The organism is Paenibacillus sabinae T27 (genome assembly GCF_000612505.1).
GTDB lineage: Bacteria > Bacillota > Bacilli > Paenibacillales > Paenibacillaceae > Paenibacillus_AQ > Paenibacillus_AQ sabinae.
The window spans coordinates 721,945-779,615 of the sequence record NZ_CP004078.1 but is presented as its reverse complement, the minus strand read 5'-3'; the positions used below and the strand labels follow the sequence as shown (position 1 = coordinate 779,615).

At 46.0% G+C, this 57,671-nt stretch carries 41 protein-coding genes (2 of these 41 only partly in view); 5 read left to right on the top strand and 36 right to left on the bottom strand.

Annotation, left to right across the window (positions count from 1 at the left end; translation table 11 throughout):
• From PSAB_RS03545 to PSAB_RS03395, 33 genes are all read right to left on the bottom strand, one after another.
• Window positions 1–178: the beginning of a DEAD/DEAH box helicase gene (locus PSAB_RS03545; RefSeq protein WP_025333221.1), read on the bottom strand. It extends 3,158 nt beyond the left edge of the window; 178 of the gene's 3,336 nt are visible here — the first part of the coding sequence; it begins with the start codon at window positions 176–178; the stop codon falls past the left edge of the window.
• Window positions 169–1,650: a protein kinase domain-containing protein gene (locus PSAB_RS03540; protein WP_025333220.1), complete on the bottom strand. Its 1,482-nt coding sequence runs from the start codon at window positions 1,648–1,650 to the stop codon at window positions 169–171. Before PSAB_RS03540 ends, PSAB_RS03545 begins: the two co-directional genes overlap by 10 nt.
• The gene (locus PSAB_RS03535; RefSeq protein ID WP_025333219.1) at window positions 1,625–2,380 is read right to left on the bottom strand and encodes a PP2C family serine/threonine-protein phosphatase; all 756 of its coding nucleotides are present in this window, start codon (window positions 2,378–2,380) and stop codon (window positions 1,625–1,627) included. Before PSAB_RS03535 ends, PSAB_RS03540 begins: the two co-directional genes overlap by 26 nt.
• Window positions 2,371–2,958, bottom strand: coding sequence for a vWA domain-containing protein (locus PSAB_RS03530; protein ID WP_025333218.1), 588 nt, complete (start codon window positions 2,956–2,958; stop codon window positions 2,371–2,373). Before PSAB_RS03530 ends, PSAB_RS03535 begins: the two co-directional genes overlap by 10 nt.
• The gene (locus PSAB_RS03525; RefSeq protein ID WP_158442551.1) at window positions 2,952–5,693 is read right to left on the bottom strand and encodes an FtsK/SpoIIIE domain-containing protein; all 2,742 of its coding nucleotides are present in this window, start codon (window positions 5,691–5,693) and stop codon (window positions 2,952–2,954) included. The genes PSAB_RS03530 and PSAB_RS03525 overlap by 7 nt, the downstream gene beginning before the upstream one ends.
• The gene (locus PSAB_RS25670; protein ID WP_025333216.1) at window positions 5,650–5,874 is read right to left on the bottom strand and encodes a hypothetical protein; all 225 of its coding nucleotides are present in this window, start codon (window positions 5,872–5,874) and stop codon (window positions 5,650–5,652) included. Before PSAB_RS25670 ends, PSAB_RS03525 begins: the two co-directional genes overlap by 44 nt.
• Window positions 5,867–7,123 carry a hypothetical protein gene (locus PSAB_RS03515; protein WP_025333215.1) on the bottom strand — a complete coding sequence of 419 codons (1,257 nt, stop codon included), beginning with the start codon at window positions 7,121–7,123 and terminating at the stop codon, window positions 5,867–5,869. Before PSAB_RS03515 ends, PSAB_RS25670 begins: the two co-directional genes overlap by 8 nt.
• 8 nt (window positions 7,124–7,131) lie before the next feature.
• Window positions 7,132–7,401, bottom strand: coding sequence for a WXG100 family type VII secretion target (locus PSAB_RS03510; protein ID WP_025333214.1), 270 nt, complete (start codon window positions 7,399–7,401; stop codon window positions 7,132–7,134).
• A 30-nt stretch (window positions 7,402–7,431) separates the two neighbouring features.
• Complete coding sequence (locus PSAB_RS03505; protein WP_025333213.1) at window positions 7,432–8,136, bottom strand: vWA domain-containing protein; 705 nt, start codon at window positions 8,134–8,136, stop codon at window positions 7,432–7,434.
• A gap of 187 nt (window positions 8,137–8,323) precedes the next feature.
• Window positions 8,324–8,647, bottom strand: coding sequence for a hypothetical protein (locus tag PSAB_RS26045; RefSeq protein WP_051529709.1), 324 nt, complete (start codon window positions 8,645–8,647; stop codon window positions 8,324–8,326).
• Between the two features lie 44 nt (window positions 8,648–8,691).
• Window positions 8,692–9,360, bottom strand: coding sequence for a hypothetical protein (locus tag PSAB_RS26040; protein WP_226991758.1), 669 nt, complete (start codon window positions 9,358–9,360; stop codon window positions 8,692–8,694).
• A 180-nt stretch (window positions 9,361–9,540) separates the two neighbouring features.
• The gene (locus tag PSAB_RS03495) at window positions 9,541–9,819 is read right to left on the bottom strand and encodes a hypothetical protein (protein WP_025333212.1); all 279 of its coding nucleotides are present in this window, start codon (window positions 9,817–9,819) and stop codon (window positions 9,541–9,543) included.
• Window positions 9,820–10,087: 268 nt separating this feature from the next.
• Complete coding sequence (locus PSAB_RS03490; protein ID WP_025333211.1) at window positions 10,088–11,047, bottom strand: 3'-5' exoribonuclease YhaM family protein; 960 nt, start codon at window positions 11,045–11,047, stop codon at window positions 10,088–10,090.
• Window positions 11,048–11,057: 10 nt separating this feature from the next.
• Entirely contained in the window at window positions 11,058–12,935 is a 1,878-nt protein-coding gene (locus PSAB_RS03485) for a UvrD-helicase domain-containing protein (protein WP_025333210.1), read from the bottom strand.
• A 14-nt stretch (window positions 12,936–12,949) separates the two neighbouring features.
• Window positions 12,950–15,001 carry an AAA family ATPase gene (locus PSAB_RS03480; protein ID WP_025333209.1) on the bottom strand — a complete coding sequence of 684 codons (2,052 nt, stop codon included), beginning with the start codon at window positions 14,999–15,001 and terminating at the stop codon, window positions 12,950–12,952.
• Window positions 15,002–15,046: 45 nt separating this feature from the next.
• Entirely contained in the window at window positions 15,047–17,518 is a 2,472-nt protein-coding gene (locus tag PSAB_RS03475) for a pPIWI_RE module domain-containing protein (RefSeq protein WP_025333208.1), read from the bottom strand.
• Window positions 17,484–20,597 (bottom strand): pPIWI_RE_Z domain-containing protein, encoded by a 3,114-nt coding sequence (locus PSAB_RS03470; RefSeq protein WP_025333207.1) that lies wholly within the window; start codon window positions 20,595–20,597, stop codon window positions 17,484–17,486. Before PSAB_RS03470 ends, PSAB_RS03475 begins: the two co-directional genes overlap by 35 nt.
• Window positions 20,594–21,661 carry a restriction endonuclease-related protein gene (locus PSAB_RS03465; protein WP_025333206.1) on the bottom strand — a complete coding sequence of 356 codons (1,068 nt, stop codon included), beginning with the start codon at window positions 21,659–21,661 and terminating at the stop codon, window positions 20,594–20,596. Before PSAB_RS03465 ends, PSAB_RS03470 begins: the two co-directional genes overlap by 4 nt.
• 129 nt (window positions 21,662–21,790) lie before the next feature.
• Complete coding sequence (locus PSAB_RS03460) at window positions 21,791–23,017, bottom strand: McrC family protein (RefSeq protein ID WP_025333205.1); 1,227 nt, start codon at window positions 23,015–23,017, stop codon at window positions 21,791–21,793.
• Window positions 23,014–25,365: an McrB family protein gene (locus PSAB_RS24400; protein ID WP_025333204.1), complete on the bottom strand. Its 2,352-nt coding sequence runs from the start codon at window positions 25,363–25,365 to the stop codon at window positions 23,014–23,016. Before PSAB_RS24400 ends, PSAB_RS03460 begins: the two co-directional genes overlap by 4 nt.
• A 944-nt stretch (window positions 25,366–26,309) precedes the next feature.
• Window positions 26,310–29,027 (bottom strand): phospholipase D-like domain-containing anti-phage protein, encoded by a 2,718-nt coding sequence (locus PSAB_RS03450; protein WP_025333203.1) that lies wholly within the window; start codon window positions 29,025–29,027, stop codon window positions 26,310–26,312.
• Window positions 29,028–29,030: 3 nt separating this feature from the next.
• A complete protein-coding gene (locus PSAB_RS03445; protein ID WP_025333202.1) occupies window positions 29,031–31,868 on the bottom strand; it encodes an anti-phage-associated DUF1156 domain-containing protein in 2,838 nt (945 codons plus the stop codon).
• Entirely contained in the window at window positions 31,868–32,455 is a 588-nt protein-coding gene (locus tag PSAB_RS03440) for an anti-phage-associated DUF3780 domain-containing protein (RefSeq protein WP_025333201.1), read from the bottom strand. Before PSAB_RS03440 ends, PSAB_RS03445 begins: the two co-directional genes overlap by 1 nt.
• On the bottom strand, window positions 32,452–35,520 hold the full coding sequence (locus PSAB_RS03435; RefSeq protein WP_025333200.1) for an anti-phage-associated DUF499 domain-containing protein: 3,069 nt from the start codon (window positions 35,518–35,520) through the stop codon (window positions 32,452–32,454). The genes PSAB_RS03440 and PSAB_RS03435 overlap by 4 nt, the downstream gene beginning before the upstream one ends.
• A 476-nt stretch (window positions 35,521–35,996) precedes the next feature.
• Entirely contained in the window at window positions 35,997–39,296 is a 3,300-nt protein-coding gene (locus tag PSAB_RS03430; RefSeq protein WP_025333199.1) for a UvrD-helicase domain-containing protein, read from the bottom strand.
• The gene (locus tag PSAB_RS03425) at window positions 39,289–42,186 is read right to left on the bottom strand and encodes a PD-(D/E)XK nuclease family protein (RefSeq protein ID WP_025333198.1); all 2,898 of its coding nucleotides are present in this window, start codon (window positions 42,184–42,186) and stop codon (window positions 39,289–39,291) included. The genes PSAB_RS03430 and PSAB_RS03425 overlap by 8 nt, the downstream gene beginning before the upstream one ends.
• A 592-nt stretch (window positions 42,187–42,778) precedes the next feature.
• Window positions 42,779–43,180, bottom strand: coding sequence for a hypothetical protein (locus PSAB_RS03420; RefSeq protein WP_158442550.1), 402 nt, complete (start codon window positions 43,178–43,180; stop codon window positions 42,779–42,781).
• A gap of 392 nt (window positions 43,181–43,572) precedes the next feature.
• A complete protein-coding gene (locus tag PSAB_RS03415) occupies window positions 43,573–44,820 on the bottom strand; it encodes a vWA domain-containing protein (protein ID WP_025333196.1) in 1,248 nt (415 codons plus the stop codon).
• Window positions 44,798–45,151, bottom strand: a complete 354-nt coding sequence (locus tag PSAB_RS03410; RefSeq protein WP_025333195.1) for a hypothetical protein — start codon at window positions 45,149–45,151, stop codon at window positions 44,798–44,800. The genes PSAB_RS03415 and PSAB_RS03410 overlap by 23 nt, the downstream gene beginning before the upstream one ends.
• 138 nt (window positions 45,152–45,289) lie before the next feature.
• A complete protein-coding gene (locus PSAB_RS03405) occupies window positions 45,290–46,240 on the bottom strand; it encodes a helix-turn-helix transcriptional regulator (protein WP_025333194.1) in 951 nt (316 codons plus the stop codon).
• Window positions 46,241–46,370: 130 nt separating this feature from the next.
• On the bottom strand, window positions 46,371–46,733 hold the full coding sequence (locus tag PSAB_RS26445; RefSeq protein WP_338045068.1) for a hypothetical protein: 363 nt from the start codon (window positions 46,731–46,733) through the stop codon (window positions 46,371–46,373).
• A 471-nt stretch (window positions 46,734–47,204) separates the two neighbouring features.
• Entirely contained in the window at window positions 47,205–47,396 is a 192-nt protein-coding gene (locus tag PSAB_RS03400) for a hypothetical protein (RefSeq protein ID WP_025333193.1), read from the bottom strand.
• Window positions 47,397–47,519: 123 nt separating this feature from the next.
• Window positions 47,520–47,696 carry a helix-turn-helix domain-containing protein gene (locus PSAB_RS03395; protein WP_025333192.1) on the bottom strand — a complete coding sequence of 59 codons (177 nt, stop codon included), beginning with the start codon at window positions 47,694–47,696 and terminating at the stop codon, window positions 47,520–47,522.
• A gap of 466 nt (window positions 47,697–48,162) precedes the next feature.
• On the opposite strand from PSAB_RS03395, the gene PSAB_RS03390 reads away from it, so the two are divergent.
• From PSAB_RS03390 to PSAB_RS03370, 5 genes are all read left to right on the top strand, one after another.
• Complete coding sequence (locus tag PSAB_RS03390) at window positions 48,163–48,975, top strand: hypothetical protein (protein WP_025333191.1); 813 nt, start codon at window positions 48,163–48,165, stop codon at window positions 48,973–48,975.
• Between the two features lie 135 nt (window positions 48,976–49,110).
• A complete protein-coding gene (locus tag PSAB_RS03385) occupies window positions 49,111–50,634 on the top strand; it encodes a tyrosine-type recombinase/integrase (protein ID WP_025333190.1) in 1,524 nt (507 codons plus the stop codon).
• A 2-nt stretch (window positions 50,635–50,636) separates the two neighbouring features.
• Window positions 50,637–51,740 (top strand): tyrosine-type recombinase/integrase, encoded by a 1,104-nt coding sequence (locus PSAB_RS03380; RefSeq protein ID WP_025333189.1) that lies wholly within the window; start codon window positions 50,637–50,639, stop codon window positions 51,738–51,740.
• Between the two features lie 13 nt (window positions 51,741–51,753).
• Window positions 51,754–52,692: a tyrosine-type recombinase/integrase gene (locus tag PSAB_RS03375; RefSeq protein ID WP_025333188.1), complete on the top strand. Its 939-nt coding sequence runs from the start codon at window positions 51,754–51,756 to the stop codon at window positions 52,690–52,692.
• A gap of 223 nt (window positions 52,693–52,915) precedes the next feature.
• Window positions 52,916–54,094 (top strand): tyrosine-type recombinase/integrase, encoded by a 1,179-nt coding sequence (locus tag PSAB_RS03370; protein WP_025333187.1) that lies wholly within the window; start codon window positions 52,916–52,918, stop codon window positions 54,092–54,094.
• A 160-nt stretch (window positions 54,095–54,254) separates the two neighbouring features.
• On the opposite strand, the gene rlmD is transcribed toward PSAB_RS03370, so the two are convergent.
• The 3 genes from rlmD to PSAB_RS03355 all read right to left on the bottom strand — a co-directional run.
• Window positions 54,255–55,739 (bottom strand): 23S rRNA (uracil(1939)-C(5))-methyltransferase RlmD, encoded by a 1,485-nt coding sequence (gene rlmD, locus PSAB_RS03365; protein ID WP_025333186.1) that lies wholly within the window; start codon window positions 55,737–55,739, stop codon window positions 54,255–54,257.
• 68 nt (window positions 55,740–55,807) lie between these two features.
• On the bottom strand, window positions 55,808–56,698 hold the full coding sequence (locus PSAB_RS03360) for a diacylglycerol kinase (RefSeq protein WP_025333185.1): 891 nt from the start codon (window positions 56,696–56,698) through the stop codon (window positions 55,808–55,810).
• Window positions 56,699–57,023: 325 nt separating this feature from the next.
• Window positions 57,024–57,671, bottom strand: partial view of a sirohydrochlorin chelatase gene (locus tag PSAB_RS03355; RefSeq protein ID WP_025333184.1) — the 3' portion only. Its footprint extends 144 nt past the window's final position; the window shows 648 of its 792 coding nt (coding positions 145–792); its start codon lies beyond the right edge, outside the window; it ends in the stop codon at window positions 57,024–57,026.

Sequence of the window (57,671 nt, the reverse complement as noted above, 5' to 3'; positions counted from 1 at the left end):
GCTGGTGTTTATCCCTTAGCGCAACCGGAATCGCCTTGCCGTCTTGAACAAGGCGATATTCGTCCGGCAGGTCCGAGGGATCGATCGTCACGAAGCCGGCTGCCGGTTTCATCTGTTTATCCGCGGGCACGACCCATAATTCCAGGTCGGTACCACTGCGAAGATTCCTTAGCTCCATGCGTCTTCCTCCATCGTTATCCCGAAGCTGATCACGCGGGGTTCTACGCCGCCGGACGCCAGCCAGAAGCCGGTCCGCCGGACGTCGGCCGGCAATTGTACGGATGAATGGATGCGTTGGAACTGCTCGCCTCGTTCATTCGGGAAGGCGACATACAGTTCCAGCGAACCGGGGTCTTCTGCTTTAAGCACGATGGACCTCTCGTCCATCGTCAACGTGACGGCCGTCCGGAAACCGTGCTCCCCGTCGAAAGGCTTGAACAGCCGTTCCGGCAGCGCAAGCTGATCATCGACGGACGGCAAGCGGCTGAAGTACGTCCATTCCGGACTGCCTTCGTCGATCGCGCCGCCGTCCCACGAATAGACCCGGACGGCCAGATGAGGCGGGGCCGCCGTATCACAATAAGGACATCGGCTTCCGTGCTTGTCCATGTACCAAGACATCCGGCAAGCGGAACATTCGATCGTCTCATCGGCCGCTGCCGCAAGCGCCTCCGGCCAATGGAAGATAGACGGCCGCCGCCAGAATTGCGTGCGTCCGGCTCCGAATGTCTCGTCAAACAGCGCGACAAGCGGCTCGGTCAATACCAACTCGGCGGGCAGCCCGTCTTCCGTGCGGTTGGAGTCGTCATCGGCTTCATAGATCCACGGAATGAGCCCGGCATAGGCGCGTTCCTCGCGCGTTCCGCTCGGGTCGCCCTCGTCGTCGGCCCAGTCTCCGCCTTTGACGTAATCGCCGAGGAACGGATGGTTAAACGTCAGCATACGGAACGCCAGAACGGCGAAGGCGTGACAGTCGCTCCGGAACCGGGTTCGGTCCCGTTCCTGCATGACTTCCGGCGCGCCGTATCCGGGCGTATAGACGCTCGATCCCCGCGGATCGGGGTCGTAACGCAGATTGTCGGCGTCGATCAGCCAGACCTCGGAAGAAGACGGGTCGCTCGACAGGAAGACGTTGTTCGGCGATATGTCGCCGTAGACGAGCCCGGCCACATGCAGGCGGGACAGTACGTCGGCACACCGGGCAAGCGCCGTCAATCTGCGCTTTAACCCGCCCGTATTCGCGTAATGCATCAAGTGTTTCGCCTGCTCTTCGGGCATCTCGTCGAGCCATGCCGGAATATCCTCCGCCCGGATGCGCCGAGCCGCCTTCTCGCCGAGCCAGAAATGGCTGAATGGTACCATTTCCGTAAGCAGCGTCATGACGTAGCCCGCATAACCCTTCAGCAGGGCGGAAGGCAGCGCGACCCGGATTCCCTGCGGCAGAGGCAATAGCTGTACCTGCTTGAACTTCTTGCGGTATCGCTCGCACGCATCCCGATTCGTGACGGGATTGCCGTTCTGGTCCGTCACCAGCTTCAGGGCGATATTCGGGTCGAGCGTCCGGTAGACAACACCTTGCCCCCCGGCGCCCAGTCGTTCGTCGTTGATATGAATATGGTTATGTTCATCGATCCATTGCCTGGATTCCATGCTCGTCTACCTGCTCTCTGTAAAGACATGCAATCGTTTTGTCGTCCGTATGCCGGGGAACGGGCCATTCCTTCAGCCATCTGCGAATATCCCGTCTTCGCTCGGGGGCCGGTATCCCGCGGTATGCCGCGTACAACTCCTTGGCAAATTCAACCCGCTTCTCCGGAACCAAATCCTCGGATATGCCGTCCGTACAGAGGAGGAACGCGTCGTACAGACGGGCGTCCGAGACGAGCGTTCTCCACGCCGCCCCGTCGAAGTCCCGGTTCAGGGCGGCCGTCATATTGACGAAGGCATCTTCCTTGTCGTCGAATAGGAGCCGCGGCTCGGTCCTCTCCCCGTGCGCGACGATCAGTCCGTCACCCAGCTGCGCCATCAAACTTCGGCCGCCAGCACGAATGACGAACAGACAGGTCGCCCCGCAGTCGCCCGCCTTATAGGGTGCAATGCGCATGAGCCATATGGCGTGGATTAATTGGAGAAATTCCGTCACGCGCTCCTCGGGATAGCCGCCGCAGATCCGCGCCGCATCGACGACCGCCTGCACGGCGGCGGTCGAACCGATGTCGGAACGGGGACGGCTCCCGAGTCCGTCGGACACCGCCACGACGTCCCCCCACTTGTACTGGCGGGCAAACCATGCGTCCTGGTTCGGCAGCTTGCGCTTTATATGCAGCGGTCCGATCATGCTGGCTCCCCAGATCCCCCACCGGTCGAAGGTTACGCCCATTCGCTAACCCTCTCCGACGGCGCAATCCGGGACAAGTCGCTTAATCTTCGCGGCGGCTTAGCGGCTTCTTCCTGCAAGGGCCATCGCTTCAGGGCATTGCCGATCTCGGCTGCGGCATACACGCGGCCGCCGGGCGTCAACGCCTTAAGCGCGGCCGTATCGGCATCCATGCCGACCGCCACCGCCCTGACGTCGTATCGCTTCCGCTTGATCAACCAGTTCTTGAACCCGCGAAGCTCGTCGGCCGAGAAGTTACCGTCCGAGAGGAGCAGCAGCCGGCTCTTCCCGGCTTCATCCGGCACGATTCGCTGCAGCATCTCCGTCAGACCGGTAAGACTGTTGCTTCCTACGCCCGTGAGAACCGGGGGGGCTTCATCGGGATCGAGCGCCATCACCCGCGTTTCGTCGTTCCAGAGGAGCAAGGTCAACCGATCGAAGGGAAACAGTCCCTGCCGCATGCGGACGCATGCCCGCACATAGGCGAGCATATTCGCCGCCGTCGCAAGCTTGCCCATCTCGCTCATACTACCCGACGTATCCAGAACGACGAAGAGCGTCACATTATCGTTGTTCACCATGGTTCATCCTTCTCCGTGTGAATGTCGCAATAAGGGCGGAACCAATCCTGCCGGTTCTTCAGCTTGTCGATGAAGACGGCTTTATTCCCGTTGTCGAGCCCTTTCAGCTTAGCGAACCCGCCGCCCTGGACAAGCGCGCCGGCATCATCCTCCGAGAGGCGATAACCGATCTTGAGCTCGAACTGGGGGAGCAAATCCTTGCAAGCGGCGTTCGCTTTGCGCCAATTGTCCACCACCGCAATGACAATCGGCGAATGTCCGGATTCAAGCGTCCTGCGAAGGCTGTCCGCCGGCGAAGCCGGATCCTTAGGCTTGCCGAAGGACGGCACGGCGCTATGGAACGGCTTCGCGTTCTCCAGACCGTCAATGATCAACACGTCGGCTTTGCCGTCTTCCGTATGATCGAGGAACGAGAAATCGCCGTCCCATTCGTATCCGAACAGCCGAATTCGACTGCCCGCCGATTCGACTGCCGCCTCACGCAGCGCAGAAGCGCCCTTGTTCGCGGCGTCGTAATACGCGATTCGCCTGACGTGCTCGCTCAGGCTTAAGCTCCGAATAACGGACAGCAGTAACCCCTGCCGAATAACGGGATCGTGCCCGGCAATGAGCAGATGACCGGGCTGCTGCCGGTCGAAGGCTAGGCGGAGCGGGTTCCCGCTGAAATCCAGCTTCTCGCCCAGGACAAGCGCCGGCTCCCCGGCACCGGCAAGCTGCGCCGCATAGCTGCGGGAATCCGGAATCGGCGGCAGATGCGCCCCGTTGAAGATCTTGGCGGAGGAAGCGAACCCCCTCTGTTCAGACCGTTCGTGCAGCTCGTCCAGATGCGACCGGATGAGGTCCGGTTCCGCATACGGAATTAAGAACCGCCGATTCGCCGACCCGGCCCCGTTGGCGTCGTTCAGAATGCCCTCGGGCGGGCTCTTCAGTTCGGCCGCTGCCCAGTTGTTCGAGCCGAGAATCATGGCCGAATCTTCTTCGCTGCAGGCCAGCGCCATTCGGCAGCCGATCTGGCTGATCAGCTGCGCCATCGACATCGATTGAATGCCCTTCAGCGTCTGGGTCGCGAGCAAGACATGAATGCCGTACGCCCTGCCTTGCCTCAGCAGCATGTTCAGGCTCTTCTCCGCGGCCTCCGCGACATCCTTATTCTCCGAGAACAGCAGCTGGAACTCGTCGATGATGAGCAGCACTCTCGGCAGCGGCAAGCCCGTGTTCTTCCGGTATTCGGCGCAGTCGCGCACGGCATGCCGCTTGAATGCGGACGCGCGGCGCTGCAGCTCCTGCTCGATATGCGCGAGCACGGTCGTGCCGTACTCCGGATCGCTCTCGGTCGCCACCAGCACGGCTTGCGGCAGCGGTGGATTCGCATAGACAGCGAATTCGGTTCCCTGCTTGTAGTCCAGCATGTAGACTTGCAGCTCGTCCGGCGCGTAGCGGTGACAGAGGCTATGGATCAGAACGTGAAGCAGGTTCGACTTGCCCGATCCGGAGCGGCCGGCCAGCAGCGCATGATGCTCGCTGTCCACGCGCCCGAGCGTAAATTCGACTTCCCTTCCGTCGGGCGTCCAGCCGATACAGGCGCTTATACCGTCCCTCGACGAGGCCGTCCAGCAGGCCGCCTCCCCCCACTGGTCCCGGATCTTCCGGATGAACGCGTTCGAGCTTCGATATCGTTCCGCAAGCCGGCCGAGCAAGTCCAGCAGTCGGTCGGGCCATTGTTCCTGCTCCTCGGTTACCGCCAAGTGACGGAAGGATCGGAAGACCGGATTCGATTCGAGCAGCTGCTCGATGCCTTGCGTCAATCGTTCGACTTGTCCGCGCAGCGCGTCATATCGGCGGTCCTCCAAACTGCCCTCCTCCATCGACAAGATGGGAAGCACGCCGCATGCCGGACCGAATTCCAAGATTCGTCCCAAGTACCATAGGCTCTTCTCCGTCAACTGCTCCGGCACATGAAGGACGACGAGGACTTTGTATGGAATCGCATGGTCAGGGTGAAGCTTATTGTACGACTGCCAGTCGACCGCGCTTCCGCCGAACCTTCGCTGAAGCAGTTGCTCGATGTCGTCCAGTTCCCGCCGGAGCACCTCCTCGATCTCTTCCGAGCGCGTCCATATTCGCCGGTCGGCGAACGGCTTCTGCAGATCGAGCAGCGGAAGAAACGGCCGCAGCGCGGACCCGAGGTGCAGGGGATCGTATGCCACGATCCGCAGAGCATTCGCCGGCAAGGCGGTCATGAGCCGCAGCAGCAGCTGATGCAGCCAGCTTTGTTCCTTCCGATCGTTGGACATCCGGATTCCCCGCTTGAACGGGAAGGGGAGGAGCCGCGGAACATGACCGCTCCATCCTTCACAACTCAGCTTCATACGGCCGAAGGCAAGCGCATCCGGAAGCTTATCGCCGTTATTCAGATGTTCTTCTTGAAGGTCAATCAAGCGCGGCTGTCTCCGGCGCACCCTGCGGCACCATTCGTCCAGTTCCGCGAGCTTCCGGTTCCAGTCCCGGGTGAAGACTTCCTGTACCGCCTCCTGACGCGACTTCAGAAGATCGTAGTCCTCCAGCCGGAGATGCTCGCCGGGAATTTCCCGCCGGAGCCATTCGTAAGCAAGGCGCCGCTCCTCGGAGATTCGCTCGAGCTCTGACGTCAGCTTCAACAGACGTTCCGTGAGGGCAAGGCCGGTTTGGCGGTTAATCCCCATACGGCTCACCCGCAATGAACCGCGCTTCTTCAAGCAGCAGATCCGCCTGATGAAGCTGCCGTTCCGCAAGCTCCTCCATCCGAAGAAGCGCCCCCGCTTCCGCGACAAGCGGCTCGAATACGTTGCCTGCGATCGAGCGGCCGAACGCGTCCCGGACATTACCCTCGAATTCGGCCTTAGCCGTCTTAACGGCCATCAACACCCCGTTAAACAATCCCAGTCACTCCCCGTTCTGATCCGGCGACGGCGTTCCAGCACGCTTGGTCCAATTCTTTCTTCCGCGGCAGCATCCCGACGAGAGGAGATCCGGCGTCCGTAAGCGCCTGCCTCAGATCCCGCTCCGTCTCGGACGACAAATCCTTAATATCGCGGCTGCATACGGTCATGGACGCACGTGCGGACCGGTGTCCACCGGCCTGAAATTTCATATGTTCCTTCTGCGAGAGCAGGTATTGCACGCTCCCGCATTTGACTTCGATTCGGATCGAGCCTCCGGCCGGAGCGCCCATGCCGACGCCGCGACCGAGAATGACCGGCGTCTTCAAACCGTGTACGGTAATATCGGTCTTCGTATAACGACCGTCCTCAAACCGGGTCACGTTCTGCGTATCGATGCGCTCGGCGAGGGGCTTGAAGGCGTACTCTACCATTTTCTCGCCCAGCGTCCCGCTCAATTGCTTGCGAACTTTCAATTGCACGGCTTGCCGTTCGGCTTCCCCGGCTGCCTCGCGCAGGTCCTGCCGATACTTCTCGAGCTTCGCCCGGAATTCAGGGTCCCGTTCCTCCAAGTATTCAACGAACAAACGCTGCTGCTCCGGCGTCATCGATAACCGGGCGTTCAAGGTTTCGGGCCTGACGGGCTGATTCGGCGGCGGGGACCAGCGCAGCCATTCGTGAAATGCGCTTGCCACCCCGTTCGCCGCGAGATAAGCCTGCAGCGCCTCATGGGCGCTAGACAGCCTGGATCGGCCGACATCGACAGATTCCTCCGCCTGACGCATGCGGACGGCGCTCTCCCCCTCGACCTCTTCCTGAAGCTCCGCCGTCAATGCCGCCGCCCGATCCGCCAGCTCCTTGCGCTGCTCCATGCGCATCCGATGCCGCTTGGCCCGCTCATACGCCTCCATCGCTTGCTGCAGTTCGGCTAACGTCTCCGCGACCCGCGCCGAAGCGACGGTGATCGCCACGGGATTCGCCGACGCAATCGCCGCAGCCAATTCGGCATCCGCTATCGCATGCTCAGCCGTAGCCTTGGCGAGCCACACGCCCATCTCCGCTTCCTTCGTGACGGCTGCCATCAGCAGCGCCCCGCTCGTCGCTTGTTCCAGCGCGCACTCCGCCGCCTTGACCGCAATGCGATGGAGCAGCAGCTGACAGGCGTCGCGCAGCCCTTCATAGCCGTGTGCCAGCGACCGGATCGTCTCCTCCAGGTTCTCCACCTGACCAACCGTAATCTGTCCCATGGGTAATCTCAACTTTGCAAGTAGTCTCGAAGCCGTGCGGCGAGCGTCAGCAGATAAGGAATTTGATCTGACGCGCTCGACTCGAACATCCGCAGCTGCTGCAGCAGCGCGGCATACTCTTCCTCGAACCGGGCACGTTTGGCGTCCTGCCACGTGTCCCCGAGCGCGGCGAAGCTGTGATTCAACCCGTTAACGGACTCATTCAACGTATCGATAAAATGTCTCAGCGATTGCGCGAAACGTTCCAGCTCGTCCGGATCGCCTATGGCTTGCGGCATATGATCCTCTCCCTATTCCGATTATTCGGTTTACCAGTATCCTTCTTCGTCGTCGGATTGCACTTGCGAAGCCGGCCTCACGCTCGCGCTGTCCATCATGATCTCCGGATCTACCACGACCTGGTTCCGATCCTTGGAGCGCGTCCGTACGATCGTCGACATCGTGACGAGGTTGAAGAACTCGTGCAGCTGCTTGGCATTCTCCGCGAAGAACAGCTTCCGCCCCGTACCTTCGATGAACTTGTTCAGCACATCCTTATGGGCATCGCGGCCGATAGCCATCGCCATGCGGTCGCACTTCGACGACCGCCCGCTCGAGACGAGCTCGTGCAGCGGACGCTCCCAACCGGAGTCCGGCATGCCGTCCGAAACGAGCACCATGACGGGACGATAGGCCATGCCAGAAGTGACCTCTTTATCTTCAATCATGGCTTTGGCCATTTCGAGCGCTTTCCCCATCGGCGTGCTGCCGGTCGCGTTCATATTCACCCATTGGATGTTCGCGGCCTTTGTCGGCTGTTGATGCAGCGATACCTTCCCGCCGAACGTGATCACGGCGACATGGATTTCCGCGTCCACGACTTCTTCATCCGCGAAGGTCTCGATCATCTGAACGACCGCCTTGTTCAGCGCTTCGATCTTACCGTCGGTCGACATGCTGCCGCTGACGTCGAGCAGGAGATAAACCGGCAGCGGTTTCACGTTGCCAGCCGTAAATTTCTTCGGATTAAACATCGGAATCATCCTTTCGAACCGGTACAAAAGTAATAGCATTTCGACTTCGATCTTTTATGTTTCGACATTTGTTATCGATTTCCCTTCTTAGTTATTCACTTTGATGGAATTATTAGGATTATTGGACAGTGAAAAGTTCTCACATTTAAGAAGCCAACGAATCAGCGTGGCTATAAGCATTTTCCTGCTAAGCTTGAATTATTTTGGTTATGGATAAATGCGGATTCTGAGCAAACAGGCGAAAAATAGATTTGCGTAAACAAACCATGACTGTTGCTTCGGAAACAATGGTACTCATAGGCTTTCTCAAGTATCGATAAAATAGGCTCGGAACAAGGGATGAATCGCGTACGGCAATCAGTTGCAACAGGCCCATGGCGATGCAACTGCACATGACGTAGCCTTCTATGGTCTTGACCGTCAATCGAATGTTTTCTTTCTCTCGTTCATCCTCCACAGACGCGAGCGGATGGGGTTCTCCCTTCCGCAAGTAACGCTTCAGTTTTGGCATTAATTTGCTCCTGAAATGATAGCTGAATCCGTCGATCACTTGTTTCATTTCACGGAAAGTGCATTCGATCTTGAAGCGATATCATATAAGCAGATGATGTCTGGTGCTGCCAAAGTCAGGTCGGTACTCACAAGTATGGACAACTGGTCATCAAACCGAACCAGGACAAACCGTAGTTCATGGTACAGGTACTGGACGGTTTCTTCCTTTCCGTAAATCGTCACTTGAGCCGTCTGAAACTCTGCAGCACGGCTCTGAAACAGGGTTTTCAGTTTGACAGTAGCTCCCTTTTTCCGTGGGCATCCGCGCCCCTTCTTCTTCTCTGAAGGATGCTCATAGGCCACTGCGTTCGACTTGACCTTCGAAACGATGTGCACCCGAGTCACTCTAGGTGCGTTTAATTCATTCATGCGCGCCAGCGTAGGAACGGATAGGAAATAGCGATCCAGCAGGAGCAGGGCTTTCCCTAATGGCCTGGCAGCCGCAAAGCCTTGTTCGATCATCTGCACGACATGAGAATCTTGCCTCTCTGAGGGTTCTCTCCAGTTGAATATGGTTTTTACACCATCCTGCAGATTCATTAACAAGGGCAGACAAAACCACTTCTGCGGCGTTCCCATGAGAATGCCAACAGCGCCAAACAGATGTCCGAAGATGTTCTCCGCCTTGGAAGAGTTCTCGGACTCCTGATGAAGTTTCTTGACGCCCGGCATCCTCCTAGCTTCCTTTGCCTGCTTCATCCCATCGCCTATAAGTACGGCCATTCCGTTAACTAAATGTAGCCCTTTCAGCGATTGATCTCCTTTTTGGTGTAGGAACCTTAGGATATCATGTACTCGCTTGATTGGGCTATTTTTCTATGGACAACTTTTGACTGTCTAGTATGCTTATTCTTACATTGAATTAAGCAGCGATCTTGCCTTCTCTCTTGCCGTCTGGTTAACTCGGGAAGAGTTTGCGATCACCTTTAGCGCTTCAACCTGGAGACCATTTTCCGCGATCCTTCTAGCTGCCTGAATACACATTTTGATTCCAGCTTCGTCCTTTCCAACTTGCCTCATTTGTTCATGGACTATTCGTTCATCGAACCCAGGTTTGTTCCAGAACTCAAAGTATGTTACATATACACTTTTTCCGCACATTTTCAGATCAAAATCCAAATCCTTTGCCATTTCGCATCTCCTTTCGTCATACTGTTGTTTATGGCTTGCACTTGCCGCATTTCTCAAATGGGTATTCCGGATAATTAGTCTTGGACCATGTCGACGCCTCATCCATGAGGGAGAAATCATACCATCCACCATCGCCCCTCATTTCTCGAATTCCTTTAAGGCTCGTTTCTTCTTGTAGAACATGTCCGCACGTGGATTTATGGGCTGTACATAATTTGTCAGGGATATGAACGTTTACCCAAATCAATATTTTACCCTCCAGATAAAATCATAATTTTAATCTGTAAATCGCTTTGTTCTCCAAACCACGAATAACCGGTGTCCATTCTTCACTTTCCGCGGTTGTTTGAAGCATGTCCTCTACCATCTGCAGTTTAGCATCCATCGCATCGATATAGTGAAGAGCCACAGCTTCCGGTAATTGCGGTTGAACAGGGCTTCCCCATTCACCCAGATTATGATGAGACAGAATCAAATGCTGTAGTGCCATGATGACATTCGACTCTAAATCGATGCCAAGTATGATTGCAGCTTCTGTAATCCAATTAGCAGCCATACTGATATGTCCTACCAATTTGCCCTGGTTACTGTAATCAAGCACCATACCATACTCCGATATCATTTCCACCGGTTTGGCAATGTCGTGCAAGATTATACCCGCCTTAATCAAATCCGAATTGAGAAACGGCCGTTGCCGGCAAATAAATTCACCTATTTCAAGCATTCGAACAATATGGTAAGCTAAGCCAGCGAAATAAGCATGATGATGAGATTTGGCCGCGGGTGCGGATTGCATTTTGTCTTTCACTTTCTCAAAACAAAAAGTAACAAGTGATTTAATATCATTATGAGATAGACTATCTATGGCTTGTTCAATGATAGGGATAAGTTCGTTAGCATCTACGGGGGCGGAACGGATAAAATCTGTTATGGATACAGCATCTTGCTCCGTTGTTTTTCGTATTCTAATTACTTTTACCTGTAATTTCTCACGATACACTTGAACCAAGCCCTGCACTTTAACAAGACACATCGGAAAGAATGTTTCAATATCCGTCTTACTTGCTTCCCAATACTTTGCAGAAATATTGCCACTTGAATCAGCAAGTACTATATCTAAGAAATCTTTAGGAATCGAATTATTTGTCTGCTTTGCTTCTATTTCTTTTATCAAGTAATACCCGACAAATTCATCCCCGTCTTTAAAATCTTTTATTAAAACAGACACGATCTCACCTCTACATTATGGTATGAACTACCGGCTCTACAACTCCTGAATCGCGTAATGCATGATAAAAATCCATAATAATTTTCCTATCTTGATCATCACGGTATAATCCAATCGGTCGTACTTTACTGAAAGTAAAATGAAGATTGTTTTTAGCCCTTGAGAGAGCTACAAAAAAAGTTGCTGTATGCTCTTCCCTCTGATCTGCAAATTTATAAAAAGCCGCATCCTCTAGTCCCAAAAAAATTATTGTCTTATACTCTAATCCCTTACTCTTATGAATTGTCATAATAGGAACTGTATTTTTCCCAAGCAAATTATCGATTGCAATGTCCAAACTGCCCGCTTTTATGTATTCTTCCCACAAATATTTAGCCAACTGTAAACGTAGCTTTTCGATATAATTTGATCTCAAATATTGCGGAAAGTACGCTTTCAGTGCATCAATGGAATAAAAGTCACAAATTTCTTTTAATATATTCCCCAGATCATTTTCGTTACTTATTGACCTCAAATCAGATTTGAGTTTCTTAATAAAATCACTTAATTCTCTCTGTGATTCGTGAATCTTCGAAGATGTTTCATCCATGTTTTTTAAATCGAGAAATATATTCCTACAATAAGTCCATGAACCTGCATTTCTTCTGATTGCTATAATCATTGTGTGAATACAAAGGGATATGAAATCTTCTTTAAGGAAGTCCTGATATACCCCTTCGTTTCTCGCCTGTATTCCTATTTTATTAAATTCCGTAATCATTTCGCTGCAGTACACATCTATTTTTTGTTTCACAAGAATACAGATATCATTCGGTTTATGGCTACCATCTGCTAAGTAAGACTGAACAATGCCTCCAATTGCTTGGGCTTCCTGGATATGATTTTCAAACAAATGAAGATAAGCTCGGCCATCAGATGCTTGCCATTTTGGATTTGTTTGGATTGATATGGGTTGCTCATTAAATCTTGAAAAAAACATTTTTTGAATTTCAATGAGTCTTGGTGCTGATCGATGATTCATCACTAACCGATAAGTAGTTGCTCCAAAGTCGGACTGAAAAGTTGGGAAAATCTCTCTCATCGCTCCAGCCCATACCATAATACGTTGTTTTCCATCCCCCACTGCAGTTAATACCGAGTTGGAATTATGAAAGCATGCCTTCACAAATTCATACTGAATATTCGTGGTATCCTGAAACTCATCGAGAAATACATGACTATAAGTCAATTGCAACGCCTTCCTCAATTGAGGATTTGATACTAACAAATACGTTGCCAGCCTAGTGATCATAGCGAACGACAATCTAGCTGTACTAGTCACTTCACCTTTAAGTAAGAGTGACCAAGCAGCCCTTGTTGGATATTTATTATCCAAAGGCAATGGTAAAGAATGCCGAACGATTTCCTTTTCCAACAAGTTGTTTATGTCACCTGGCCGCATCCCAGCGGGAGGTATAAAACCAGCATGCTCATACGCTGTCCTGATATCGTTTTGAGTTCGGTCCGCAACAGCGATATCATAGACTGAATCAGGTCTGTAATCCTCATGAATACCTAAATAGAAACGATCCACAAGACTTTTAGCAAATGCATCATACGTCATAGATTGGAATCGCTTTGAAAGCTCTGTACCGCAACGTTTCTCTACCCGTTCAGCAAGGTTCTTCGCGGCATCTCTCTTAAAACTTATTGCAAGAATTTTCCTTGGCACCTTGCAGGTAGATGTCTCAAGCAAATAGCAGGCTCTTTGGGCAAGCAATTCCGTCTTACCTGCTCCAGGCCCAGCAATAATTAAAGCGTTGTCTTCGCTTTTTACAACTTGTAGCGCAGCAGGTTCAAGCATTAGTCCGTCGGCAGGTTCCCATCTATTCTTATCAATGATTTTCATCTAATAGCCTTTCCTTATTCACCAGAAATTTTATGTTTCACACTAGCAATCAGCCGTTTCAATGGTGCCGGTAAGCGCTCCTCGAACAATTCATCAGTGATATTCAGTATCGCTAACCGATGGGTGACCGGTTTTCCCCGTTGTAAAAAGAAGTAATCATACCACACCATCAATTTTTTCTGTTCGATCGTGTAAGTATCACCACTACTCCCTCCTTCTTTTAATGCATGCTTAGTCGCATTACTAACACGTTCTAAATATTCCGGTAATTCTGGTTCGTCATTTTCTATCTCTAGTACTTTTCCTACTTTGTCTATTCGTGGCCCTTCATTGACCCTAAGTATCCGTTTATATGCATCCGGGAACGCCTCTAACATCATAAAGTCCAAGTCCAATGGGCTTGAGAAATAAATATCGTAGCTTTCTAACCTTTGTAACCAAGACATTTGGTTATCCACATAACTTTCATCCCAAGTATGCATGTCATTCAGATCTTCATCACTAAGGATGCTTCCACCCATTAATGATAATAGTTCGCTCTTATCCACACCGATTTTAATCAATTGCGATAAAGCATATTTAATCCGTCCCCAACCCCCACCATTTCGTTCCTTATCAAGATCCAATAGTGTGACATAAGGAATTTCCAGTTCATTTAGAAGCTTCCAAAAGTGATTGACGTGTCTTCCCCCAAGCGGCACTACAGATACCGAAATGCTATCCAAATGATCTTCTGTCTCCAATTCAATAGCTTTAGGGATAACGATTTCTTCACTATCCCCTTCCCCTAAAATAACTAATTTCGAGAAGTAAATCTCTGGATATGCCCTCACAGCTTCTTTTACATATTTATACGCTTCTTCATTTTCTGCAGATCCCTGTAAGCGAGGTAATACGATTTTTTTAACTTTCGTAACAACCTCATCTACCGAAATATTGAAATATCGAATTGATTCAGGCAAAACCCTCTTCACAATAGCTGGCGTATGTGAGGTTAAAATGACTTGGGAATTATTTTTTGAAGCGATTCTATTCAAATTAACGATAATATTGCCCAATAAATGTGGAGACACATGGTTTTCAGGTTCTTCGATAGCGAGAATTGTTAAGGCCGGAATTTGAATGTTAAATTGTGGCGCGTCCTCATCTTCACTATTTTCCATAGCTTGCTGTTCAATTTCTAGAAACGAATCCACGAGTGACAAATAGAATAAAGACCTAAGACCATCTCCTAATGAATCAATGGAATATGCTTTTTGCGTTATGGATGGCATAAAATCCACTTCAAACTTTTTTATTAATTGATCCAGGTCTGTGCTATTGAATCTGATGTTTGCTTCCGAGTATCGGGTATCCTTATGGTATTTTTTCCAGTGATCTTTCAGTGAATCCCTTACCCTTTCCAATCCAGCCTCTTCAAACAAGGATTCTTCAGCACGTTTTAATTGATCCTTAATGTTCTCCTTTGTTTCGGTTGACCAGTTAATACTCTTCAATACACGCCAGAGCAATGTTCCGGTCGCATTCCTCAATAACGTGGATGGATTGCGAATTGCTGGAACATAGATGATTTTTATTTGTGAGAGCTCGCTTGGCGGAATCTTCGTAGCTACTTCTTCTGCATCCTCTGATAGAGACACATAGCTGACTTTACTTTCTATGATTCCATCTGGCGTATTGCTTTGCTCCCAAGAAGCTTGAAGCCTAATTCGCAAGAACGGTGGCTCGCCAGTGTTTTCAACAACAAAGTTATCAAAATACGTAGGTATTGCATAATGTGTTTCACCTTCATCGTTCTCAATTTCCGGAAATGAGAAATTCGCCTCGATGTAAAGCTCTCGTCTCTCCAAATCTTCAAGTACTTCGTCATGTGATACATAAAAATCGGATTTCTCTAACGCTCTATCTGCATTTGTTTCTCCGAACAACTTAGTTAGCGCCTGTAGTGCAGCACTTTTCCCACTGCTGTTAGCCCCGATAAATGTTGTAATATCTTCGAAATCTATTACCGTTTCCGTTGGTCCATAACTACGAAAGTTACTTATTCTTAATTTGTTGAGCCGCATAACAGCATCTCCTTGTACAGTGCATATTAAGATTATTTTGATGATCTAGGATCTGAGTATCAAATCTTCCTCCGAGTCTACTTCCACTTCTTCATCAAACTCAGCATCGTAATCATAATCGTCTTCGTTACCGGTTATATATTTCGATAAGGAGCTCAGTACACGCATCGTGTACGGAAAAATGGTGTGCTTATCATAAGTCAACCCTAATCGTCTTAGCTGATCCGCTAAAAGAGCAAGTTCATCCGACTCGTTTTCATTCTCTCCTCTTAAAGGAATGTATTCCACAGCCCGTTGTTGAAGCAATAATTTGGATGGCGATGAAAACTTGGTTGCATCGTTAGCGATTCCTTTCCATGCATTTGGTCTTCCGCCCACACCGTAATAAATACCTACAGGGTCCTTAAAAACTCCTAATGCTTTAGTGAACCTATTCATTTCATCATCGATAATGATTCGATATTGAGGAACGTCATCCGTCGCGTTAATGCGGATGAACCTTAATCGTGGCTCATTGGCCAAGCGCTCATTAAGATAAGGAACACGATCGCATTGTATTTTTGAATTACCGATAGCCCCCAACCAACCGTGTCTTAAGGTAGCGTTGATAAGCACAATGACTTGCCCCGAACTTCGTTCTAGTTCACTGTGAATCTCAGCTGTGATAAATGCTTTAAACACTTCGCTGCTTTTATTTTCTCTTCGAGGATTATCAAGAAATTTAGATTCATCCATTTTCAGTGCCGCTTCTGACAAAGCCATCCACCTATCATTACCTAACAGCTTAACACTGAGATCCGTGCCGTCTAATCTTGAAATGGCAGGCAAATATTTTTTTCCAGCTTTTATGACAGATATAGATAACAACGTTCCAGACGCATTGATCTTATTGACGTTATCACTAAATAGACCATAATCGTTAAAAAGGTCTAACACTGCATTCAGAATGCGGGATAAATCTCCTTTCTCATCACCTGTTAACGGGTAAATAAATTGCGACAGCCGTCCTGTCCGCTTCAATCCTTCCCGAATAGCTTTCTTAGGGTCGACCCCCTCTCTCCACTTACTCTTCTCTTCAATTTCTACAAGAGCTAATACCGAGTGGTTAGGTTGTTCAACTTTGGAAAGTTGCTTCACAATTTGATTAATACGCTTTTCTTGAGCGATCGAGTTATCCTTATATCTATCAATCTCTAATTCCGATGTTATGATGTCTGGATTACAATGGACAAGTTCAACAATGAACTCTTTATCCGAATTTAATCTGAAGACGGAGTCAGAAATCTCCTCAAGAATAGTTACGTTATCAATTGACTTTTGCGCTGTAGATAGTTCCCTTTTTACTGCTTCAAACATCTCGGTAGAACTATAAATCTCGATAGTTATTCGCTCTTCCTTAGGAACAACGATTGGAAAGCGATTGTCATTCATACCTCTAAGAGAAATATCCGGAATAAGTTGAAGTTCTCTTGCACCATAATCCGTTAAGAACCCTTTGGCCAAGTTATACAAACAGCTTTTCTCAGGAAGGCCGATTCCCGCTTTCACACTATTTCCAGCAAATAGATTGTTGTTCACGACATAAGCCGTAATTTCTCCATCCCCATCGGAATAGACCTTGGGATTCACAAGCAACGAATCTGACTCGAAAGACTCCCCAACCTGTACGTCCCAATACAATTCGTCCAATGCGCTCTCCCATGCCGTAAATGAAGAGTCGCGGGGACGTCTTTCAAATTTCAATTGGGAAAATGAACGATCTGGTCTCGTTACATATGGATTTTGAACGGATACCAAAACCGAACAGGAATGTCCAGATCTCATGTAACACTTGCCATCTTTGATTTGTACATCGCTCAAATACCTTCTTGTCCCCAAGGAAACCGTTAGTATGGCTCGATCAGCATCTCCCCCACGAGTCTTCAATGCAAATCGAATGACATAAGAAAATGGATCATGACGATGAGATTTTCGAATCGGATTAGAAATGCATTCGTGTTTATCATTAAAGATAACATGATAGAATTTCAGCTCTTCACGTAGCTCATTACCTAAATCAAGAAACTTTGATTCCTGGCAGAACTTGACTGCTACCATGCCGGAAACCCACTGGTAGTTATCAACGAATTCGTGAACATCACCAAACGTAGAAGAAACCCAAACAAGCTCCGAATCTCTTACGTCTTGCGGTAAATCAGGAATCGAATAATCCTTCAAATGTGCTAGCCATCCAAGCGTCAAATGTTTTATATACGATGAATGAATAGGTTTTGTGGAAACTAGCCAAGGCTGATCATCGAGCAACACCTTGTTGCTTGAACATACGCTTACGATTTCAGGAAAAATACTTTTAAGTTTCTTTCCTAGAGGTTCTACTTTAAATGCAAGCTTAAAGCGATCTGTACGCTCTCTATTAAAGAAGTTTCTCCAGCTCTCCGGCATTTTCATATAATAGATAGTTTCGTTATAAAACAGCGTTTCATCAATCTCCAGTGCAAACAGTTCCATCTTCTTCATCGCAATATCCCTCCAGAATGATATTATTTATTCCGTCGATAAATGGTCCGTACAAACTCAAAAACAAAGGATCCCTTTTGTGCTTCTGCATAATCGCTGCCCAACTATCCAACATGGACATCCCTTCTGGTTTGCCGGCAGGCTTTGAGTTAAACTTTGAATCACAGTAAAATACTCTGGCGTTTTTACCGCCGCGCAGCAATCGTCCAATCATTTGCCAAATCGGGATAAATGTATACCACGCCATAACTTCTCTTTCAGAATCATCTAGAATAGACCAGTAATCAGGCTTTTTATACATCGCTTCGAACTTACCGCTGCTGATTTGGCGTAATTTAGAAACAGCTTTCTCGTAATGAATTCCTTGTCCTGTTATCCGTTGCAAATATCGAGGCAAGTAGGAGTGGAGTGCTTGAACCAAGTAATTCATGTCATTAGGAATAGGATAAGGACGAACGAGGAAAAAGACTGATCCAAACAACGACTCTCCATTTTGATCCAAGATATTGTAACCTCTACCTACAGAGAGAAGCGGTACAATCAATACTTCAGCCTTTTCTTTACGAAAGGACTCAATAATTGTTCTAGGGAATTGATCTGGTTCATGACTTCTTTCCCTTGATAGAACTTTATAACGTCCTTGCCAACTCTGATCACCACGAAAAGCCCTGGCGACTGTGGCGACATCATCATACGAATTTACCACTAAGAGTACCCTTCGCGGATTTCCTCTACTACTCCAAAAATTCAATTCATATAGAATATCAGATTTGAGTTGTTGAACCATCTCATACAAATTGTTGCTTCTAGCCTCTTCATCACCAATCCCCGAGACTTCCAGAAATTTAACATGTCGAGTGTCAAGTATGGGTTTGAATGTCATTTGAACTTCCGGAGATGTTCTATCTGCTTTGAGCAGCCATTTTGATCCTGTGTTCAAATGATAATGCGCGGATTCGGGTGCATGGCTTGTGCCTGATAGAAAGATAACTGCCGGCCCTTGTTTCTGATCAGAATATTCATATATACAATGCCAGTCATGCAACAATAATCTGCCTACCCCTGTATATTCGACTAATTTAAATGTCCCTGTTGTTTCCCCATCCTTCAAATCGTATTTATATCCGATCATCGTGCCCGTCATGGCCTCTTTCATGAATGCTTGATAATCTTTCTGCATGGTGAATAACGGAGAAAAATCTGCTGTCATTCCTAGCTTGGCTTGAATCATAGTAAAGGAAGTCAGAATGAACTTGATACATTCTTCCGCTCGGCATAAATAAACAAAAAACTCCAATTGCGCATAAAATAAATCTCTGTTTACACGCGGCCGAATTGTTCCTTTAAGCAGTTTCTCTGTAATCTGAGTCAGCAGCTTCTGCTTTTCATCGTGATTTTCCTTTTCTACTAACTCATCAACAATGCTAGATAACATGGAATCTTGATAAGGCTCATTTGCATAATCCAATAAATGTTTACGAATTTTCTTTTGCGATTCATCGTCGAAGGAGATCTTCTCGCTTAATGAATCGGCTAGCGCTGCCACCCTAATCAGATTACGACTGATATTCTTACGTAACATTAGAGATTGATCCAACTTTCTATAGATCCTCCAGATCATATGATCCAATTGGCGAAGTTGATCTTTCCACTCCGTCACTACGGGGTCACCTGCTAAATGATATCGTCCATTCGTTAATTGATTGGATTCGTTGAACAGCCGTTCAAAAATATCCTCTACGCTTCCAAAAACATTATATTCCGATAAGAACGTTTCATCGAATTGCTTTTGGACTTCGTCCGCTTCGTCCACGAATACGACATCCATAAGGTCGTACATCGCTTCATAAATAGTCCTCTCTAACGGATCAATCATCGCTGGAATTCTTGTTTTGAGTACACTTGCAGACGTAGCCACCCAAACATCGGCCTCTGAAAGTTGAGAGAAACCATGAAAAACCCCACATTGATCCGCCAATGGACATTTTACCGACTTATTATCTTGCTTAAGCTGAGTACACGGATAACTACTATTTCGTTCGTAATCGTTAGATAAAGCTTTAATAACACATACGTCCGACAAATGCTTTAAATCTTGAAATTTGTTATTCGTCCAATCGCTAAGCTCGATGATCTCGCCATAATTTGCAAATAAATAATTTTCTTGATGCGTCTTTCTAGATGTCTTGCCAATGATCGGAACAGCATGTATACCTAACTCGCGCAGAACCTTAATGCGTTCTATAACCTGGGAAACACTCCCCTCTATGAAACCAATGCGGGCACCATCTTGCTTCACGAGACGATACGTTTCCATGAGCATGAACGTAGATTTCCCTGCTCCCAATGCTCCGCCAATTTGCTGGTTTCCTTTATAAACAAATTCTGAATCCCAATCTATTGACTCGAGTACAACTGAAGCTGCCCTGTTTTCCCAAGAAGAAGATTTTCCGGTCATCTCATCCATTTCTTTGCCCAACGACAACCCATTGAATGGCAACTCTAAACTAAGCTTCTTCTTCTCACGGTAAGAAGGTAATAAGTGCTTTTCTTTTAATTCTATAGCTTCGGGGAAGCTGCCATGAAAGGTTTGAATAGATCCCCCTCTTATGGTTCTTGCGTATTCAAATTTCCCTTGCGATGCAAAAGAAGTTGTGTTGACTTGTCTGGGAATCGGTCTTTTAAGTATCTGCTCGTAATCGTTTATTCTATTTGTCAGAAATCGCGGAACCAGTTGCTTAGCCTGTCCATGTTCACCGATATCAAACAAACGAAATTTCATATCAATAGCTCGATAGGCTTCAATCCGTCTAGCCAGTATTTTCTTACTCCTTAACTCAGGGAATAAAATTCTAAGTCGGACTACGATATCCTTATGTTCGATGTACTTTAAAACCGGCTCATCATAACCGACCAATAACGACCAACCTTGATCAATATGAAGCATCGAGTCAATCAAATGACAGCCCGTCATAAATAGCTCCAGGCTTATTATTGTTGATATGTCGGCTTTGGGCAGTTCTAGCGAGAAAAACTCTTTGTTTATTTCTTCAGTTAAATCCCAATAGGTTTTCCTCACCAGAGCACCTCCTTCAACGTTTTTTCCAATTCATTCTCCATAATGATTTTTATAAGTTTCCGTGTGTCTTCTTTTAAAAGTGTTGATGCTCTCATACCGTAAGATGGATATAGATCATTTCGGTATTTGGGAATAACAACGTACACCTGTTGACCATACTTCTCCAAATACGATGATGATTTTTGATTAAAGAAATTCGCCAGCATTCTTGGATCCTTGAAATCTTTTACATCCAAAAACATCTTACTTTCACTGTTATTATGTGAAATTGCAAGATCATACTCATCAATATGAGGATATAATTCTACTCCGTACCCTTTCTGTTTTAACCATTCGGCAATTTTCATTTCTGAAATCCCAGGTAACAACACATACCTCTGTATACCGGGAAGCAACCGGAATACTCGTTCATCTTTATAGTTGAACAAATCAAATTTCTCGAAATCAGCTAACGAGTGACAGATATTTTCTTTGTTGCATCGCCATCGATCATGCTTGTATGTTAATGTCCACCCACAATGCGGGCATTTACGATAGTTATCCATCTGTAGAGTTACCTCTTCATAACACTGACGCACTAACACGCTTAATTCGCGGTCACGAATGGACTCAGCAAACTGCGCGAGTTGAAGCGCAGACAATACTGCATTTTGAGGCATGGACAAAAATGTGCGTATTTGAGTATATTCTGCTTGCAAATTTCGGTTTTCATCTCTACAGAATTGCAAAATAGCCAGCATATTCTTCTGCTGCGCTTCATCAGGGGATATATAAGTATTAATGAAATCCTCTGCATCAGGAGTTATCCCAATAAACTCTTCAATTAGAGAGGATTCGCCAGGATAATATTCAATAAGCCCATGAATCCCCCATTCAAAAGATGGTTTATGCAAAATATGAAGAAGTCGGTGCAAATCCATAGGAATCTCAGCCCCTGAACTTCCGGCTTCTTGTATAAACATTAGCATTCCTCTATGAAGCTCAGTAGGGATTTCGGTATAGTTATTAGGCCATTTTTTCAACCCGGTGATAAGGTAATAAAGCATATCTTGAAGTCTATTCAATGGAACACGCTCCTTGAAGGCACTTTACATTAATTGTAACCCGGTAGATTGACATCAGCTTGTCACCGAACGCTCGTTCCTAATCAAAAACGAACTTCAATATCATTGAAGTCCGCCATGATGTAGATATTAAGTGTTGTCAAACATTCCTCTAACCCTATTGATTAGATTCAAAAGCCTACTTTCTTCCTCAAGATAACCGCCGGTAGATTCCAAGTTCAAACTCCACTGTAACACAGAGAATCCAGTGTTTTTTATCCGGTCTTCCCGCTCAGGTCCGGAAGCATATAGGAGAATGGCTGTGTCCGACTTCCGAGCTGTCAAGTATGCGAGCATCTGAAAGACATCCGCATTAATCGAAGTGTCATCCTTCTTCTGCTTATATTTTGTGTCAACGATGATTTCACGGCCTGATGAATCGCGCAGAATTAGATCCGGTACGATCTTGATCCGGCCCTCTTCTGCCAGCCAATCGTGCTGTTGAGCGATAACCCGGATGCCTTGAGGCTCAAGCGTAGCACGAAGTCGCGCGGCAACATATGCTTCATACAACTCATTCATATCCAACAAGAAACTTTCTGCCTTTACAGCGCCTTCTGCATCTGCAATTGTCACACAGTTCCAGTAAAGACGAAGCCAGCTGAAAGCTTCACTGTATTGCTGATTCAAACGATTGGCCTGCATTCGGATTAGTAGCTGTTTTCCTATCGCATCTGTTAGCGTCATTGGCGGAAATAGGCTTCTTTCCTGTCCGAATACATCAATCAATGCCTGTAGCTTTAAGTACAAGCGTGCATCCTTAATCTGCAGCTTCCGCATACTCTGTAAACCTGCAAAGATACAACGATTCTCATTCACCCAACTTGTAAACTCATCAAACCTACAGTCGAATCGATAATCTTGCTTCTGCCATCTTCCAACCGTTAGCGATGATTGTAGAGTCCCTTTTACTGAAGGGATTGCATCCTCTATAGAAACATAGTTCTTTCGTAGACCGATCGCCGCGATACGATCGCATGCCTTTACATAAAATCGGATGAGCCAATCCATATCTTCAAAGTTCGAGTCAAATCCGGCGCTGCCGACCCATCTTAAGCTTTTGAGATCATAGGCCCACGAGAGCCAGTTCCATATCCGGTTCAGAGGAAGCTTGGGACGAATGCGAATCTCAACATATGGGAGGCTAATGCGTCCTATCCAAGATGTAGCTGTTAAGCTAACGATACCATTAGAACCAATCCTAAGTTCTAGAGCTTTGGAACAACGAAGTTTTATCCATTCCACTTCAGAGTCGGTCAATTGAACTCCATCGATCGTCTGGTATTCCTTTAATTCGATAACTTGACGGACCGTCATACGAAATACTCACTTTTCGCAAGAAGGCTCTCCAGTTTATAGTCATTTATCCGTTCGGGTTCCATGATGAATACCTCTTCTAAGTAAGGTATTATTTGATACTTCCAAATCTTCTCAAGCGATGCGAGCTTGAGCTCAGGCTTCATAAAGTAACTATGACCGATAGCCAAATCCGAAGAGCCTATTGTGGCGTTCACATCCTTGAGCAATTGGGCAACACCCTGCATTTCTGGCGCATGCTGGGCTAGAAATCTCGAAAGTACTTGCTCTGTTACTTTCGCCGAGAATTGAATGAACTGGAACCGCCTTCTCAGCGCTAGATCGATTTGGGCTAGTGATCGGTCAGTCGTATTCATCGTTCCAATGACGTACACATTCTCTGGAATTGAAAATCTTTTTCGGGAGTAAGGCAGTTCAATGGATGCGCCACGATACTCAAGCGCAAATAGCAGTTCGCCGAATACTTTCGCAGTATTGGCACGGTTGATTTCATCAATGATTAAAATGTATGGTCGATCGCGATTTTCTGACCTGGCTGCTTCACGGCACAGTTCGACGAAAATACCTGATTTCACGGTCACATTCAGTTGCGACGGTCCCCCCGATTGAGAAATCACTTCCGGCCTAAGCCCTTCAATAAACTCTTCGTAGGTATAGGATGGATGAAATTGTACGAGACGGATACGTTGTTCTTGTTGAGCTAACACTTTGGCTAGTCTTTGAGCAACGAACGTTTTCCCTGTGCCTGGCGGCCCGTAGAAAATGATTTGCCTGCGATCAGTAAGCAAATCCAGCCACTCCTGTAGCAACTCTTGATTTAAATAAGTCTCTTTCTGCGCATCGTCCAGTGTGTAAGCTACGGTTGAAATCGCTGATGAGAGATATTGTTCAAATCTAATCAAAAAGTCTGATGGTTGCGATTCCTCAATTTCTAATAGAAATCGCGTTTTCCCCTCTTCATTTTCATCATGAATCTGGGCATGGAACACATCTGGATTCTTTTCCCACAAAAACACGAACGAATTCAAGTCCTGACGACGTGTGCAATCATATTTCCAAATGACTACATTCTCTGGGATTTGCCCAACAGTTGGTTCCCATTCAGTTAATGACGATACTTGAGATACTGAGTAGCCGAAACGCTTCAGTAGATCGGTTATCTCATCCGAAAGTGGTTGTGGCTGAACGACTGGAGCGCTTGATATATCATTCGATTCCTCATCTTCCGTAAATTCCTCCTGAATATAGTACAAAAAATGTTCGAGTTGCTGCATATCCCAGCGTTCTGAAGTTATCTCTTCAATTTCTTGGACCAAAGACTGGGTTTGATGAAGGAAGCGACCATATTGCTCCACACTAGATAACTGATCATCAGGTTGCGACCAGTATCCCAATATTTCTAAACCACCGCGGCTCGCTTTATAGAAAATCGGATGTTCATGAATGTTTTGAAGTCCCCAGAAAAAACTAAGAAAAAAAGGCGCAAAATTAGTGTTTGCACACTTTTGGGGAGAGTACCCTTTTGCCGTTGCTCGAGTTTTGATATTATTTATTTGTTGAATGAACGTTGCAAGCTTTTCTTTTGACCATTCTTCAAAGTTTTCGTTAGATTGTTCTGTTAACGTGATAGCATCCAGAAGCGCTACCGTCATTTCATCTATTGCGCCTACATGCTCGGCTTGATTGAACAGCTGATTGAAAAACATTTGTCCAGAAAAACCGCTAAATCCCCAAATGTTAATTCCGTCCGTTTTCTGCTTTGCTTTTATATCTAGCTGCTTTTTGAAATCACCTAAAGCAAGCTTACCGCTTTGCAGTTGTTCTAGTTCTATAAAGTTATCAATAAAGTCGTTCCTCGCTGAATCAAGAGTCTTATTCCATTTCTGGCGCTTGGAATCAGATAGATATTTCTCTACCCAATCTGGGAGATCGATGATATCCGACGATGCTGATGAGTCGATCGTAGTTCCGCTCATTGTCTCTTGAATAAGGGAAATTATTATGTCTATATCCCTATTGGAATACAGCTTTACATCCTGCCCTTTCCCACTTCCGCTTCCTACCTTCAGCTTACGGTCGGATAGCTGAGCTGCGGAAATCTTGCCGAAGGTCAACACTACATGAATATAGTTATCACGTTTGCGCGGAGCTGAAGTTAGCAGAATACGTGTATCCCTTTTATAAACCATACATCCTTGAGCCTTTTTCGGAAATAGCCTTTCGTTAGACTCTGTCACTAGTCCTTCGGTATCTAACCGCCTCTCCAAATACTCCATAAGCGCTTCCGATCCAGGCATGGCTTTAAATATCTTTTTTGTTTCGGATTCGTTCCATTGAGTTCCTTTCATGAAAAAGACTCCTCCGTATTTGAGATAATTCAAGTCAAGATGTAAGACTATAAGTCAAGGATAGATGTGCCTTGTCGCTGCTACAAGTATAAAACATTAAAAAGGCACAATCATGTCAGGAAACGTATGTTCCCCGCGAATTCTCCATTATAAATCAGCGTTCTTAGATTGGAATGCTCCGTATTTACTTATCGCTCAGTAACATGCTTGGAAATTTAAACTAATTTCCTAAATCTTCGTCAAAATTCAACAACATCCTGCCTTGGACGCCATCAAAAATAGAAAAGTCCCCTTTTAAAGTAGGGAATGACATAAACCTCCACAAAAGAGCAGTAATCAAAGAATAATGTGTATTTGGCTTCTTACTTTCATGAAGCTGTGTTTTATTCCCTTTCTTGGCTTGGAACCGAACCGTACTATTATGTTCCTGGAATCCAGTTAATTGGAGTAAATTAGGAATACAATGCAGCTATCAGTGGCTAGAGCTGAATTGGTTCCGAAATTATATCCATATCCAGCCTTTGTTTACTCGAATGCAAGGAGGCGATCAGGGACAATTCTGGGGACTTAAGAAGGCGTATAAACATCTTGAAATACCTTTTTCACCAATCAAAATAACGCGTTAGACGATACGTTCAACATGGCGAATCCGTTTGTGGAAATGCTCGCGCAACTCCAACTTGAGCAGAATAATATTGTTGATGATCCGCTTTACACTTCGAAGCACATATACGGACTGTGACGGCGACAATTGTTCGGTTTTAAAAAAGTTGTTGTTAATGTTTAAATCGGCATGTAGCTGGTATCTCTCAAAAATAAATATGACGCGACGGAACCTCCATCCGCGCGTCATACTAATGGTACAATATTATTCTTAGAGCGTGAATCAGCCTTAAAAGTACCGCGCTAATATCCGAACCACAGAACTAGAATGTGGCACTTATTTACCACGGCTCACTTAGTTTATTTACAATGTCACGACGGGATAAAACAGATGCACATCGTTCCCATAAATGTGCTGCAGGATCTAAGGTTCCACGATACTTTACTGAAAAAGCATCCTGAGCCTTTTTTCTTTCGTGCATATATTCGTTCATTCGTTCCTTAAGCTCTTCTTCGTTCTCAATCCATTCATCATCGATGGTGTCAGGAAGGCTGCCAAATATGTCGTAGGTGTCGCGCAGCCGTTCAGATAAAACATTATAGACCTTCTCATCCTGTGTCTCACTGTAAACAAGATTGAGCATGTCAACGAACTTACGAGCCTGTCCGAACCTCTTGATTCTACCCAGTCGCTGTTCCAGTCGAGACGGATTCCAAGGAAGATCGATGTTAATCAAGGTGCCTAAGGTTTGAAGGTTCAACCCCTCGCAGGCTGCATCTGTTGCTACTACCAACCGAATTTCACGGGTTCTAACAGCAGCCTTAATGACTTCACGTTCTACATTGTTAAACTGCTCGCCTCGAAAAAGTCCGCTCTTTCCTACACCTGCATATACGGCAACAACTTCACCTTTGAAAGACTTGGCAAGCTCTTTGGCGATCCATTCCGCCGTATCGAAGTACTGGCTGAAAATAATACAGCCATGTTCAAGCCATGTTTTTCCATCCGTCCTGAATTCAGTCAAGAACCACTTCACTGTATTGAGTTTAGAATCTACTGCTTCAGCACGTGATAGCTGTGTTTCTATTGCTTTGAGACAGGCAACCTCTGCAGGCGTCATTTCAGAAAGGATGTGTTCTACCTCTTCAGTATGGTCGTCATCCTCATTTGAAATAGAATGCTTAAGCATTTTCTGTGCAGTTTTCAACCCAGACGCAAAGCTCGAACAAATACGCTGTAGCATCAGAGATTTCATAAAACCGCCAGCTTTGGTCCTAGATTGAAGAAGCGTGCAAAACTCTTCGGCTTTTTCATATGCTACCTGAAAGGGTGTGTTTGTTGGAATCCCCAAGCCGACAAAACGAGACTGATATTGTCCCAGGTTTCGGGTTACCGGATGCGTATTAACACCGACTTTTTCTAAAAGTCCATCGTCTTCAAGCTGTTTTCGCTTTCTTAAAACGGTATGACGCAATACAGGGTTATTTTCCTTGAAAAATCTGGGGTCCAAACATTCAGAAAGCCAAATGTTCTGAATCATGTAGTCCAGGTCTTCAAACCGGTGAGCGCTAAAGAAAGACTGGGTATCAATTGCCAAATGATCGCGAATCTGCTGGACTATATGATGTTCATTAGATGGAGGAAGTGGGTTGCTCAACCACTGCCAAGCCTCTCTCTCGGAAGTGACAATACTTCTCCCAGTTACTAATGGGATCGCTTGTTCATAGTCTCGCCAAGGAGATAATGAATCACCCAGAACAAATTCTGCTCCACTATTCAATATCCCTAAAAGATCCCATAACTCCCGCACGTCTGTCTGGATAGGGGTTGCAGTACCAAGTATCAAATGCTGGGTACGCTTTCCAATTTGCTGCATGAAAGCAAGAAGATTATTGGGTTCAGCTGCTTTATCGCCCAGCCCACCTCTTGCTCGTGCTTTGTGTGCTTCATCCAGAATGACTGTCCCGAATCGATTCTTAAGGAGCATTCCAGCTTCTTTGACAAACTCAGACCCCTCACGCTGGTGCATGATCAAACCAGTCGATATGATAGCGATTCTATAAGGACATTTTTTTATAGACGATGAATCTCCGCGGGGAGATAAAATCTGTCCTTCAACACCAATCCACACCTTTTTTTGAGAAGACCAGACAGCCGCGGGAACCCCCAGCTTATCCATCATCTCAATTTGCCATTGAATTGTTAACGTGGACGGAGCAAGAATGAGAACCGGACCATCTTCAAGAAGAGCACTCACCAGAGCACTAGTTGCCATGGAGAGTGTTTTACCAACCCCTACCTCGTCAGCTAGAAGTAAGCGGGCTTTACCGTAAGTTTCCCGATGCTCCAAAAACATGGTTAAAAAGGAGCGCTGCCAGGGCTGCAATTGTTCTCCGCCCCGATATATCGGAGCTTCAGCCATTGCAGCAGCCGGGACCTCCGACGGCTTCAATACTTCTACAGTGACCTCCTGACGATTAGCCACACGATTGATTTCTGCAAGTATGGCTTCCGGCAGAGGAACACCGTCGTTCCACAAGGCCCAGAACTCCCTCTCTACCCAATCAGCGCTTTCCTCATCGTCATCCTGCCAAACCAGTTCATAGTTATGGGCAAAGGCACTTTTCGACTCATTTACAGAACCAATAAACGACTTGCGACTACCATCAGGATAATGTATAGACCCTGCCTTTCCATGAAGGAATAGGCGCTCCCGCGGCACAACCCTTATTTCCACATTACCAGACTGCAATAGCTGATCGAGGATTTGATAGCGCTCCTTTTTTAGGAGCGCTTCCGCTTCAACATCTACTTCGTTCCAATGCTCTTTAAGGGCCGTATTTCGCCTTGTTGCCATCTGAAAATCAGCCAGATCCAGTTCAGAATTACATATAATCTTTACTTCGGGGATTTTTGAGATTTCCTCGCCAACCAGCTCAAAAATTGAACTCCTAAAATAACCTGCAATACGGAAATACTTAGATGCACCCCTGAGAGTTTCGGCCAAAAACTCTGTATCCAACCGTTCAGTTCGTGATGAAAAACGCTTTAACGTCATATCTTATAACCTCTGGTTTCTTATTGCCTCCGAAAGTATTCGTGCACAGCTCGCCTCAATATCGGGTTTAAAGGTTTTTGTGCCTTTCAGACCTTCACGTTTTTCCGCCAGATAATCTGCCATTTTGGAGAGCAAAGTCTTGTTGGGTAGGTAATTAGGACAATTGTCCATCAGGTGCAACAGCACGTCTTCTACTTCCACCTCTTTAGAGAGTTCATGGAGAGCATAAAGTAAAGCCCGAAGCGGTGTCTCCGCAATTTCAGCATCCCCGGACATCATCCCACCTTTAAACTCGGTCGATAGCTTCAAACGTGCCGAATTTGCTTTGGAGCTATCGCTCATCAACTGGTCAAAGTGATGGACTTTGAACGCTTTAGCAAAGTTCTGGTAATTATCCAATGAATTGGCACCTTGATGCTCCATCTCCGCCATCTTAAGATAGAAACGCTCCACAGCCTGCAGTTTCTGCCATTCCCCTTTTTCAAAACCCACCGGGACAAGGAACTGGACGGCAGTCTGGACAGCAAAATCGATCAATTCATCCACAAAGGTCTTCCTTCCTTTTTGACGAGGTGCTTCAGCCTCGATCACCATGTCCTTGCCATCAATGCGGGAGTAAGCAGTCAAGACTTTCAAAGCGGCGGCATATCCCGCCATTTGTAAGTCAGCATCGGTATATAGCCCTTCGGAATTTTGGGCCCGTACTTTTTTATCTAGTCCAATCAACGATTCTACCTGCTCTTTTACTGCTTCCTCAATTTCCCAACCCAAATCATCTCGGAAGGTTTCCAGCTCCTGATGGCGTTTTCGGAGGACAAGAATGATAGTCCCTTTGACGTTGGCTCCCTGACGTAAGGCAGAATCCGTTTCCGTGACCACATACCAAGCCGCTGTTACCTGCAAACCACTAGCCCAGATGATATTTGCCATATCAGCCCATATTGCCCCACTTTGATGGGTAAACATAAGAACCTGAATGCCGTTATCCGGCATCTTTTGGGTCATCTTACGGTATGCCGCAACCATGCCTCGACGGAAGCCCTCATCCTCTCCTTTAATAGCTAATGAACGACGGCTATCCCAGGTCCAGTGCGCAAAGTCTTTCGAAGGATTTTTTCGGAGCCAAGAAATGAAAAACTCGGTGATCTCTTCATATTTCACCGCATCACCATAAGGGGGATCGGTAACATAGATATCGTTTTCGACTTTGAGGTCTTGAGCTGGATGTGTTTTTACTTCGGTATTAGTATTAACTTTGCTTTCTATCTCATTTGTTTTATTCAAATAATGGATGATGTCTAATAGACCTCGTGACCCGTAATTGTACAAAGTATTAAGGGCCTGATTAGAAAACACATTTTGCAACCCGCCTTTCCTTCCATCATTATGCCAAGCACAAAGCTTTGATTGTAAATTCAACATAGCAGGAAACATAACTACAAATTCAGGATAATCAGAAATATATTTGTTAATAACACCCAAAATATGAAGTTGTCTTGGATTAAACAAATGATGCCAATGAGTCCAGCCACGAGTTCTAATGGGCTCATCTGTTTTGTCCCCAGATTCAATGATCATATCGGGGATACATCCCTTTTCTTGCCATTCTGTAAGATGAATTCCTACATAATCAATTACTTTTTTCTCTCGAGCCAGATCTTCATCTGTGACCGAACGGTATTCAATATCATATTTCAATCCTATTGGCTTCTTTTTCATCCATTGAATGCAGTAAAGTCGCTCCTGAAATATATCATCCGGGCGAGGTATAAAATCAGCTTTTTCCCACATGCGAAGCCGATTCTTATTTTCTTTACCCTCTTTGTAATCTCCTCGGATAGTTTTGATATTCACTCGATATTGAGTGGTGCCGTCTGGAGAATGTACAACTTGTCCATTTTGAACCGTACCATTTTTGGCATCATATAGCTCAGTTTCAGAATTAGCGAAACCAACTTCAATATCATATATTTTTTTATGAGGGTCCGGTTTCAACCTTAAAATTATACTTTCTGTTCTATTTACAATAAAGTTGGGTAGAAGAGGTACCATCCAGCCCGTTTCCGGACACTTAACTTCAACGCAGTAGAGATACGCTTTTGCTCTCCACCCCAATCCGTCAGTCTCAACACCCAATTCATCAATTTCTTTTTGAATCTGCTGCGCCAGTATCCTCTGAGCCTTACTCATTTCAGCCCGTTTTTCCTTACTGGCACCGACGATATTGAAGGCTCCCCAGGTAAGCATACAAGCAATGGGATTGAGGTCGGAAGCATAAACATCACAGCCCAGGCGTGCAGCTTCATAGGGAATCTGCCCAGAGCCCGAGAAAACATCGGCAACTTTTGGACGTCGTCCAAAACGGGCAATGCCCATCTGTTCTACTAGTTCAGGAATCGATTTGGCAGTGGTACCCAGATGCTGATTCACGCTGTACCAGATATGTGCAAAAAAGTGATCGTCGAGTTCTTCGGGGCGTTTCGCCTTACTTACCTGTTCGGAGTAAGGCAACACTAATAATTCCCCCACAGAATCTCGTTTGGAAAGGGGAAGCGAAGCCTCAAGGCGCTTCTGCATCGTCTCTGCATCCATTCCCATCAACATCTCAAAGATTTCCAGATCTTTGAGATGATCCTCTGTAACTGGAAGTAATGACGCAAGAATACATGCCTTATTGAGTATAAGTGGCTTTCGTCCTTTCCAATAACTACCTAGTGGTGTAAGCGTCTTGCCTGCGCCCGCCATCTGCTCTTTGTAGCTCTCAGCGGATATTTTCTGAACCGGAAACAAATGTTCAATCAATGCCGGTTTGTCTTTCCATTCAAATGGTGCTAGTGCCATTAGATATCTCCCTTTTCTATAAAATCAAAAAGAGTCAGGGCCTCTTGTTGTTCTGGTTTCTGTTTTGTCTTTGGCTTCTTTTTGGGTTCTAGCTTAATATTGGAGCCGTCAGACAATGCACAGTAGAGTGCTTTGCGCCAGCCACGATCGGATTGACTGTCATGCCCTGCCTCCGAGGCAGTTTTGCTGTAAAGCCACCAGCGTTCTTCGGGACGTAAAGCCAGCCATTTTTGGCATATGACAAGGCAATCATCAGGTGAGGCATGCTCCGCTGCCCAGCCAAGGACACATAACTCTCTACCCAGAAAGCGGTCCAGCTTGACTTTCCCGATTGTCCAACTGCCTGTACTTTGCTTTTTACTTTTTAAGCGTGCATTAAAGTCTCGTCTGGCGTCATCCCGGATTTTGTTCCAAAGCTCACGAGCAAGAATCAGTCTGCATTCAACCGTTTCGCGGCGAGCCTCATCGCCATCGAAACCAAAATCCTCATAAATACAGATAGCATCACGAGGAGCCGCGGGAATGTCCACATAGAAATGGTGCATCCCAAATTCTGTTGGCGCCCCAAAATCAGTAGTGCCACTCATTTTTGTTCTACCTCTCCGTTACCTATCTCAATCCCTAGCTGTTTGGCAAATTGCTCCAAATCAAAACCGGTTGGCGTATAGGCTTTTTTAAATGTCATAATTACAGGTGCATCCGGGCTAAGGAGGGTTTGAAGATGTGTCAGCTCCCTTTCAATAAACCCTGCACTGATCTTCATTTCACCAAGGGAAAGATGGATGACCTTAGGTGCAGAACCCACCATCAGCGTCACCTGTTCAAATTCAATGCATTTCTCCTTGGCCATCTTCAGTCCCTCATATGTTTTCGAGGAACTGTCCAATCGTTTTGGTGATGGACTGGACCAAATCGCAGGGGCCTCTTTCATAATGGGAACTTCCTTTGAGCCTGACTTGTAAAAGGTAAAATTGCGTTTTTCCTCAAGGCCTTCACATTCAGCAAAGACATAAACTGTCGTCTCTTCATCTCCCAATTGGATAGGACCTGTATATTCAGTTCCGTTTCGAGCTTCAGAACCATCTAAGGTGTACTTTATTATACCTTTCGGTGCAACAAACAGTTCTACTGTTCGAGAAACTTCGTTAAACCGATTGCGCAGTGTCAGTCGATTCTTCCATGTTGTAGGAGCACCAGTTAGGTTCTTTCCTGTGGGATCGACAGCAAGAAACTGAACTCGCAGTGCTCTTGTTGCCAGTGTGTTGTCACTCAGTACTGGGCAGCTTTCGGAAACATCGCTGTCCTCTGCAAAGTGGATTCGAGGGCCATTTCCTGCATTTACCACACCAATCCTTAAACGCACCGTGCCTGAATCATCCGGTGATGAATCTTCACTAATAATGACCTCTGTTGTTTTGGGTTTCGGTTTCTTCGTAATGTATCCATTACCCAAATCCTCCCATACACCACGCTGGCAAGCTTCAATGGCCAACTGATCAAATCCACGACTAGGAAGCCACGGCATTTGAGTCTTCTGCTTCATTCTGTCGAGTAAGTCAGTCTTCCGCGCCTCATCCTGAGAACCGAAAAGCAAAGACTCGGCTCTGGCACGAAGAGCATCAAAGTTTTCACTGATCTGGGTATATAATTTGATGGGGTCAGAAGTTAACGTTTTTACAACCTGTCGTTCACCATTGTAGGGTTCATTGGATGGATACGTACTATCGAGTGCTTTGGGACGTAGCACATCTTCCCCTCTATTGTTTCCCGGAAAGAGAAGTTTGTCGAACACGGAAAGAACAGTGGTTTGGAAATCCTGTTCATATTGAGCTTTCTTCTCATCAAGCTCTTTTCGCTGCGGATGTGAATCGGGAATTTCCATATCCGCTTTTGTTACTGCATAGACATGGCGGGCAGCTTTATCAATACTCGCAATAGATGACTTATCCCCAGTCAAAACCAGCAGATTGTTTTTGTTAACCAAATCCTTAAAAAAATTTGCAACAACACCCGGAGGGGTCTTTCCATCAGGACTAATAATCAAAAGTGCCCGACCTATCTTTAGAACAGCCGCTGCTTCGTCCATTTCAGGCAAAGGCAATACTTTTTCATAAGCTTCTTTGGTTTCCGGCTTATACATCTCTTCAAGACGATGGCGGATCAGTTCATCCACCTTGTTCTGCGGAGCTTTATCCGCATAGCCTTGCAGCTTTTTTGTTAAGTTTTCCTGGTGACTGAAATAGTTACGGCCTTCTTGAGTTTGGTGTAAATACCACGCTAATTTTTGAAGCTCACTGAACGCGGTTAAAAACCCACTTCCTTGGTGATTGGGATCGATTAAGCATTCAAGCATTTCACTTTGAGTAAGACCCTTTACGGAATTGACTGCGGTTGAAAGACTCGCAGTCAGCAACAAAGTTCCAACCTGTTTTGCATAATGATTCCCGCTGTTGATGTCGATGATCTGCGCATGGGCGCTGTCCGTGGAATCCCATAGGTCTCTTGCAATTACATCACGCATTTCTGAGATATCAGCAAGCTTCTCACGGACATCATGAATGGAAAGATCAAAGTGCTGAGCACCAATCAGATACACGTCATCGCTGCTTTCCCAAACCGATTTCAAGAGACGTGAAACCAATTCCATCAAACCACGCGTTTGTTTAAACTTTTCATTTTCCTTAAACAGGGCAACAATACTCTTGAAGCTTGGATGAAATGGGTATGTTGACTCAATGTCGTTGGCTAATGCTTCAGCACTTCTTTCAACTGTTTTGGCCTTTGCTGCTTCTGCCAACCTTGACGCATAAACGGAGGCAATCTCTGCTATCTCGCTTTTATCAGGCAACGAGAGAAAGAGCCGTTTACGAAGAATTTGATAGATTTCATTAGATTCTAAGTTAACCGGAGTAATCGAAACCTCCGCACGTCCCAACTCCTGTGTAGCATCATCAAGAGCACGCTGTATCAACTTTCCGCCAGTATCATAGGCGGCCTCCAGGTCAGATACTACAATACAAACATTTTTCTTTTTCTGAGCTGCTGTCAGCATGTTAGAAAATGCTCTGGTAATCACGTCTGCGATCGTTCCATGCCCCAATACCTGAGTGCTGTAATAATGGAAATATGGCGGCATTTCATCCAATAGTATAAGAATAGGCTCTTCACCTTCGAACAGTTTTATCCATGACTGTTCATCCGGCGCCTTTGCACCTGATTCCCAATATTCCCTGAAAAGACCCTCTTTACCTAACTGTCGAGCAATTTCTCCCCAGAAATAAGTATGAGGATTGTTACGCCCATTAAAGGCAGCTATACTTGCCGAAGCAAAATCAGACTGATACGGAATAGAGCCTATTTGTTTCTCCCGAAGCGCTGAATCTCTTGCTAGGAGTCCAAAACCAACCATTAAGTGTGTTTTACCACCACCCATAGCTTGTTTAAGATGGAACACTGTATCGTTTGACTTTCCGGCAAGACGTGCCATACCTTTGGAAAGAAGAGTCTTCATACCATCTGTTATGAATGTTTTCTTGAAGTAATCCTGTCCGTTAGTATCATGAATAATCTGATCCAGTTGCTCGATCTGATCACCAACATTTATTTCAAGTGCCTTGGGATGTAATTGACAAGCTGATTTGATTGTTTTCATATATAAGTTCCTTCCTTTTCCCTTATCCTAGATTAGACGCCAAGATTAATGGGACGTGGGATATCGTATCTTTCACTTTTATGTACTCGCTGGATATACCATAAGAAATAGCACATTATCATAACAATATTTGTTAGATTACATGACTGTCTTGAAACACTTGTGATCCGACAAGAAAAAGACGCAAATGTCCCGTCAAGCTGAACAGTTGCGCCAAATGGTTATATAATGCTCTTCATAAAAAGCCATGCTTTGGCATTCCTGTGACTGAAGGACTAGCTTCCCTAGAATTAGATTCGACATCAATACAAAATGTCCTCTTATATTCTCTAGTTTATTACATTCCATATAACTACACTTACATAGATTCAACCTGTACTAGCCCATCCCAGAAGTAACGAATTCCTCTTCGTTTAAGAAGAAGTAATCACCAATTTGGGGGAAGTGGCATACATAACGGACCTTACACCACTGCCTCATTTAGCCCATATTCCTAACTGGGCAAAATACAACCCAGCTTCTTTCACCTTATAACCAAAAGTCTCTGCCCATTCCGACGTATAAGCCTGCACCTGCGGCCGGTAGAAGTCAATGAACGATTGCAGCTTCTCTTCTGTTAAACTGTCCGTCTTGAAATCAACAATAACCCAGCCATCCTCTTCCTCGAAGAGGAAATCAATGACTCCACGAACATATGTATACTTATTTGAACCTGTTCCTTCCAATTCGTCCGCAACCCCTGATCCAGCTTCCCCAACATCGCTAAATACGCTGACTTTATCGGCATTCTTTCGAATCATCAGCGGCACCTCAAATAAGCGTCGGCGAGCGCGCAGGCTACGCTGCCAGAGTTCGCTGGTTATTACGTTTCTTACAACCCGAGTGGCTTCGCTTATGAGATCCGCAACCAAGCCTTCCTCATCTGCTAAAAATCGTACAGTATCCTCGAGTTCCGACTCCGGTAATCCCTTGCCTAGCAGCTCAATAGTACGGTGAACAACGCTTCCAAATGCCATTCCTTTACCTTCCGCGGACCATTCCGGCTTATCTCCAGTTGCTTTGGTTTGACCGGTAACTGACATAACCGCATAGGTAGGATTAGCAATCACATCTAACCTCTGTTTACGAATTTTCGCCACGTTTTGCAAATCCGGCCCCACTGTCAACTCAGTCTTCTTCTCCGGCTTCATCGCCGGCACATCAAGCTCACGCGCGAAATCCATACCATCTACAAGCGATATCCAAGGGCAGTTCGCCGGCTGATCAGGATAAAGACTGATGACCAACATCTGCTTTGGACGTGTAGCCGCGACATAGAGCAACCGGTCTTTCTCTGCATTGTAGAAAGCCCGCTCCCGTTCGTTCATCTCACTCCAGCCTAAGGGTTGAGCGATCACTTCCTTTTTGAACTCTCCGATCGATTTACTTATCGTAAAGTAACCTGCAGCCGGATCGGCGGAACGATCAATATACTGCGTCGCATCATGATCAGACTCCCCGCAGGGACAGGCCAAGAACACTACGGGTGCTTCTAGTCCTTTGGCTTTATGCAGATTCATAATCCGGACAGCCTGGTTGCCGCCGGCGTAAAGGCTCGATGTCTCCATCCCTCGATCCGCGAGTATGTGCTCGATCAATCGACACAATTCCGACCAGCTTGAACTCACCGCAAGATCTCCATATAACAGCTGCAGCATTCTCACCAGCGTCCCCGCGCGAACAGAGCCTGCCGGCAGCGTCGACACGTATGGCAGAATACCGAGATCATCCACGATTCTGCTGAACGCGGTGGCCGCGCTTAACGTGCGAATCCACCCTTTATATTTCCGAAGCCTTCCAAGTACCGTAACTACTGCCTTGGCCTCATCACTGCATGCTTCCAATGCCGGCAAGTCAAATAAGGAGAACGAAAATCCCTCCTGCTTATAGGCCCATAATTGCCGATCACTTAAGCCAAACAGCATGCCGCGCATGACTGCGAGTAGAGCCGGTTTATCAGCGAAATCCTCTAAATACCGTGCCAGTTGCAGTAATGCCAGCTGCTCCTCATAAACCGTTGTGCTGCCCGAAGTATCAGCCGGTATGCCCAACAAATCCAGCTGTTCTGCGTACAGGTGGATGAACTCCCTCGTTTTAGTTAGAATCAGAAAATCACTCGGAACCGCATTTCGGGTTTCTCCATCACGATCTAAAATCTGTAAATTGCCATTGTGACACGCCCACGATATATATCGTGCAATCTGCTCGGCATCTGTTTGAGCGACTACAGCTTTGCCTCCTGGCATTTTGGGATAATTAAGGACATAAATCCCATGTGGCGGTTTACGAGCACCTTTGGGATCATCGGCACGTGTCTCCATCTTAACAAAAGGAGCCTGGACCTCCGTTTCCGAAGACGGGAACGTGCCGACAAACTGACCATTGATGAAATCGCCAATGGAATGTACCGAACGGAAATTAGCTGTTAGACGACAAACCGCACCGCACTCCAGGATGCGCGCCTTGACTTCGTTATATATGGAAATATCCGCCCTGCGGAAACGATAGATGGACTGTTTCGGATCCCCGACCACGAACAAAGAACCTAGCCGCGGGGTAAGCCGCCGCCAGTTTTTCTCGAATCCCCCGTCTGCAGAGTTCCCCGTTAGCAGAAAAATCAGCTCCGCTTGAATCGGATCGGTATCTTGAAATTCATCGACAAGCAGCCTCTGGTATCGTTCGGCGAAATAGTCTCTTACTTCACTATTCTCACGTACAAGCTTGGCAGCTTCCATGAGCAAGTCCTGAAAATTCATTTTGCCCGCGGCATAGCGACGTGCCTTGTAATCATCAAGCACAGGCCGAACGAAGCAGATCAGCTTCGGATACATATATTCACGCCATGCCTGAAGGAACGGAAAGAGTACGTTGAACTGCCATTCGGAAAAACTTCTCTTCATCTCGCCGGCATGTTCTTTGGATGTCCACCTGTTCAGCGTCACGTCGAGCTTGCGGTCAAACTCTTTGGCGATCTCGAGCATTCGCATATCATCCGACAAGTCGATGTAACGCATCTTCTGACGCGTCTGTCGGACAAGTCTCTGAACCGTATCCCAGCCCTTTTCAGGCTCCACTGTCGGAATATAAGGCGCTGCAGCATCGAGCAAAGGAAACAGTGTATCCCGAATTCGATCAAAGCCCGGCCGCTCCCGCACCTCACAAGGAAGCTCAACATCCGTAAACAAAGACACACGGTTAAATACATCCCGAAGTGTGTTCACATCCACCCGCAGTGACAATAACTCTTCGAATTGTAACCGTGCTTCTTTATCCAGCTCAGCCATGTATTCATCCCAACAAATCGCTCGGAATCGCTTATCGCTTACTTCGTCCATTTCTTCAAAAGAAGGATCCAGCCCTGCCTCAATGGGACGCTCGCGCAATAACGATCCACAGAAAGAATGGATAGTCCCGATAAAGATCAGATCAAGATTCCCCAGCGCCTCGGACAATCGCTCACGGACTATAGAACCCTCCGATGATCTCCGATAGGCTTTCTCCAAAGTCAGTCTGAAACGTTCCTTCATCTCGTCTGCAGCTTTGTTGGTGAACGTAATGGCGGCGATTTGCCTAACGTTAACACCGGATTCGATCAGCGCAAGAAGTCTGCCAACCAAACTGGTCGTTTTACCTGATCCAGCTCCTGCCTCAACAAGCAACGTCGTATCCAAATCCGTAAGGATCCGATCACGGTCAGCCTGATCTGCAGGTGCCATAAGGCCATTTAATTCAACCATGTCTCTCCACCTCTAGCAGCGTATTTAAAATATCAGCATTTACAGACGACTCCCGTTTGCCTACCATCCACTCCACATGAGACCCGCACACGGCTTGGTAATCACACCACCCGCAGACCTTCGAGTCCTTGGCCGGGACGTAGATCCCTCTATTCCGGGATTCCAGCAAATTAGCAACGATGGCAGTCAGCTCTTCTCTCCGGTTCTGAGTTCGCCTTACATTCTCGCCACGCCCACGCTCTGTCGGGAAATAGTATTCGGCCTCAGTAACCTTGGCTTCAGGGTCTTTTCCCGTTTCGCGGAGCCATTGCTCTACAGCAATGGAATAGATAGCATGCTGCAGCTGAGTTCCGCCGCTGAAATATTCTGTAGCCTTGTACTTACTGGTGCTGCCCGTTTTATAATCAATAATGCGGTACTCGTGTGGTCCTATTCGATCGACCCGATCGACGAAGCCCTTCAGCTTAAATCGAATGCCACTGGACAAATTAATCTCTATTGGCTCTCCATCATGGGTCGTGAGCTCCAATTCGAAGAAGCATGGTTGATCCGTTTTACCGACTTCATTGAGATAAAAGATTTCCACATCACGCCGGATTTCCTCACACTCCTTGGCGAATACATGCATATTAGGAGCAGGGATGCACAGCTCGTTCTCTCTGATCACTATTTCCATTATTTCAGCCAACCGGCCTCTGTTATGTACACCCCGTTTCGTTCCCTTGTTCGTAACATCCTCTAAGTACCTTCTAAACACGTCGTGCAGTAAGGAGCCTCTTTCGCTTGCTTGCAGCCAGCGGGTCCGATCAAATTCCGAGACTTCCTTGGGACGAAGCTTCAAGACATAATAAAAATAGTATTGCAGCCCACAGCTAGCATACTTCTCCAACTGACTTACACTTATGGTATCTCGGCGCTGAATGCTATCTAAATCAGTAGAATTTGCAAACGTGTCGATTTCCAACCACCCGTCATACGCTGATAGCTTCTCATTCAGACGGTAATTTTGAGCTTGGTAACCCGCAGCAAGATGAGGATATGTCTGGAGAATAATCTGCCTGCCATCCTTTGATTTACCGTTCGATTCGTGGAGAAGTATGGTCCAGGCATCGATTTCGTCAAACGAAGCAGCTAGCTCAGCGGCATGCATGATTTCCATAACACTGTAAGGTTCACCTAATGAGTGCTCCAATGCACCAAAATCTAATGACGAATCCCCTGACTGCAGCCGCAGAACTTGAAGCATTTCAAAAGCTGGACCTTGGCTCTTTTGCTCACCTACATCATAAGAGGAATAGCTTAACCATATCTCGCCCCGAATTTGAGACAGCCGGGACTCACGTTCGCTCCTGACATTCTTCGCACGTTCCTTGGCAGGCTCCAAGTGCTTAGACAGCGTAATACGTTCTTGGTCCAAGAGAAGAGGGTCTTGTACTGCAGATATACTCCAAGTTCTCTCATCCATACCCAAGATCCAAGTCCGGTCTCTCCCGCTCCACCCGCCGTTTTGCAGAGAGCTAATGTGAATCGCACCCGGTTTCGGTGTTGCCGTGACGCGAATACGAATCCCTGCTAACATCTCTTTCACGTACTGAACAGCCAAATCCATCGGCATTGGTTCAGATGGACTTGCTGAGTAATGCTTCTTCATCTCCCTCAACGTTGCTCCTACATTTGCATCATCCAGTGACCGTGCCGGCACATGTTTCTGAACAAAATCCGTCAACCACTCTAACAGGATAAGCGGATTCCATTCATTGCCTTCGGGCAGCCGATCAAACCAATCTTTCACGTAAGTAAATAAAGCAGTGCCTTGCTCCCGCTCTTCCTCACTCAGTCGTTCTGGACGAAGTAATGCAAGATACCGTTCCCTCCCCCAACCAATACCGGACTTCTCCAGCAAACGAATCCAATCGGTGCGAGACCAGCGTTCATCTGAAAACGAAATATAGCCATGTCGCAGTATTTCCGCAAGCCTCTTTACCGGGAAGCCTTCTGCAATCCAATCAAGTGCACCTACAACCGCTTTCCCAGCATCACAAAATACAAGCGGCAGCCCGTTCGACAGCGTATATGCGACGCCTAGTGCTTCGGCATGCGAGTGAATAATGGGTGCATAATGCTCATAATCAGACAAAATGATTTCCATTCGATCAAGAGCCGCATGGTCCGATAGTATTCTTCGAAAACCCTCTCTGACCTCCGCTAAACTTCCTGTCGCCCGGAACATCGAAAATCTATTGGTTGAGAAGTCTTCGTTTTTATAAAATGGAGCATCCGAATCTAGGAAGCAGAAACGATCCCCCGACAGTTTGTGGATCATGTTCCGTTCCACCAACGTCCACCCTGTTGGAACAAACGCCAGATAGACGGTTTCGTCCCCTCCTGGTTTCAAGTAGTCAGCCAGTCCGGCAACATCCGTCCGTCCATTTTCCTTCAGATACGTCTCATAGGATGCTAGCAATCTTTTCAAATATTTGCCTTTATGCAGATTCGTGAAACACTCCGCCTTCACTTCATCAGAACGAAGACCGGCCAACCGCATATCGGATATAACACGATTCACTTGATTGACGATACCCGGCTTCAGCATGGACTCGTTTATATAAGTCATCGGATTCTCTATGGCCAACTGCTTCATCAACTCACGGACAACCCAAACCGCCTGCCCCTCATCAAGCAGACTGATTTTTCTGCGAAACAGCTCTGACTTTGTTTTTGCGGTCACTATTCCGCGAAGAGTCTGCACTTCTACGTTAAAGACAGCTCCATAACGCTTGCATATCTGCTCGAGCAGTTGTTGTCCTTGGGCATAGGATCTGGCCAGCAACACTTTCGGAGACAATGGAGCCTCGTTGATTTTCTGATACAACCGATCGATCAGATCCATGTTAAATCCCCCTTACGAATAATCCAATATACCTAAATTCTCTAAAACACACCTTCTTCCCTTCCACTAACCGGAACTGAAGGTGAGTCTTATCCTTATTTTAAGACTTCCTATGGGCAGCAGTATGTCAGCGAATGTACGTTCTAGAAAACGAAATACCTCGCTTTGGATCAAGCGAGGTACATCAATTATTGTGATTAACATATAGTCTAATTCGCTAGCGTATCTGCAATTAACCCATAAATGTAAACCGTATTTACCGATTTGCGTACGGCTTCTTGACTTACAGAAGTCCCGTTAAGCCGTAAATGATAATAAGGAAATACTCTCTCAAATTCTTCAAACGTAATCGTCCTGGGCATTTTCAGAGTGGAACTTGGTATGTTATCCTTTGCTTGACTGATGATAAGTGTAGTTCCATCAGTACTGACTCGAAACCACAATGGTGCCCTTTTGTTTTGTGGGACGGTGAATCTCAAAAGGTTGGCTATTAGCACGCTCGATGATTCGATCCCACATTTCAACTACATGCAAGGTCTTGATCCTCCCTAATGATATGTCTTGCTTATCTATAAATGATAGATTCATCAGTTTATCTTGGTGAGAATGCCCCGCCGAAGACTTCCCTTTTTCGATAATGTTTAAATCTGCTACAGACTTCATCACTTAACGTCATCAAGGAGTGAGTCCTACACATACCCTTTATATAGAAGTCACAATTGCCGCAATTACGGTACTCGCTATAGCTTCTCTTAATCCCCTTCAGCTTCTTGGGATCCTGTTCTTTAGGCCTGTTATTGGAAGCCGCACCCTGCTGACGGGATTGATTCATTTCAGATTTCGGAGTCATTGGCTTGTTGGCCTGCTTCTTCAAGGTCGGATCGATATAGGTCCTTACTTCAGAACTACGCTTATTAGATCCTCCCCGATAGATGTCTACGGAGGAGAGCGCCGTAATCGGCAGCTCCAGACGCTCCCAACCGGAATCATCCACATGATAACCCTGCATAACATAGTCCAACCGACATATCTTGCAGTGAAAAATATTCGTCTGTCTCTCCACCGATGTCTGCGTTCGCTGGTAATACCATAGAGCCTTCTTCCTCGTCAGTTGTAGGCTTGAACCGCAGCAGGAACATCGCTTATTCTCGTTACAGAGCAAATACTTCTTCACGGCTTTTCGCCCCCATATCACTGTATAGCCATTATATAGCGCTCTTCGTCAGATCCTTGCCACTAAACGTAAGTTTTTATCAAGATGATGATTAACACTTACCTATTCTTCAAATTAGGCGATTCTCCTTCTAAATTCAGACCAAGATTCTCACTTTTCGACACTCCAATAGTCCAACCGGGCCTGGCTCTTCTGGCATAGGGGACCATTCACTATTTTCGTTTCATCCGGCGATACTTTTCTTGATGTAGCTCCTTACGCTTCTTGCTGGAATACTCGAAATTCTCTAGCTGATTGTATAGCTTCGCTGATTCTTCGGCCATGACCGGGCTGCTCATGGTGACGGACATTTGAAGCATTTGATCAGCCTGAGCTTTCAGCAGTTTCTGACCTTGTTCCATATCCCCCTGATCGAACGCTGCCATGGCTTCTTCGATGACTTTCGCAGATTTGGTCAGTTCAACCTGCTGTACCACTTCGGAATTTTTGGGCACGTTTAGCAAATTGATATCCGACGTGAAAACAGCCATTACATCAAAGGTAATGCTGCAAGATGCAGCGTTCTCCGTGACATCAACGTACTCCCAGGATAATTGGAGAACATTATGCTCACCCTGCGTATGAGGATGAAAAGCCAATTCTACGAGAACGGACTTTACCTCATCCTGATAAAGGTCGCCGGCGTGGATAATAGGATGCCCTTCTTGATCATCCACCGGATACCCGTAAAGTCCGACAATTTGTGTTCCACCCGATGGGATCAGCCTAAGCTTGAGATTCTGAGCGACTACGGATAGCAGCCCTTGTAACTCTTGTTGAAAAATCGAAGGAATGTCATCTGCCTTATCGATAAAGTAGAAGTTTCCGCCGCCATGCTCCGCAATGCCTTCCATCAATTCTTCATCGAAACCGTCTCCGACGCCCATAGCACTGATCCCAACACCAGAAGAACGGTATTCCTTTGCAATTGCAAACAGCTTCTCGCGATCCGTGATCCCTTCGTTGGCATGGCCGTCAGACAATAGAATTACACGGTTCACCATCCCTTCGGCCTTGTTCTTCTGGACATACTGCGCACCTTCAATCAAGCCTCCGCTGAGATTCGTTGTTCCACCAGCTTCAATTGTATCAATACGCTGCTTGATCAGATCCTTATGCATCACTTTTGCAGGCGGTAAAACGGTTCTGACATGGTCATCAAATGCAACTAGACTGAGTAAATCATTGACATTCATCTGATCAGCTACAAACCGACACGCTTTTTTGCTGTACATCAACGGCACTCCCGACATGGACCCACTGCGGTCCAATACCAGAGAAAGATTGATCGGAGCGCGGTTTTTGGCGTCATTCATCCTTCCAACCCCATGTGCTTCGATGAGGAGATAAATCTTCTCCGCTCCCCCAGTCGGCAAAAACGGATTACTCCATGAATGGTTAAACAACACAGGTTGATTCATGTTGCATCTCCTTTCTCCGAATAGATTTCTTTAACTTTTTTGCTGCGCGGCTGTTTTTGGCAGTTACATAATTCGCCCATTTATGAATGCTGATATATTCCAGAATTCCAAGGCACGTGATTAAAATAATGGTATTCGTCCTTTCATTTCGCACATAACGCCAATAGGTCTGATCAAAGTAGACGGCAGGTTTCCCTTTCCACTCCAAAAAACACAAATCTTTTCTCGGTACCTTCCGCAATTGATTTTGAAAATGATAGAAGTCGTCCTGACATGTCGCCGCTCTCTCACAATAACGTTCGAAAGCGTGTTTCGTTATGATGAGCTTCATTTGGCCAATGTCCTCCTTCTTTACGCCCTTGTACCTACTATCTTAAACTTTCCCTTGGGCAACCGTTTGTCAGCGAATAGACGTTCGCAAAAAGAAACCCCGCTTCTTAGCGAAGCGAGGCTGCTCTATAGGTTACTTCTATTGATACATCATGATCCACTGCGACAACTGCTGTTTCAACGATTCCCGGACAGATTTGGGTTCCAGAATTTCCGCCGACGGACCATACTGAAGGATCCATCTCAAAAACTCTTTTTCATTATTAACAGTCACTTCGAAAATAAGGCTGCCGTCCTTCTGATCCTTCATTCGCGGTTGTACGAACAGTTCTTCTTCCTTAATGTAACGGGCGACTTCAGCATTGAAACGAACTTTGAAAGTGACGTTCTTTTCCCCACGATCAATGGACCACGTGTTCTTCAAATATTTTTTGATATTGAAATCTCCTTTGTCGAACTGCTGCCCGGTAAGCTCAACCTGCTGAAAACGACTGATTCGAAAGGTCCGAATGTCCTGTGCTAAGTGGCAATACCCGATCAAATAAAACCGATGGTCGCGTGGGACGAGATAATATGGATCGATTTTGCGCTCCGTCGTTTCATTGCGGTATTGCGTATGGTAGACGACGTCGATTGTTTTATGCTCCAAGATGGCTTGAATAATTGGCTGTAGAAAATTTGGACTTTCTTTACGGTACGCGGGCGTGCCCATCTGAATGACACCGACGATATCCTCAATTATATTATTTTGGCGCGATTTCTCCTTAAGATGAGTGCCCATTACCTTATCATATGCTGTATCGAAACCTGGTGGCAGCTTGTCCTTATCCAGCATGGAAGGGAGCAAAGAAAACACAAGAGCTTCCTGTTCGGTAAAGTTTAGAGGATATAGAAAGAACTTACCCATAAACCGATACCCGGTTCCCCTGCCCTCTCTGGAAACCGGAGCAATCAGTTCGAGAATATCCATATCTCTATAAATAGTCCGGATGTTCACATCGCATTTGAAAGCAAGATCTTTTGCCGAGATTCCGGGATTTGCCTGAATAGCGTTAATGATGTTAAGAATGCGAATGACTTTGTCAATCATGACGATCCCCTCTATTTCCCATAATAGGTAACATCCATTTTTGATTATCGTATCATGGTTAGAGGAATCTATGAAGAAATACTTTTGTTAATACAACAAAAGAACAGCCCGAATTGCTTGACTGTTCTCTCTATGTCTGTAATCTCTGCTCAATGCGTTTACCCCATTGAGGAATAGAGTCCAAACGATAAGTTATTGAACCGTTATCTGCACCCAGAATAATCTTGCCTTCTATATGACTGTTATCTATGACGATCAGATGGTCAATTAAATGAAGATAAGAAAGCAAATTTCCAATTGAAGTGTCATGTCGTCTGATAATATCCTCAGTAGGAATGTGATGCCCACCGTTTTTAACTCGAGCTGCTACCCGCTCGATATTTAGGCGATAGTCTCCCAAGCCAACATAAAACATAGTTACTTCGAATCCGCTTACCTTGGCATCTCGCATAAGACGGATGGATGGCGTTGCCCCGGGCCAATGTTGTTTCAATTGAGAAGTTGCGGCTGTTTTGGATGCAATCTCTGGCTAATTTTATGGCCTCTTTCCCAGCGGATACTTTTCGTCTCTCTGGATGATAAGAATCCATGCCTCGTGCCAATGCATCAGAATCAATGTTTATGCTGAGCCCGAGCTGGTCAACAATCAGATTACGGATTGTACTTTTCCCACTGCCATTATTGCCGGCAAAAACATACAGGATTTGACATTATATCACGCATGACTGCCATCACTTTGAGATACTCGAACAATGTTACCGTCACTGTATTCCTTTACGATTTGGCCTTCGCTCGTTTTGTATATGTTTCGTTGGCTTTGGCATCCAACTTAGCACGATCGCCTGTAAGTTTGATCAACTTTTGGAGATCTTTGAAATTCATTTGGTTCACCGTCCTGTTGCTCCAGTATTGGCTTTGGTTCGATTATAACACATCAAAATTATCCGGTTATTCTTAACGAACATCAATCAATGATCACATCTATTGGATTTCCATTTTCGGGTCTGTTGTACATTCGACATGTAATGAGTGCTTGCTTAATGCCAGCGATTTTTCCTTTCAGAAATTCGTCATTAGGATCCAACTGATGCTCCCGCAGTAATTCGGCTAAGTTTCGTTCAAAGTATTCAATCAAACCCTCAATATCCTTTTCCAAAAGAGAGCCCCTCTCCAAGATATCTTTATAGTTCCAGTAATATTATATCAATTCATAATGATAACCAAAAACAGCAGGAAAAGTCCTTTTAAGGGGACTTTTCCTGCTGTATTCTTGATTCTATTAAACCGATAAGTGTGCTTCGCTTCTCATCCATTCCTCGATCATATCCATGCTAAATAAAATTCTTCTGCGCACCCTTATATGCGGAATCTGTTTCTCGCGTACCATCGCATAGATACTATCAGTGGATACCTGCAGATAACTCGCAAGTTCATTTACGGTTATTATTTGTTTCATTCCGATCGCCTCCAGGTTAATTCTTTTGAATTGATTTATCCTTGAACTTATTGTAAAATTTGTATCAATTACAGGCTTGGCCTGAAGTGAGCATTAATGAGGAATCAACGTCCTACTATAAGTCTGCCCTTTTATCCCTTTTCGCCTTTTGGGATAGCATGTGGTTATAATCCTTTCATATTGAGAGACTAAAGCTGCACTTTACATCTGTTGATGTGAAGTGCTTTTTTGTTTTGAAGTCCAGCCAATATTTTATGAACTCATCTTCAAAACATAAGTGTGTGACGATCTGGTTAAACAAGACACGAAATCCTACTCGGTCTTGGGCCCTCCTTTTCAGGAGGTTGGTTTAATGTTGACTAGAATGAGTATTCCCGCGGCCCGACTTTCTATAGGAAAACTTACTCCGGTAAGAATTTCTATTGATGGTCAAACAACGATGTATCATTGTCATTGGTGATCCATTATGAGTAAGAACGGTAATAATTTCTACCCGCTCTACAGGGCCGAACCACTTCAGCAAGCACAAAATTATATAAGCATCAAAGATCCTCAGAAAAAAGGCGAACTAAAGCGTTACCTAAAATCATTGAAATATAAAGATTTTTTGATCATACAGAGTAATCGCAGCCTATGGGAGCAACTATTAAGAGATCCTGATCCAATCTTTAGACGACAACTCTGCACAATAACTTATAAAATAACTCAAGAACAAATTGCACACAACGTATCAGGTTCAACAAAAACTGGATTTTCGTTGATCAACCATACGCTGCGGCCGGACTATTTGATCACATTCATTCTAGCAATCATGTTTAATGTCCCGTGGCAAATTATCACTGAAAAAGAACCCGTCGAGAACTCATTTAAAGATTTTACGGAATATAATCTCGACGGGTCTGCAAAAAGGATCAGCGTTGAGGCACTTTATGAAGAGAAGGATCGTGTTGGTCGAAACATTGCTGGATACTTAATCACAGATGCTCAGCGCCTGCTTGAACAGGCTGGACCCCTAACGACAGGACGTTGGGTGACTACGTATCCGGAATTAGATTATTTTGAATTTCATTTACCACATGAACCCGTCCTTCATAAAGCCAAAAGAAAAGAAATCCTCAACACCTTTCCGTTTGCTACGCATTTAGGGACAACTTACACACCATTACGATCAGAACGATCTTTATGGGTGATGGGACCAAAACCTGGGAAGCTTCAAGAATATCAACAAACTTTAATGGAATTAGATTTCCGGGATGAGACAGATATTCGTGAAATCTAAATCATATTTGAATCAGACCATCTTCCGATTCGGAGGATGGTTTTTCTTATACAAGTAAGAATTTTCAGGCACCAGATAATAATTGGCCACCCTGTTGATGTAGTGAAAAACTCATCTGCTGTGGGAGGAATCAGTATGGAAAAGGATATGAAAACCCAACCCCCTTCACGTTTGGAAACCGAAGAAATAACAAAAGAATCTTTTCGGCAGAATGCTTCTTTAAACGAAAAGATTCTTCTTTGTGAAGGTATGTTTACTGATCTTCGTGACGATCATGATATTAGAAAATTAACCCGAGCGAGGATTGAGAGCATGCTTTACGCGAGTAATCTTAAACAATCGGAAGCACCGATCAACGTTCATATTGGACGACAGGGAATCAACCAGTGGATATGGGAAAACAATGTGATACCTGAAATTCCAACGAATGTTTTGAAGGAATATCTTAAGCAGAAGCTGACGTATGATGCCTTTGCTTTTTATAACGAGTACATCATGGTTCGAGAACTATCGCAAAAAATTGCTGCACATTTGAAGATACCTGTCAGTGATATTTTAGATAAGCACTTCACGGACAATGAGGTCTTGACGTATCTATCATCATCATTTGCAACAACCGGCAGAAAGCAGAACCTAATGGCGTTTATTGTTCAGCACGCAAATCAATTTCTACAGACAACCTTGCAAGATACAGAAAAATATAGCCTGCTCTTTACACCATTGAAAACAAATAAAGGAAAACCAGTTCATCCGAAAATTGAAATGTATATGAAACAGTTAACAAAAGAGGGCAAATCTGATCATACCAAAGCAAGAGTCAAGACGCACATCAATTCTTTGTTGGTTTGGTTGGTTGACAATATGAAGGATTTCGCAGCTTGTCAATCTCATACTGTTCCAGTCTTATCCATCACAGAGATCCATCTACAGGAATTTCGTTCCTATCTACTGAAGAAACAGCGAAAAGGAGAGTATAGCCTTATTACCATTAGTGAATGTATCTATGCTATTAGAAGCTTCTTTTTATTTTTGAAAAAAACTTTCGGATTTCCAGACCCAGCAAAAAAAATTAAATCGATTAAAGCATCTCGATATCGTTTCCGAAACTTACCTACTAAAGAACAGGTCACTGCGTTTTTTAATGTTATTGAGGTATATTCCGAGAATCCACTTATGGAGCGGATCGCTTTTCAATTCATGCTTACACTTGGCTTGCGTTCTATGGAAGTCTCACAAGTATCGTGGAATGACATTAATATGGAAATCCGAACGATTTGTATTCACAGTAAAGGCGGAAAACATCACGAATTACCGCTGGCTGGAGAACTTTATCGTGATTTGAAAATGCTCCGTAGCATTCCTTCAAAGTCTACATACTTATTTGGCGACGATCCAAAAAGAATTGTATGGAAATTTCAAAATAACTATAAATTATACAGCCATATCGCTGGCTGGACATTCCCCGGCGGATTGCATTTATTTCGCCATTGTTTCGTAACGAATCTAGTTGGTCAAAATCCTCCACCACAAGTAGTTCAGGTACTTTCGCGGGTAATTAAAATGGACACGGTTAGTTTATATACCCATCTAAATCAGATGTCAAATTGGCGTTCACAAGAAGTGAATAAGCTTGATTATTCATACAGAGGAGGTAAATGAGCATGCCTATTTATGATAAAGAATTCGAAATGGACCTCTTATTGGAGGACAAAATTAAAGAAATGGCCGAAGCATACGGTCCCCATAAATTTTTCCAAGCTTTAAATCAAATGGATTGGATTCCAAAATCGACAAACAACGAAAAAGCTCGTGAGCATGTAAAACTAAGTGATGCTGTCGAGTTCTATTTTTCGAGCGATTCATTTACTGAACTTGCGGAAAAATCACAAGTAGCTTATCGCTATGAAATGAATTGGTTTATCAAATTCTGCAATCAACATTTCGATCAAGACCCTGATTTCAAAACGATTTGTACCTCTCAACATTTAAGTGATTACTTGGCACCGGTGAAAAATAAAAATACTCGAAGCAAAAAGGCTGCCTTTTTGAGAAGCTTTTTGCGAACCATTCTTGAGCATTTTTATGAAGAAAAGATAGATAAACTAAAGCGGGTATTAAAGGTGGAGGTTGATAAACGACGTGTACCTCGTGCATTCACTAAAGAACAAATTGATGAGTTGATACTGCTAGCTAGATTAGGACGTGAATCACATCGGAACTTTATTATACTGTGGACGTTTCTCGGGACCGGGATACGCCTCAGTGAGTTATGTTCTCTTCAAATTGGAGACATTAAACCGCAGACACAAGATATTTGCGTTCGTTCAAAGGGCGAAAAAGAATTTAAAACTCCATGTAAAATCACTAATTTTTCACTTGAACTGCTGTGTAAGTATGTAAATTTCAGGTATGGTGCCCTTAAGGAGTCGCCCAATTATTCTGAGCTATATGTATTCTCCGACGATAAGGGTATTACACCACTTCATGAGAGTACTATTCAAAAAATGTTTACCAATCTCATTGATGAAGCGTCAACTATTACTGATGATGACAAAAGAGTTTATCAGCTATCTGTTCACTCTCTCCGTCATTCGTTTGCCCTTTATTTGCTGGAATCTGGTGTAAATATATACACAATCCAAGAGTTGCTTAGACATAAGTGGCTCAGCTCAACACTGGTTTATCTTAAAATGTTTGATAGCATGCTTGTTAAAGTAATCAATCAACATCCATTAGGAAATCTGAAAGTCAATGATTTTTTCTGAGGAGATCCGATAGATGAACAACATTTTATTCGAATCCAAGTACTATAAATTTTGGTATGAGCATGTAGATCTTACAGCGAAAGAATATGTTGAACGCGACCTGCGAAAATTTGAAAAGTATTTGCAATTGAGAGGATTTGAAGGCGAACTTGATTTCGACAAATTCCATGCCAGCCCAAAGCATCCCGGCTCATTTCGACCCATTCAGCAATACTTTATCGACCAATTTGTAGAATACCTTCGCGAAGATTATCAGGCAACGAAGAATGTTATGTACAATGCGATCAGTTCTTTAAAAAATTTCTTTAAATTCCTATATGACATGGAGTTGATTCAACTTAACCCAATGGAGGATTATCCTAATCCATATTATGACCGACCGATCAAAAATACTGCTCTTTCAAAAGAGGAATGCCTTGCTCTTCTCGGTGCTACCTTGAAAAAAGATCCTTTCTTTCGCCAGGAATTCGTTTTGATCTGGTTCATGCTGATTACTGGGGTTAGGAATTCAGAAGTTATATCCATTTCTCGAACCAGTGTTAACCTTGACACCAGGATGGTAATGATAATAGAAGGGCAGAAAAATGATGCTCGTTCTACCAGTATTACTACTGCTCTATCAGAAGAGCTTAGGCGGTATGTCAATCATCCGAACTATATAAATTGGGCAGAAAAAGGTAGAGATACATTATTCTTTCGAAAGGAAAAACCGCTAACTGGTGATACGTTACGAAAATTACTAAAGAATTTATGCCTCGAAGCTAATTTATCCAGAATCGCAACCCCTCACGACTTGAGGCGTACAGCTGGCTATCTCATGCAATCAGCCGGAATGAACATGGTCGAAATCCAAAGGCAGTTGGGGCATCAGATAATGGCTACAACATTACGCTATATCCCACCGTTGAATGACTTAGCCAAAATCCTGGCCCAGGAGGTTGAACAACATTAATAAAATGTGTAATCGTAAGCTGCCCGATTATTATAAGGAAATGACAATAAGTATTATAGTAATAAATCAAGCTTAAGGGTCTCGTTATCGGACCCTTTTTCAATACTGTAATTTATGTCATCCACGTTTCTTTTGAAACATTAAGGGGAAAAATGTAAATATACTTTGCTGATTTTCATTTTTTTCAGCAGAACACAACACTCTGGAGTTGGAGAGATTTAGTATGGCTAACATTCAAAAGCGTGGAGACAATTCGTGGTTCTTGACTGTAAGCCTTGGAAAAGACCACCAAGGCAAGTATATACGACGCACAAAAACCGTTAACTGCCGTACCAAAAAAGAAGCTGAAAGCGAATATGCAAAATTTCGTCAGGAAGTTGAAGCTGGTGAATATATCGCACCACAGAAAATGACATTCGGAGCGTTTGTTGAAGAATGGCGCGATAAATATGCTGTTAAACATCTGGGTTATAAGACATTGTATACATACGAATCGAATCTAAAAATTCGTATCCTGCCTGCTTTCCAACACATGCAGTTAGAGGATATTAAGCCCCTCCATATTATAAATTTTCTTGATAAACTTGAAAAAGAAGGCAGCCGCGGAGATAAAAAAAATGGAGGGTTAGCCTCTGGAACGATCGAGATTAATCACCGTATCTTAAAAAACATTCTAAAACGTGCAGTTGAATGGAGAATCATCAAACGAAATCCGGTTAGTGACGTGCAAAAACCAAAAGTCGATTCAAAGGAGATTATCCCATATGATGAAGCAGAAGTTGAACAAATGCTTCGAGCACTGCAACGTGAACCTTATCACTGGAGGATAATGATTACTTTAGCTCTTACAACTGGGTTACGACGGAGTGAGTTGCTTGGACTTGAATGGAAGCATCTTGATTTTAACACGGGCGTGTTAGATGTTTCGCAGAGCATGATCCATGCTCTGAAAGGTGAAGTCATCGTGAAACAGCCTAAGACAAAGAAATCCATTCGTAAAGTTGCATTACCAAGCTCCATGCTTAAAGAGCTAAAAGAATATTACGACTACAGAATGCAGGAACGAAATGACATCGGGGATGCATGGCGCGGCGGCAGTTGGTTTTTTATGTTTTCACATACAGATGGACAACCTTTCCATCATGAACGGCCCTATCTTTGGTTTCGACAGTTCGTTAAGAAAAACGGGTTTCGATACATTCGATTCCATGATCTACGGCATACCTCAGCAACAATTCTAATTAACCAAGGCGTTCATGCCAAGATCATTTCAGAACGGCTTGGACACGGAAGCATTACGACAACAATGAACATTTACGGCCATGCTCTCCGGACAGCCGACCAAGCAGCCGCGGATAAGTTCGAATCTTTCTTTACATCTAAAACAGCACAAGGACAATAACGAAGACGCCTGGGGTTTTACCCGGCGTCTTCGGTTCATTTGGGCTGACTTATGACTGATTTTTACATCAATTTTACATCAATCCTGTTTTTCGGCCTCTGTATCACAAATATTATTAACCTGTACTATACAGAAAAACCCGATAGTAATAAGGTATTCATTAAACTGTTTCATTCTTCATCAACAAAGCCACCGATTCTACGTGCACGGTATGCGGAAACATATCCACCGGCTGCACTTCCACCGTCTTATACCCTCCATCCTCCAGCACCCGCAAATCCCTGGCTAGGGTGGACGGGTTACAGGACACGTACACTACCCGCTCCGGCTTCATTTCCAGAATCGTCTCCAGTAGGCGCGGGTCGCAGCCCTTGCGGGGCGGGTCGACGACAATGACGTCGGCGGTGATGCCCTGCTCTTTCCAAACAGGGATGACGTCCTCTGACGGTCCCGCCTCGAACATGATGTTCTTCATGCCGTTCAGCTCGGCGTTAGCCCGAGCGTCCTCTATAGCCTCCGGCACGATCTCAACCCCGTACACTTTATCCGCATACTGCGCAAGGAACAGGGAGATCGTACCGATGCCGCAATAGGCGTCGATCACAGTTTCGCTGCCCGTCAGTCCGGCATACTCCACCGTTTTGCCATACAAAACCTCGGTTTGTGCGGGGTTCACCTGGTAAAAAGACCGCGCCGAGATGGCGAACTGCACATCGCCGATATAATCATAAATCACGTCTCGCCCCCACAATACACGAGTCTCGTTGCCAAAAATAACGTTTGTCCGCTGCGTATTGACGTTCTGGCAGATGCTTGCCACCATCGGAAGCTGCTCGCGGATGCTGCCGATCCAAGCATCAACATGTGGGATATCCCGCCCGTTGGTCACGAGCACAAGCATCATCTCGCCGGTGCGGAACGCCTTCTTGACGATGACATGCCGCAGCAGTCCGCGCCCGGTCTCTTCATTATACGCACTGATGCCGAGTTCGCTTCCGATGGCCTTGACCAGGCGAACGACTTCATCGTTATGCTCATGCTGAATCAGACACGTCTCCATGTCGATGATCCGGTGACTGCCGCGCGCGTAGAAACCGCCGACAAGCCCGCCGTCGGCAGCGCCGATCGGCACCTGGGCCTTGTTGCGGTACCGCCAAGGCTCGTCCATACCGAGCGTCGGGCGCACGACAATGCCGCCGGGGCGTGAAGCCTCGGACGAAGCGGTGCCCTCCTTACCCTTCGCCACATCCAGCTTCCCGATCCGCTCCAGGTTGTCCACCACAAGCTGCCGCTTCCACTCCAGTTGGGCAGCGTAGTCCATGTGCTGCAGCTGGCAGCCGCCGCATTGGTCATAGATCGGGCAGGGCGGTGCGATGCGGGAAGCGCTTGCCTCCACAAGTTCAAGCAGCTTGGCGTATCCATATTGCTTCTTCGTCTTAAGAACCCTCGCCCGGACTTTCTCTCCGGGAAGCGCCCCCTGCACAAAAAGGGTATAGCCCTCTACCCGGCCTACCCCTTCGCCTTCATGCGTCATGCCGATGATATCGAGCACGACCTCATCGTTTTTATTTACAGGCAGCCCGGCGACGATTGCCGCCTTACTGTCCCCGCGGCCTTGACGGCGGCCGCTGCGGTTATTTTTCATCGATCGGTTTCACTTCTTTCCTGATCTTCATTATTCATGGTGTGTGTTACATTTCGACTTCATGCTGCTTAGGAGTTCTGCGCAAATATCCGCAAATGCTGCGGCAGGATCCGGAAATGGCCCGGAAGCGTGCCGCCCAGCTCTCCGTCCAGATTCAGCTGGACATATCCGGTAGAGGTGACTTCCATTTCATTCGTGCGGAAGTACACGACTTTCTTATCCTGCAGATGTTCGCCGCGCAGCGCCAGGGTAACCAGGCGGATTAACTCGGCAAGGTTGCATTTCTTCAGGGCGATCACGTCGAACAGCCCATCGTCGATGCGGGCATCGGGAGCAAGCTTCTCGAATCCGCCGACGGAATTCGTGTTGGCAATCAGGAACAGCATGAACTCGTCATGGATCAGCTCCTGCCCGTTGGCGCGGATCATCAGCTCGGTCGGAGACAGGCTGGCCATTTTCTCGATACCTTTTAAATAGTAGGCAAGCTGTCCCATCATCGTCTTGAGCCTGCTTGGCACTTCATATGTCAGCTCGGTCAGCGTTCCGCCGCCGGCAATATTAATGAAATAACGGTCGTTGGCTTTACCAAGATCGATAAGGCGCGATTGCTGCTTAATGATCAGATCACAGGAGTCTTCCCAGTATTTTGGAATACCCATAGCGCGCGCAAAATCATTAGTGGTTCCCAGCGGGAGCACCCCAAGAGGAGGAAGATTCGGCTTCTCCGCCATCCCGTTAACCACCTCATTCAGCGTACCGTCGCCGCCAGCCGCAATAATGAGATCGTATCCGCGATCCACTGCATCGGCCGCCGCCGCTGTCGCATCGCCTTCTCCCGTCGTCGCATGAGTGGTGGCCTCAATGCCGCCCTGGTCGAGACGGTCCAGAATATCGGCAAGCCTTCTCCTCATTTCCTCCCGCCCGGAAGTTGGATTATATATTAATCTCGCAGTTTTCATCCTGGAACTTCACCCGTTTCTATATTGAACAACTTAACTGATTATACCCAATTCTGGAGGGCACAATCAATATATGTAAAAAGGGGAGGAAACAGCACAGGAGAAACGCCTGTATTTCCCCCCTCCATCAGTATTCGCAACAAGCAGGCGGATTCTGCGCGGACGCATGTACCAGCTGAAAAAAAATGTTGCATACGTGCAAAAACGGTGGCCGAGCGCAGGCGCGATCTTATCGCCCCTACCAACCCATTTCCGGTTTCCCCCTACGCAGCCGCCTCAGCAATCTTACATCCGCAAAAAACGGCGGACAGCATAGACGTGTCTCCTACACTTTATCGTCCATCCCTGGTTCTTCCCCGCGCAGCCTCTCCAGCATCGTCTCAGCCTGAGCAGCGATCCAGTGGGGCAGCAGCGGGTGGGGCAGCAGCGTTCTGCCGGTGTATTTGTAGGTCAAGCCTTTCAGCTTGTCAGGAATGACATTTTTGGTGAAGTAGCCCTCGCTTAAAAAAATCGGCGCCACCAGCACCTCATGCCCCTGTTCCCGCCAATACTGCACCTTATCGCCCACACCGCCCAGACTCAGCAGCGCGTAATCCGCCGCCGCAATGCCGCTGATCCTGAGGACGCGTTCCGCCAGAGACAACATCCCCCGCTCCCAGCGCTGGCGGAAACCGGGATGCACGCTTCCGTGGCCGACCAGGAGAATGGTCTCTCTGGCGGGATTCTCCGACAGGTCCCGGATTTTATCCCAGACCATGATCGCGATATCCGGGTCGTCGTCGACGGGGTTGCCGTAGTGAATGCGGGCTGATACTCTGAACCGCTCAAGTTCGGTTTCTTTTTCCGGCTCATCCTTCGCCCCAAGCGCATAGGCTATCTCATCCACATGGGTGCTGCCCGACGAGACGAACAGCGGAATAACCAGAATATCCGTAACGCCCTGCCCTTCCAGCCGGTCAATCCCGTCCTGAAT

Bases quoted from the DNA above. Each gene is read 5' to 3' on its own strand.
- PSAB_RS03540 (WP_025333220.1), bottom strand. From the start codon at position 1,650: ATGGAATCCAGGCAATGGATCGATGAACATAACCATATTCATATCAAC.
- PSAB_RS03535 (WP_025333219.1), bottom strand. From the start codon at position 2,380: ATGGGCGTAACCTTCGACCGGTGGGGGATCTGGGGAGCCAGCATGATC.
- PSAB_RS03530 (WP_025333218.1), bottom strand. From the start codon at position 2,958: ATGGTGAACAACGATAATGTGACGCTCTTCGTCGTTCTGGATACGTCG.
- PSAB_RS03515 (WP_025333215.1), bottom strand. From the start codon at position 7,123: ATGGGACAGATTACGGTTGGTCAGGTGGAGAACCTGGAGGAGACGATC.
- PSAB_RS03510 (WP_025333214.1), bottom strand. From the start codon at position 7,401: ATGCCGCAAGCCATAGGCGATCCGGACGAGCTGGAACGTTTCGCGCAA.
- PSAB_RS03505 (WP_025333213.1), bottom strand. From the start codon at position 8,136: ATGTTTAATCCGAAGAAATTTACGGCTGGCAACGTGAAACCGCTGCCG.
- PSAB_RS26045 (WP_051529709.1), bottom strand. From the start codon at position 8,647: ATGCCAAAACTGAAGCGTTACTTGCGGAAGGGAGAACCCCATCCGCTC.
- PSAB_RS26040 (WP_226991758.1), bottom strand. From the start codon at position 9,360: ATGCCGGGCGTCAAGAAACTTCATCAGGAGTCCGAGAACTCTTCCAAG.
- PSAB_RS03495 (WP_025333212.1), bottom strand. From the start codon at position 9,819: ATGGCAAAGGATTTGGATTTTGATCTGAAAATGTGCGGAAAAAGTGTA.
- PSAB_RS03485 (WP_025333210.1), bottom strand. From the start codon at position 12,935: ATGAAAATCATTGATAAGAATAGATGGGAACCTGCCGACGGACTAATG.
- PSAB_RS03480 (WP_025333209.1), bottom strand. From the start codon at position 15,001: ATGCGGCTCAACAAATTAAGAATAAGTAACTTTCGTAGTTATGGACCA.
- PSAB_RS03475 (WP_025333208.1), bottom strand. From the start codon at position 17,518: ATGAAGAAGATGGAACTGTTTGCACTGGAGATTGATGAAACGCTGTTT.
- PSAB_RS03460 (WP_025333205.1), bottom strand. From the start codon at position 23,017: ATGACGGTCCGTCAAGTTATCGAATTAAAGGAATACCAGACGATCGAT.
- PSAB_RS24400 (WP_025333204.1), bottom strand. From the start codon at position 25,365: ATGAAAGGAACTCAATGGAACGAATCCGAAACAAAAAAGATATTTAAA.
- PSAB_RS03450 (WP_025333203.1), bottom strand. From the start codon at position 29,027: ATGACGTTAAAGCGTTTTTCATCACGAACTGAACGGTTGGATACAGAG.
- PSAB_RS03445 (WP_025333202.1), bottom strand. From the start codon at position 31,868: ATGGCACTAGCACCATTTGAATGGAAAGACAAACCGGCATTGATTGAA.
- PSAB_RS03440 (WP_025333201.1), bottom strand. From the start codon at position 32,455: ATGAGTGGCACTACTGATTTTGGGGCGCCAACAGAATTTGGGATGCAC.
- PSAB_RS03435 (WP_025333200.1), bottom strand. From the start codon at position 35,520: ATGAAAACAATCAAATCAGCTTGTCAATTACATCCCAAGGCACTTGAA.
- PSAB_RS03430 (WP_025333199.1), bottom strand. From the start codon at position 39,296: ATGGTTGAATTAAATGGCCTTATGGCACCTGCAGATCAGGCTGACCGT.
- PSAB_RS03425 (WP_025333198.1), bottom strand. From the start codon at position 42,186: ATGGATCTGATCGATCGGTTGTATCAGAAAATCAACGAGGCTCCATTG.
- PSAB_RS03415 (WP_025333196.1), bottom strand. From the start codon at position 44,820: ATGAATCAACCTGTGTTGTTTAACCATTCATGGAGTAATCCGTTTTTG.
- PSAB_RS03410 (WP_025333195.1), bottom strand. From the start codon at position 45,151: ATGAAGCTCATCATAACGAAACACGCTTTCGAACGTTATTGTGAGAGA.
- PSAB_RS03405 (WP_025333194.1), bottom strand. From the start codon at position 46,240: ATGATTGACAAAGTCATTCGCATTCTTAACATCATTAACGCTATTCAG.
- PSAB_RS03395 (WP_025333192.1), bottom strand. From the start codon at position 47,696: ATGAAACAAATAATAACCGTAAATGAACTTGCGAGTTATCTGCAGGTA.
- PSAB_RS03390 (WP_025333191.1), top strand. From the start codon at position 48,163: ATGAGTAAGAACGGTAATAATTTCTACCCGCTCTACAGGGCCGAACCA.
- PSAB_RS03385 (WP_025333190.1), top strand. From the start codon at position 49,111: ATGGAAAAGGATATGAAAACCCAACCCCCTTCACGTTTGGAAACCGAA.
- PSAB_RS03380 (WP_025333189.1), top strand. From the start codon at position 50,637: ATGCCTATTTATGATAAAGAATTCGAAATGGACCTCTTATTGGAGGAC.
- PSAB_RS03375 (WP_025333188.1), top strand. From the start codon at position 51,754: ATGAACAACATTTTATTCGAATCCAAGTACTATAAATTTTGGTATGAG.
- PSAB_RS03370 (WP_025333187.1), top strand. From the start codon at position 52,916: ATGGCTAACATTCAAAAGCGTGGAGACAATTCGTGGTTCTTGACTGTA.
- rlmD (WP_025333186.1), bottom strand. From the start codon at position 55,739: ATGAAAAATAACCGCAGCGGCCGCCGTCAAGGCCGCGGGGACAGTAAG.
- PSAB_RS03360 (WP_025333185.1), bottom strand. From the start codon at position 56,698: ATGAAAACTGCGAGATTAATATATAATCCAACTTCCGGGCGGGAGGAA.